Here is a 57,504-nt window from a genome sequence, read left to right as displayed (position 1 = left end):
CATCAACTGGAAGGATCTTCTTAACAACTTCTACACACAGTTCGAAGGCGAACTGGAAGCGGCTCAATCAGCGGATGGTGGCATGCGTGCCAATGATCCAACCGAGACCGATATCAGCTGTCCAGCATGTCAGCGCCCAATGATGATTCGTACGGCAACGACGGGCGTCTTCTTGGGTTGCTCTGGTTATGCTTTGCCACCTAAAGAGCGTTGTAAAACGACCATCAACCTGATTCCTGGTGATGAGGTTGTCGCAGTGGATGCAGACGATGAGGCAGAGTCACGTCTGCTTCTAGAGAAGCACCGTTGTGGTAAATGTGGCTCCTCTATGGACTCCTACTTGATCGATGAGAAGCGCAAGTTACACATCTGTGGTAACAACCCAGATTGTGACGGCTTTGAGGTCGAAGAGGGTAACTACCGTATCAAGGGCTATGAAGGCCCTGTAGTCGAGTGTGATAAGTGTAGCGCTGAGATGCACCTTAAAACGGGCCGTTTCGGTAAGTTCTTTGGTTGTACCAACTCAGAGTGTAAAAACACACGTAAGCTGCTCAAGAATGGTGAAGTGGCTCCGCCTAAGATGGATCCAGTTCCGATGCCGGAGCTTAAGTGTCAGAAGGTTGACGATACCTACATCCTGCGTGATGGAGCCAGTGGTCTATTCCTGGCAGCAAGCCAATTCCCACGTAATCGTGAGACCCGTGCACCTCTGGTCAAAGAGTTGATTCCACATAAAAATGCGATTGACCCTAAATATCACTTCTTAATGGAAGGGCCTCAGCAAGATGAGCAGGGTAACCCCGCTCAAATACGTTACAGCCGCAAAACCAAAGAGCAGTACCTTATGACGGAAGTTGACGGTAAGGCGACTGGTTGGAGAGCTTACTTCACCAATGGTATGTGGCAAATTGAAGCAGCCAAAGCTAAGAAGCGTTAATGGCTGACCTATACTCCCAGCGTGTGAATCAAACACTCGCGTTTGCACAATATGCGCTGGTGGGTATCAACACTGAGTTGACCGGTGAATCGACCAATCGTATGAAGCTTCGTGGCCTGCAAGAGGCTGCGCTGTTTCATTTAGACAGCGCCTATAAAGCCTATCTTAATGAGTTGGCTGAACGTGAGCGTGTCCTGCTGACCCAGTCGACACCCTCTGAATTGAGCAAGGCTTTTAAGCAACAGGGAATCCATTCCAGTGAGTTGGATGAGATGGAGCTGCTCTGTCAGGATTCCGGTAGTTGGTTGTCTAAGTTGATCAGTGCCATCAAAGCTATTCATAAACCCCTACCTCCCTCGCAAGAGAGCGCTAGCCAATCTGACATAGCAATTATAGATTTAGCGAAAGAAGCGAGCCTTGAGGAGCAACTTGAGACTCAGTTGCAGGGTTGGTATGAGCAGTTACGAGCGATGATCCTGAGGCATCGCTCTAACGCGCAAGAGTGGTAAACTCAGTTCATTCCTTTTGTTTCAACACCCTTCACAAAGAGATGATCATTCAGATAGTGTCTTGTCGCATCCGCAAGTGGGGCTGATTTGCGACTGCTCACATCCATCTGAACAATGGTCGTCTCTGCCGTCGCGACACAGACGTCATCTTGGAACAGCACCTGGTAGAGCCCAAATGAGCTGGTACCCACCCGAGTTACACCGGTGCCAATATCCAGACGTCCTGGCCAGGTGATCTCACCTAGAAAGTTCAAATGCAGACTGGCAATGACAAATTCGCAATTGTCATTGGCCAGTGGGTCTTTTGGATCGTAGAGAAATTCGACACGGCCTGTCTCTAGGTAGGTACTGAATGCGGCATTGTTCACGTGGCCCTGACGATCGGTATCGGCATAACGGATCTTATCAAATGTTTGGATAGGGAAGTCGGTTAACTGATACGGCTGCTGATTTGGCTTGTGCGATCCCACACTATTCTCCTTGTAAGTGGTACTCCTCTATTGAGCCTATGATGGTTCAGGGTCTGATTCAAGCTAAATAAAAAAGCCGCTCAAAGAGCGGCTATGGGGGTCTTTGCTACAACGCAGCAAAGGGGGAGGCTAAATTTTTTTACGTACCAATAGACACTCTGTTTCGCTAGAGATCTGAGTGCGTTTCAGTTGGCTGACTAACGCGTCATCGGCAGGGTCATTGTGCCAGCAGATCAGTGTGTGACAGGTTCCCGCTTGCAGTGCGCGCTGAGCCAGTTTGTCTAAACCATGGCGCTTATCACGACGAAGTATCCACACTTTTTTGAGGTCGACACCTGCATCCGCCAGCACCTGCTTAGTCAAAGATTTTGGCGGCTCTAACATAACCAGCCAGCTCTCTTTTTGACTTAATGCGGCAAGCATCGGCAGAAGCATGGTGTTCAGATTTACCTCTGAGGTGTGCTGAACCAGCTCAGTCAAAACCAGTGGTTTAAGACCCGCATCATTCTGTGCAAATTGATTGTAAGCAATCATGGTGATTACCTTTAAAAGTCATTCTGTTGACGAATTACGCCAACACCCAAGCCTTCGATGGTTAACTGCTCTTCACGAAGATCAACTTTAATCGGGTCGAACTCTTCGTTCTCTGCTATCAAGTAGACCATGTGACCATCGCGGTGGAATCGTTTTACCGTGACATCTTCACCGACACGAGCAACGACTATCTGACCCTCACGTGCTTCACGTGTTTGGTGAACTGCTAAAAGATCACCATCCATAATGCCGATGTCTTTCATACTCATGCCGCGGACACGGAGTAGGTAGTCTGCTCTTGGGCGAAAGAAGTCTGAACTGATGGTGCAGTAATCATCGATGTGTTGTTCTGCGAGGATGGGTTCACCTGCGGCAACTTGACCGATGATCGCTAGGCCCTCCTGCTCCTCCTCTTCACCGACGATACGGATACCGCGAGAGGTGCCAGGGATCATCTCAATGGCCCCTTTACGTGCTAAGGCCTTTAGGTGCTCCTCTGCTGCATTGGCAGATTTAAACCCTAGATCGCGAGCAATATCGACGCGTGTAGGTGGAAATCCTGTTTCATCAATATGGCGACGGATGCAATCAAGCACCTCTTCTTGACGATTTGTAAGCTTCATAAACGCCCCCTATGACAGTACTGATTGGAATTTAAATGACTGTCTGTTTATTCAGTATTTGTATTTTTATACAGTATTTTAAATGTCGTCAAGTTTTTTCTGTTTGTATATCCAGTATTTTTGTATGATGGCCAACTAATTCGGAGGCGATGTGCTTAACAAAGAGACCCAAACCACCATACAGACAGCTTATCGCGCATTTCTAAATGCTCGCGATTTAAAGGCTCGTTATGCACAAAAGCATATGATTGCAGCGGTCGCACGGCAGTTGGGTGGTATCTTGTCGGACGATGCGGGTCAGCGTCTGGGTGAAAATCATCTGGTCGCCGTAGAGGCTGGAACGGGCACCGGTAAAACCATTGCTTACCTGCTGGCCGCACTTCCAATAGCGCAGGCTAAAGGTAAAACGCTGATCATTTCGACCGCTACCGTTGCGCTTCAGGAGCAGCTTTTATTAAAAGATCTTCCTGAGTTGGCTGAGCACGCCGGTATTGAATTTAAGTACGAAATTGCTAAAGGGCGTCGGCGCTACCTCTGTGTTAGCCGATTAGAGTCTCTTCTTAGTAATCAGCAGGATCTTTCACAGTCAGCCCTGTTTGAAGATGAGTTGGCCCAAGTTTTGGGGCCTGAACAGATCAAAGAGTACAGCGGCCTGTTGGATGAGTTTGCCAGTGGTCGTTGGAAGGGTGATCGTGATGAGCTAGAGCGCAACCTGGATGATGAGACCTGGATGCCGCTTACCTCAGACCATATGCAGTGTACTAATCGTCGCTGTGCGCATTTCAACGCCTGTCCGTTTTATCGTGCTAGGGCCGATATTGAGACAACCGATCTCTTGGTGGTCAACCACGATCTTGTACTGGCTGACTTGGCGTTAGGCGGTGGTGCGATTCTTCCTGAACCGGCCGATTCAATCTACATATTTGATGAGGCGCATCATCTGGGTGATAAGGCGACTAACCACTTCGCGCTCTCTATGCGAGTTAAAGCGAGTGAAAAGGCCTTCAAAACCCTGGAGCGTCAGTTAAAAGGGCTGTTGGATGAAGCGGATTCTGCATTGGTTTTGCAAGATCCAATCAGTCGTATTCAATCCAGTCTCAATGTGGTTCAGGGGCATTTGCAGCGTCTGGACGATCTAGTCTCTGAACAGTTTTTGCCACTCCCGGTGGATGAGCGCAGGTTGCGCTACCCGCAAGGCAGGGTACCCGACAGTTTGGCTAGCCTGACACGTGAATTGGCTCAGTTTTTATCACAGGTTGATCCTCAGTTAGAGAAGATTATTAATGCCCTTAAAGGGGCGATGGAAGATGAAGAGTCTGCACTCGATAAGGGTGTAGGGGAGCGCTGGTTGCCACCGCTAAGTACCCAGTTTAGCCGTGTCCAGAAGATGATGTGGCTGTGTAGAAGTTTTTCGCAAGATATTGAAAATGAAGAGGATAAAGTTGCAAGGTGGTTGGTTCGTCATGAGTCTGAAGCGGGTCGCGATATTGAACTTCACAGCGCCCCTGTCTCCGCTCAAAACCATCTTCAAGATCTGCTCTGGGATCAGTGTTACGGTGCGGTTTTAACCTCAGCAACGCTAACGGCCCTTGGGCGGTTTGATTCCCTCTTTACTCAATTGGGTCTCCCTTTGGATACGCCAGCACTGCGAATGCCTAGTCCTTTTGACTACGCCAATAAGGCCGTTTTGCATGTCCCGAAAATGAAGTTCGATCCTTCAAAAGCGGATCTTCATACCGAAGAGGTTGCTGATTGGCTTAACCGAGAGTTACCCAATTTAACCTCTGTATTGGTTCTGTTTACCTCTTGGCGCCAAATGCGTCGAGTCGAAGAGTTAATGGATACCAAACTGCTGTCGCGTTTAACGGTTCAAGGTGAACTCAGTAAGCAAGCGATGCTGATAGAGCACAAAGCGAGAATCGACCGTGACGAACCCAGTGTTATTTTTGGTTTGGCGTCGTTTGCAGAGGGTGTAGATCTACCCGGTCACTACCTAAAAGATGTTATCATTACCAAGTTGCCTTTTAGTGTTCCAGATGATCCTGTGGATGCGACCTTGGCTGAGTGGATAGAAGCCCGCGGTGGTAACCCTTTCATGGAGATAAGTGTACCCGCAGCCTCTATCAAACTAACTCAAGCGGCAGGCAGATTACTGCGTACGGAGAATGATTCCGGTCGTGTTGTTTTACTTGATAGGCGTGTCGTGACACGTCGTTATGGACAGCAGTTGATCGATGCGCTTCCTCCTTTTGCGCGCCATTTTGAATGATCTATTGATTGAGAGATCCCGATTTTGACTACAGATACCAACCCTGAACAGCAACAAGGTAATCAAGATTCAAATGAAAAGCGGCGTCGCACCCAGCGTCGTCGTCCCCGCAAAAGCCGTGACGACAAACCTCGTCGCTCGCAAGAGTGGAGCCTTGATCAGTTTGTTGTAGAGCCTCAAAAGGGTAAGGATCGTTTCCACGATTTCTATCTGCCAGACTCATTGATGCGTGGTATTCATGAGCTTGGCTTTGAGTACGCAACACCGATTCAAGCGGCAACGATTAAGCCGGCACTTCAAGGCCGTGACATCATTGGTAAGGCTCAGACCGGTACCGGTAAAACTGCAGCTTTTCTAATCGGGATCATTACCGATCTTCTCGACTTCAAGTTGGATGTTGAACCGCGCAAGGGTGAACCCCGTGCATTGATCATTGCACCGACACGAGAGTTGGCTCTGCAGATTGCAGCCGATGCAGAAGGCCTATGTAAATACACTGGTTTAAGTATCGTCTCGCTGGTAGGTGGCATGGATTATGACGTGCAGCGTGCAGCACTCGCCAAAGCGCCTGTCGATATTTTGGTCGCGACACCGGGTCGCTTGATCGACTTCGTCAGAAATCAGGATATCGATCTCTACAACGTAGAGGTGTTGGTGCTGGATGAGGCTGATCGTATGTTGAGCATGGGCTTCATTCCCGATGTGCGTACCATCATTCGTTCAACACCGCGTAAGGGCGCTGAGCGTCAAACACTGCTCTACAGTGCAACCTTCACCGATGAGATTATGCGTTTAGCGGCGCAGTGGACGCGTGATCCGGTCACGATTGAGATCGAATCAGAGCATCAAACTACGGATAACGTTTCTCAAACGGTATTTCTTGTCTCAAGTGATGAGAAGTACAACTTGCTGCGTAACTACTTACGTATCAATGGCGTCGAGAAAGCGATCGTATTCTGTAACCGTCGTCATGAGACGCGTAAGTTGGCAGAGCGTCTAGAGAAAGACGGTGTCAAAGCGGCCATGATGTCGGGTGAGATCCCACAGAACAAACGCATCAAAACCCTAGAGGGTTTCCGCAGTGGCAAGATCGAAGTCCTAGTGGCTACCGACGTTGCTGGTCGCGGTATACACATTGATGGTGTGAGCCATGTTGTGAACTATCAGCTTCCTGAAGATGCGGATGACTATGTTCACCGTATTGGTCGAACCGGCCGTGCAGGCGCTACCGGTGAATCAATCTGTTTTGCCTGTGAAGACGATTCGTTCCTTATCCCAGACATTGAGTCGATGACCGGTGTTAAATTGAACTGTATCCACCCTGATGCTGAATTGCTGGTTGATCCAAACAGTGTTGTAGTGGAAGAGGCTGTTGAAACAGAGTCGACCGAATTGGAAGCGACAGAGACTGAAACTGAAACCGTTGTTGACGCGCCAGTGGCGGAAGAGCCTCTAGCAAATGAGTCAGTCGACCTAACGGAAGTCTCATCAGAAGAGACGGCTGGCGAGATTGATGTGCTACCCCTTGAAACAGCTGCTGAGACAAGCGAAGAGCAGTTAGATTTAGAGATCAATGAAGAGAGCGACGATAAGGAGTCTCGCAGTTAATGAGTGGTGATCGTCACGGCCTAGCGGGTATTCAAAAAATAGTGGCCATGATTGTCAGTGCGTTCTTCGCAGTGATTGGCTTGCTAGGCTTTAGCAATAGTGGAGATCCGGTTCAGCTGATCCTCTTTCTCGTTGCAGCAATCATCTCTTGGTATGTGATTGGAATGCTGTTCAAGTTGGTTGAACGAATTTTAGACTCCTTAGGTTGAGTTAGGTAAAGGTAATGCAGACAGTGACTAAGGTTGCCGTGTTAGGCGGTGGGAGTTTCGGTACCGTCATCGCCAATATGACGGCTGAAAAAGGTATCCCGACCTCCTTGTGGGTACGTCGAGCTGAACTGGCTAATGATATTAACCAGCAGCGTTGTAACGATCGCTATGTGCCCAACTACCCATTAGCCGACTCCTTGGTTGCGACTGATGATATCGAGTCCGCATTAAAAGACGCTCAGGTTGTCTTTATTGCGATTCCAAGCAGTGGCTTTCGAGCGGTTCTGAATCAAGCTAAACCCTACCTCAACGATGAACAATTGATCGTTAGCACGACCAAAGGCATTGAAGCCGTTAGCTTCAGTCTGATGAGTCAAATCATGGAGCAGGAGTGCCCAACACATCGATCTGGGGTGATCAGTGGCCCTAACCTGGCCAAAGAGATCGCCAAGCGTGAACTGACCGCTACGGTCATTGCCAGTAACGATGAGAATCTTCGAGAGACGGTTCAAGAGCTTCTTCAGTCTAGCTATTTCCGTGTCTATGCCAGCGCTGATACCTTCGGTGTGGAGCTCGGTGGCACCTTGAAGAACATCTATGCCATTGCGTCCGGCATGAGTGCTGCATTGGGTATGGGGGAAAACACTAAAAGCATGCTGATCACGCGCTCTCTAGCAGAGATGAGTCGTCTTGCGGTGAGCATGGGTGCTAATCCTTTGACCTTCCTTGGCTTAGCGGGTGTGGGAGATCTGGTCGTGACCTGTCTATCACCTCTGTCACGTAATTACCGAGTTGGTTATGCGTTGGGGCAGGGTAAGTCATTGGATCAAGCGGTGGCTGAACTGGGAGAGGTCGCTGAGGGTGTCAATACATTGAAACTGGTGAGCGAGCACGCAGAGCAGCAAGATGTCTACATGCCTCTTGTGCGTGGCCTCTACGAGGTAGTCTTTAATCAGGCGCCCGTCAAAGTGGTCATCGGTAAGATGATGGAAGGTGCCCACAGTGCCGATGTTGAGTTTACACTGTCGGGTTCCTGAACATGCGAATCCTATTGATGCGTCATGCGGAGGCTGCCCCTGGCTTCCCGGACGAATCACGTCGCTTAACCCCTTATGGGGAGGCGTCACTGCAAAATCGCCCTGAAGGTCTACAACCTTTCTTAGATGAAGTGACCCACATCTTTGTCAGCCCCTATCAGCGTACTCAGCAGACATTAGCTAACCTTCTGCCCAATCGGGAGGCTCTGCTTCTTGATCTGATTACCCCTGAGGGTGAGCCTGAAGCCGTGTTTAACTATCTGCAATCTCTGCCCGATGAGAGCAGGGTTCTATTAGTGACACACATGCCCTTGGTGGGTCGTCTATTCAGCTCGCTCGTTGAGGGTGAAAGTTGCTTTGGCGTTGGGTTTATGCCCGCTCAAATCGAGGTGGTCGATTGTGATCTGCCTGCAGCGGGGCTGGGTCGCTCCATTGCTCAGTTTACTCATTACCCCTGAACCTACCGCTTACATTTGATAGAAAACAGCATGATTCATCCAAGAGAGATTAGGTTTACCGTTCACAGTCGAACCATTACTGCACTGCAGTGGGGTGAGGATGACCAACCGTTGATTTTGGCACTACACGGTTGGCTAGATAATGCCGAGAGTTACTACAAATTAGCGCCTCACTTGGCGGGTTTTCGTGTTGTCGCTATCGATATGGCAGGGCATGGTCAGTCAGATTGGCGCAGTGCGGATTCGGGCTATCCTGTTTGGGGTTATGTAGAAGATCTTCATGCGGTTAAGCGCCAACTTCAACCCGATGGGGCAATTCGAATACTGGCTCACTCTTTAGGTGCTGGTGTGGCGTCTCTCTACGCCGGGACATTTCCGGATCAGGTGTTAACACTTGGCTTGATAGAGAACCTAGCTCCGTTTACAAACGCCCCCGATCAATTTGCTGAGAATTTAAGCCAGTCGATAACGGATAACTTGTCGATTCAAAAACAGGCTTCTGCTAAATCCAAAGCATTGCTGACCAAGTTAAGAGCAACGGGTCGCTTCCCTGTGCCAGTGGATGCGGCTGAGCGCTTAGTGGTGCGCAGTAGTGAACAACTGCCCAATGGAGAGCTCAGAATACGAGTGGATCCCAGACTCAAATTGCGCTCTTCAGTACGTTTAACAGAAGATCAGGTTCGCAGCACTCTTGCTCAGATAGAGTCACCTGTTTTGGTGATTGCGGGTCAGTCAGGTTTGAGCCAGGAGCTGACCCAAGCACGCTTACCCTTCGTAAAAAATATCGAATTTAGATGGATGCCGGGTGGGCATCATCTACACTTAGAGGATGAGGTCGTGCCACAGATGGCTGCGGCATTTAATGAGTTTTTTGGTTGAGTGAGTGTGTTGAATGATTAGGCTAGTGTTACATCGACTGTTACCCCTGTTTCTATTCTCCTCCATGGCGTTTGCGAATGGGGCTGCTCCTCTGCCCAATGGCATCAGTATTGACCCATCCGCTGAGCTCGATAAACAGATCACTCAAACCGTTCGAGATTATCGCTTTCCTTTAGGCGCTGTCGTTAAGATCAATCGAGATGTTCGCATCGATAAAGAGCAGCAACTGTCGGGCCAACTCACGCGTACAACCTGGGAGATGCCAAAATCATTTGATCCCCATGAACTGCTGCAGGTGCTTCGTGATCAGGTAATTACCCAAAAAGGTGAAATCCTGTTTGAGTGTGATGGTAGAGATTGCGGAACCAGTAATATCTGGGCGAATGACCTATTTAATAATGCCGACCTCTATGGTCGTGATGACTACCAACGCTATTTTGCTGCTAAGCTGGATGATCAATACCTTGCGGCTTACGCGGTAAGACGGGGTAACCGACGTGTTTATCTTCACCTCGATCAGATCACTGAAGCGGAACAGGCGGTGCCTTGGTTGGTGCTACTAGAAGAACGTGGCTGGGTTAAATTACCCAACATCGAAGAGCCAACCCTTAAGCTGTTAGCTGATCATCTGCAGCAAAATCTTTCGCCAATTCGATTGGTCGGTCATCAGCAGGGCAGTGATCAAGGAATTGCTGAACAGGAATCAATGCGCTTAGTTGAACAGGTGAAGGCTTACCTGGATAGGGCAGGCGTAGCCACTGGCCAACTCGAAGTACACGGAATAGGGGCATTAGCACCCAGTGTGCTGGGTGCCGACCAATCTGCTGTGGTCGTGATCGCTAAATAGAAGATCCGATTGGGTGTCAGACTGGAAGTCAGACACCAAACAGCTGAGGTGACTAGTTTACCAGTGACAGGAATTCAGCACGTGTTGCGGGATTAGATCGGAAGCTTCCCAGCATCATTGATGTCTTCATCATCGCGTTTTGCTTTTCGACACCGCGCATCATCATGCACATGTGTTGCGCTTCAATCACAACGCCTACACCCAGAGCACCGGTCACCTCTTGAAGTGCTTCGGCAATCTCTTTGGTCATGTTCTCTTGGATCTGAAGACGGCGTGCGTACATGTCTACGATGCGCGCTATTTTCGACAGACCAATCACTTTACCCTGTGGAATATATGCAACGTGGGCTTTGCCAATGAAAGGGAGTAGGTGGTGTTCACACATTGAGTAGATCTCAATATTTTTCACGAGCACCATTTCAGAGTTGTCTGATGGGAAAAGCGCTCCGTTAACCACCTCTTCAAGCGACTGGTCGTAGCCTTTGGTCAGAAACTTCATCGCTTTTGCAGCGCGTTTAGGCGTATCTAACAAACCTTCGCGGTTAAGATCTTCGCCAATCGCTTCAATGATGTTTTCGTAGGCTTTTTCCATGACTCTATTCCTTTCTCGGGCCTATTTATGCCCGTTAACAACTAAGCGGGCAAACATACGCCAATGTCACCCTTGGGTAAAGGTTTACCGATTGGATTTATGACGCTCATCCGATTTAAGAAGCAGGTAGAGTGCTCCGGTTCCGCCATCTTTTGGCTGAGCAGAGCAGAACGCTAGCACGCCCTCTGTCTGTTGCAGCCACTCGCTGACGTAAGTCTTCAAAAGGGCAGGTTTGTTAGGGTCAGTATAGGATTTGCCATGAACAATCAGTATCGATTTGAGGCCCTGCTTACGACAATCCCTAATAAACAGATGCAACTCGTTGCGTGCTTGGTCGACGGTAAATCCGTGCAGATCAAGACCAGCATCCCAACCTAAGTGACCCGATTGCATCCGTTTGATTAACTTCAGTTGAACACCGGGTACTGCAAAAAGAATGCTCTCTTCGGCACTGAGTAATTCGTGATGAGTAGAGTTTAGCCCATCGACGATAAGCTCCTCTTTTTCGGCGGCCGCCAGTCGACGATATTCAATCGATCCCTCATCGGGTTTGTTGACGGGGCGTTGAATATCAGCGCGATTCTGCTCAATCGGCGTCACATCCTTAAAAAGCTCCTTTAGAGAAGCGAAATCACTGATCTTATCACTCTTATCAGACATGTTGATTACAGGTAAACTATGGCAACTTTTGATTCGGATATTATCAGGTTAGCCATGAGCTCAGATCAAGCAGTGATCGAACAACTTCTCACTCTTCGCGATTACGTTCGCTGGACACTCAGTGAGATGAACCGTCACCAAGTCTATTTTGGTCATGGCCATGTAGACGCTTGGGATGAGGCGCTGCAGTTAGTGTTTAATGCGGTGGATCTTCCGTGGGATAGTTCAGCTGAACTGTTAGACGCAAAACTTCTGCCTTCAGAAAGAGAGCGTGTCATCGATTTTGTGCAGCAGCGCTGCCAGCAACGTAAACCACTACCGTACATCACCGGTGAGGCTTGGTTTATGGGACTGCCATTCACTGTTGATGAGCGTGTCTTGGTTCCGCGGTCGCCGATCGCACAGCTGATCGAACAGCAGTTCCAGCCCTGGCTTGGCGATGTGGATGTAGAGCGCGTTCTGGATCTTTGCACCGGAAGTGGTTGTATCGGTATCGCTTGTGCTTATGCATTTGATCAAGCTGAGGTAGATCTTGCCGATCTATCAGACGATGCACTTGCGGTGGCTAATATCAATGTGGCACGTCATGAGATGGAAGAGCGTGTGCGCGTTGTCCACAGTGATCTGTTTAACAATTTAGAAGGTGAGGTTTACGACCTAATCGTCACCAATCCCCCGTACGTTGATGCTCCGGATGTAGCCTCAATGCCTGCTGAATATCAGCATGAACCTGAAATGGCGTTAGGTTCAGGTGATGATGGTTTGGATATTACTCGCCGGATCTTGAGAGAGGCGGGTCGTCATCTGAGTGAACAGGGGCTCCTGGTGGTGGAAGTGGGCAATTCAGAGGTGCATCTAATGCAGGCTTACCCTGAGCTTCCACTAATATGGGTTGAGCTCGATCAGGGCGGTAATGGTGTCTTTGTTATTGATGCTCCCAGTCTTCGTGCACACCAAGAATTTATTTAATGACTGAGCTGAGGCTCAAACAGAAGGATTAGGACCATGTCCGGTAATACATACGGAAAGCTTTTCACAATCACCACCTTTGGCGAGAGCCATGGCCCAGCACTGGGTGCCATTGTCGATGGCTGTCCTCCTGGGATTGAGTTGTGTGAAGAGGATCTTCAGCTGGATCTTGATCGTCGTAAACCAGGAACCTCACGTCACACGACGCAGCGTCGCGAACCGGACCAAGTGAAGATTCTGTCTGGGGTTTTTGAAGGTAAGACCACCGGTACATCCATTGGTTTGCTGATCGAGAATACCGATCAACGTTCAAAAGATTACGGCAACATCAAAGATCAATTCCGTCCTGCTCACGCCGACTACACCTATCATCACAAGTACGGTATCCGTGACTACCGTGGTGGTGGTCGATCTTCGGCTCGTGAGACTGCGATGCGTGTAGCAGCCGGTGCTATTGCGAAGAAAGTACTAGCGAAGCAGGGCATTGAAATTCGTGGCTACCTGTCACAGCTCGGTCCTATCGCTATTGATCACACTCAGTTTGATTGGAATGAAGTGGGTAATAACCCCTTCTTCTCACCTGATGCTGATGCTGCAGCCAAAATGGAAGTCTACATGGACGAGCTACGCAAAGAGGGTAACTCAGTGGGCGCTAAGATCTCTGTTGTTGCTTCGGGTATTCCTGTCGGGCTGGGTGAGCCTATTTTCGATCGGTTGGATGCCGATCTGGCCCACTCACTGATGAGTATTAATGCCGTGAAAGGGGTTGAGATTGGTGATGGGTTTGCATCGGTTGCGCAAAAAGGGACTGAGCATCGCGATGAGATGACGAAAGAGGGTTTTCTCTCGAATCACGCGGGTGGGATCTTAGGCGGTATCTCCAGTGGCCAAGATATCATTGCGCACATCGCGCTTAAGCCAACGTCAAGCATGCGTCTGCCTGGTCGCAGTATTGATAAGTTTGGTAATGAAGTGGAGGTGGTAACCAAAGGCCGTCATGATCCCTGTGTCGGTATTCGTGCCACACCCATTGCAGAAGCGATGATGGCACTGACTTTGGTTGATCATCTGCTGCGTCATCGCGGCCAAAATGCGGATGTATCGGTTGATACGCCGGTGCTGGGTCAGCTTTAAGATGTTAAAGACCCCTTACTACCTTATCGATCGATCGAAACTCCAAAAGAACCTGGAGAAGATCGCCTACGTACGTGAGCATTCGGGTGCTAAATCTCTGCTAGCACTGAAATGCTTCGCGACCTGGTCCGTGTTTGATCAAATGTCGCAATATATGGACGGTACAACCTCATCCTCACTCTATGAAGTTAAGCTAGGTCATGACAAGTTTCCCGGTGAAACACACGCTTACTCGGTCGCCTATGACGATCATGAGATAGAGGAGGTGCTCGCTAACTGTGACAAGATCATCTTCAACACCATCAATCAGTTTGAACGCTTTGAAGAGCAGAGCCGTGACAAGACGCGTGGCTTGCGCGTGAATCCGGGTATTTCAACCTCTGAGTTCATCATTGCCGATCCAGCACGTCCGTATAGCCGCCTGGGTGAATGGGACCCTGAGCGTATCGAAACGGTAGTCGATAAAATTTCCGGTTTCATGTTCCACAACAACTGTGAAAATGGCGATTTTGAGCGTTTCAGTGCCATGCTCAGTGATATCGAAGCGCGCTTTGGCCACCTGATTGCCAAAATGAAATGGATCAGTTTAGGTGGTGGTATCCACTTTACCGGGGATGACTATCCGCTTGATCAATTCTGTCAGCGTTTGAAGTCATTCTCTGAAACCTATGGTGTTCAGGTCTATTTAGAGCCTGGTGAAGCGGCCATTACCAAGAGTACAACGCTCGAAGTATCGGTATTGGATACACTCTACAACGGTAAGCACCTAGCGATTGTTGATAGCTCGATTGAAGCGCATATGCTCGATCTTTTGATCTATCGAGAGGACGCTCGTATGCCACCTTGTGATGGTGAGTACAGCTATCAGCTGTGCGGTAAGTCTTGCTTGGCAGGCGATATTTTTGGTGAGTTTAATTTTAATCATGAGCTTAAAGCCGGTGATCGACTCTCAATAGAGGATGCGGGTGGCTACACCATGGTTAAGAAAAACTGGTTCAATGGTGTGAAAATGCCCTCTATAGCCATTAAAGAGTTTGATGGTTCGATCAAACTTGTTCGTGAATTTGGTTATCAAGACTTTGTCGATAACCTCTCTTAATAGTGTTAAGTAACGCATCGGAGTGCGCGATCTTATGAAAAAGAATGTACTAATTATTGGCGGCGGTGGTGTTGCCCAGGTGGTGGCGCATAAATGCGCCCAACACAACGATATCCTCGGTGATATAGCGATCGCTTCAAGAACCAAATCGAAGTGTGACGCGATCATCGACAGCATCCATGAGAAGGGTGCAATGAAGGTGGATGGCAAGTTAACGGCTCATGCACTGGATGCAATGGATACAGCCGCGACGGTTGCATTGATCAAAGCGACGGGCTCTGAGATCGTGCTTAATGTCGGTTCAGCTTTCGTCAATATGTCGGTACTTGAAGCCTGTATCGAAACGGGTGTCGCTTATCTAGACACCGCTATTCACGAAGACCCACTTAAGATTTGTGAAAACCCACCTTGGTACGGTAACTACGAGTGGAAACGTCGCGAGCGCTGTAAAGAGACAGGCACCACGGCTATTTTGGGCTGTGGCTTTGATCCAGGTGTCGTAAACGCTTACGCTGCATTGGCTAAAAATGAGTACTTCGATACGCTCGAGTCAGTTGACATTATCGACATCAATGCGGGCGATCACGGTCACTGGTTCGCCACCAACTTCGACCCTGAGATCAACTTCCGTGAGTTTACCGGACGTGTCTACTCTTGGCAGAACAATCAGTGGCAAACCAACCAGATGTTTGAGATCAGTCGTACTGACGATCTGCCTGTAGTCGGTGAGCGCACAAGCTACATGACGGGTCACGATGAGATCCACTCTCTATCAGCCAACCTAGGTTGTCCTAATGTACGTTTCTGGATGGGCTTTGGGGAACGTTACATCACCGTATTCACGGTTCTGAAGAATCTGGGTCTTCTCTCTGAACAGCCAATCGAAACGGCTGAAGGGCAGAGTGTTGTCCCTCTTAAAGTGGTTAAAGCTTGTCTTCCAGATCCTGCGTCACTTGCACCCAACTACTCCGGTAAGACCTGTATTGGTGATCAGGTGAAAGGGACCAAAGATGGTCAAGAGCGTGAAGTGTTCATCTACAACGTTGCTGACCATAAAGATGCCTACAATGAGGTCGGTAGCCAGGGTATCTCCTACACCGCTGGTGTTCCACCGGTTGCAGCCGCGTTATTGATTGCGACAGGTGAATGGGATTGTAAAACGATGGTTAACGTAGAGGAGTTGGATCCACGTCCATTCCTGAATCATCTTAACCACATGGGTCTACCCACATGGATCCGTGATGAAAATGGAGAGCGTCCGCTCGATTTCTCATAATATCGACTAGCTCTCATCAAGCCCAGATGTTATAACGAAAACTTGTTATCCCACTGGGCTTTTTTAATGCTTGAACTCTTCCCTTGGGCCGCGTTTCTTGTGGCCATTACCCTATTAACACTAACCCCCGGTGTCGATACGATGATGGTATTGCGACGCTCTGTAGGCAGTCGAAGCCAGGGCTTTTTGGCCAGTCTTGGTATCTGCCTGGGACTGTTTGTGCACGGAACATTGAGTGCATTAGGCGTGGCTGCCATTCTGGCCAGTTCAGAAACACTGTTCTTTTACATGCAGATGTTAGGAGCAGGCTATTTGATCTTTCTTGCACTGAAAGCGCTTAAAGATCTATTCATAGGACGCGCATTGATTTTGGAATCTGTTGCTGAGCAAAGAGCTTTACGCTCGGCCTTCTATCAAGGTTTTCTCAACAATCTGTTAAACCCGAAAACCTTACTCTTCTATATGGCTCTGTTACCGCAATTTCTGGTATCGGGCTATTCACCACTCCTGCAGTCTCTGATGATGGCGTTAATCCATTTTTGTATCGCCATGGTCTGGCAGGGTGGTTTGGTATTGGGTGTCGATCGAGTACGTCATCTTCTGTTCAATAGAGGTGTGATCAGAGCTTTAGATGGCTTAAGTGGAAGCGTTTATCTGCTGTTCGGACTACGCCTGTTGCTTGGTGAGCGTAGTTAACGATGCGCCTTGAGCTAAGACTTTCACTCTTCTACTACACCTTCTTTTCACTGTTAGGCGTGGTGATGCCATTTTGGGCTCCCTATCTTAGCCATGAAGGTTTCAATGCTGAGGAGATTGGACTTCTATTAGGCGCGTTTCACCTCTCTAGGCTTTATGCTCCAAGTATTTGGGGCTATGTGGCCGATCGTCATATGGAGCGCATGCGGGTTGTTAAACTGGGTGCACTGCTGGCCGTATTAGCCTTTGTTCCGGTGCTGTTCATTGAGGGGTTTTGGCCGCTGCTGCTTGCGATGCTCTGCTTCTCATTTTTTTGGAATGCGATTTTGCCGCAATTTGAAGTAGTGACCTTAAGTCATCTAGGTGAGAAGCGAGATCGCTACGGGAAAATTCGTTTGTGGGGGTCCGTTGGGTTCATTGCGGCTACCTTGATCGGTGGTGAGTTGTTCATAGACGATCAGATCGAGTGGGTGCCTATTGGGTTGTTGGTGGTATTAATTGCTATCTACTTTGCAACCTGGACGGTTCCCAAGCCGGCTGCCGCACCGATCAATTCCGCCAAATCTGTCTCTGTTGCAAAGGTGATGAGACGTCCTGAAGTGATACAGTTCTTTGCACTGATCTTTTTTGCACAATTGGCTCACGGCCCCTACAACGGTTTTTACACCCTCTTGCTGCAGCAAGAGGGGTATAGCGGCTTATCCATAGGTTTATTGTGGTCTTTAGGCGTTCTGGCTGAGATAGCGATGTTCGCTGTGTTGCACAAATTGTGGCAACGCTTTTCGCTCGTAAGTGTCTTTATGGCGAGTTTAATGCTGGCAGTGCTGCGCTGGTTAATGATGGCAACCCTGTCTGACTCACTGCTAATTATCATACTCTCTCAACTGCTACATGCTGCCAGTTTTGCGGTGCTGCATGCCAGTGGCATTCGTATTGTGCAGCAGCTCTTTCCCGCTGGAAGCGAGGGCAGGGCGCAGGCTCTGCACTCTAGCCTCGGCTTTGGCTTAGGTGGTCTGTTTGGTTCCATCATTGCTGGCTACCTTTGGCACCACTTCGGTTCTGGCGTTAGTTTCATCTTTGCGGCGGCAGCCAGCCTCGTAGCTCTGTTGTTGATATCCTTCGGTAAGTTGCCGGCAAAAGTGCAGCAAAATAGCTAAAAAGGTTTTTTTGCAGTGCGAAAATAAACGCGTTATGCTCAAGCCTACAGGCTTCTTAAAAGTGCTGGATGGAGATCGTTATGAAAATCAGTGTAGATGTTGATTTAACCCCAGAAGAGTTTCGCCGCACCCTAGGTCTACCCGATGTGTCCGAAATTCAAAAAGAGTTAGTTGAACAGTTTAGACAGCAGATGCTTAATGGCGCAGATGGTTATGACGCTCTCTCTTTAATGCAGCCCTATCTAAATTCAGGCCTAAATTCGATGGAGGCCATGCAAAAGGCTTTCTTCGGAATGATGACCAGCAATACCAGTGATAAAAACGATAAATAATTGTTGAGGTACTTTTGTGCGCATTCTTCGTAAATATACAAACCGCCGTCTCTACGACACCTCTCGCAGCTGCTACGTGACCCTTGAAGATGTGAAGCAGCTGGTAATGAACGGTGAGACCTTTCAGGTTCAGGATTCTAAAACAGGCCAAGATTTAACGCGCAACATTCTCCTGCAAATTATCTCTGAGCAAGAGGCTGATGGGGGCGGTACCTTGCTAACCAATCAGGTGCTTCAGCAACTCATCCGCTTCTACGGTGATAGTATGCAGGGCATGATGAGCCAGTACCTAGAACAGAGCATCAGCGCCTTTCTAGAGCACCAAGATCGTATTCGAGACCAGATGGAGACGATGATGGGCGCTGCCAATCCATTAACGATGATGAACAAATTGACGGATCAGAACATGGCGTTTTGGAATATGTTCAATCCAGCGGCTAAGCAAGAGGGTGAGAAAGAGGAGAAATAGCGCTTTCTTTCGTTCTGCATACTTTAGAAAAGAGAGCCTGCGCTCTCTTTTTTTGTGTTCAAACTAAGCCTATTTTTGGTTCAAATGCGACTCGATGGCTTCAATCACTTGGCCACGACAGCGATCACTGATGAAGGCGCCGATGTGGCCGGCAGGGAGAGCCAACTCTTGGTAGGGAGTGTTAGGATCCATTGCCGCGTGTAATGCTTGGCTTGAGGTAGGTGGTACCAAGTGGTCTTTAGTGCCAAAGATATTCAAGATGGGAGACCGAATGGACCTTAGCTTAACGGCTTTGGAGTCGACATAGAATGATCCTTGAATCAGTCCATTCCCTTTAAAAAATGTCTCTGCAAACTCTATAGTGGCCCGGCCTGCTAGATCAGGACTGTCATTGATCCACTGCTCCATTCGCAAGAATAGCTCGGCGCTTGTCGGGTCTTGAATCGAGCGGCTCAGGCCCATCTCTTTTACGACACCCAGTTGCAGTGGTTTAAGCGCAGCGTAGATCTGATTGAGAAACTGACCCGGAAGGTTTCCATAGGATTTGACCAGCTGTTCAATGTTCGTCTCTCGGACCATTTCGCTAAGCGTAAACCCCTCGACATCAGTATCCACGGGTGTGACCAAAGTGACCAGTTTACGAACACGCTCTGGTTTTAAACTCGCATAAGCGAGAGAGAATACGCCACCCTGGCATATGCCCATTAGGTCAATCTGTTCAAAACCGGAACGCTCTATAACGCACTGCACGACGCTATCTAGATAGTCGCCAATGTAGTCATCAAGTCCAATATGTCGATCACACAGATCGGGATAACCCCAATCGATCAGATAGATATCACGCCCTTTGGCTCGTAAATCTTGAACCAGTGAACGGTCGGGGGCTAAATCGAGAATAGTGGGTCGATTAACCAGCGCGTAACAGATAATCAGCGGCGGCTGTCTGCGTCGTCCAGACTGTTTAAAGTGCAGCAGTCTCATCTTATCGAGGGTTAACACCACCTCGGCTTTCAGTGAGCTATCCTCCAAAGGGGGGAGTTCACTGAGTACCGCCATAGCCTTAGCCAGCTCTTTTTGTGAATCGAGCAGGGCTTGGTTATAGCGATTAGCCATTGTGATCACCTGATTCAAGGGCAGAGAGTCGCTTCTCTAACTGTCGAATGCGTCTGCGTTGTTGATCGAGCTGTTCAATCATTCTATCGAGTTGCTCAGGTGAGGGGAGTCCCGCTTGCTCTGTAAGTTGCGTCAGAAGTTGTTTCCATGCCAGTTTTAGATCGGCCCATCCATTCAGCCACCCGCTTTGAGCTAGCTGCATCGAGGGCTCTTGGAATTGAACCTGGTAGGTGTTGTCGTAGATCTTCCCCCAGAGCTCAATCTGATCCTTGGCAGAGAGTGAGTCATCGAATTGCTCTTGCCAGGTCTGCGTTGCCAACTCAGTAATCTGATTCATCTCTTCGGTCAGTGTTTGGCCTGCTTGCTGCCACTGCATAAAGGATTCAATCAGTTGGTTAAGTTTTTCAAACTGAGGAGTGTTCAATGAGGATTTTAACTGCTCAAATTTAGCGAGTTGCTCCTCATTAAACAGGGTCGATAAGTGGGTGTGAGTGAACAAGAGCGGTGCCATCTGCTGTGGCAAACTCGCCTGTTGCAGAAGAAGTTGGACGTTGAATTGGTGCAACTCTTCTCTTAGCTTTTTCAGTTGCTCGCTGGAGTCGGTCGCTTGATCCTGCAGTGCTTCAACCACACTCATCATCGCTTTGGAGTTTTGAGCAAGCGTTTTGATCCACTGGGCATGATTACTAGAGAGTTGTTCAGGGTGCGTTTGGAACTGATCCATTAGATGGTTCCACTCATTTAAACGAGTGGTATCGATAACAGATCCCGTCTGCTCGAACTGCTGCAGCCATTGATTGAACTGATCTAGAAGCGGATGGTTCACGCTAAGCCCTTATTTACTCTTTGAATCATAGTAATTCACCCTGATTCAGTTATGAACCCTTCTGCGCATCCTCTTTTAGTAGATTGAGCAGTTTACCCGCCGCATTAGAGAGTGTTCTGTCACGGTGGTAGATAAACCCAAGTGGGCGTTCAATGGCGTCACTGTCGATCACCACCTTATGCAGGCTGTTATCAATCATCAACTCTGGAAGTAGGCTCCAGCCTAAACCAACACTGACCATCATACGAATGGTATCAAGGTAGTTGGTGCTGATACCTAAATTGGGTGTTAGACCTCGCTGGGCTAACTGTTCGTGCACAATCAGAGAGGTGAAGGTATTAGGTGCTGGCAGAATACCTGGATACTGGTTCAACGTTTCAAAATCGGTTGAGCCATGTTTAGCGATAGGGTGGTCGTTGGAGACACAGTAAAAGAGTCGATCTAACCACAATACTTCTGAGTGGAGACGTGGGTCTGACTCTGGCGAGAGTGTGATCAGTGCCAGTTCAATGTCACCATGCAATACCGCCTCATAAGCCACTTCTGACTCATAAAAGCGCAGATCTAGCTCTACGTCAGGGAATTGGGTGGTGAAGGTGCGCAGTGTGTTGGGAAGTCGGTGAAGGCTAATATGGTGGCTTGCTGCGACCGACAGGCGACCTGAGATATCACCCTTTATATTTTCAACGACGCGCTTGGCGTCTTCTAACTCCGCCAGAATGCGACGTGCCTGGGGGAGCAGTGCTTTACCGGCATCGGTCAATGCTATGGTTCGACCAATTCGATCAAACAGCCGAGCTCCAACCTGCTCTTCTAGCTGAGCCACGCGTTTGCTGACTGCTGATTGAGTTATAAACAGTCGCTGTGATGCTTGGGAGAAACTGCCTAGCTGAGCGGTTTCAACAAAAGCCTGTAGGGTAGAGGTATCCATAAGCCTAAGCTTACAAGAGAGCGGTTGAAATAGGCATAAAAAAAGCACCACAGAGGGTGCTTTTTGATCAAAGACTTATCTCAGGATTCGTCTTCTTCTAGTAGCTCTTCGCGAACAATGTGCACATCTTTTGGTGCTTCAATGCCGAGACGAACACTGCCGCCACCTGCTTCAACCACCATTACTTCAATGTTGCCATCAATAATCAATTTTTCGCCGACGTTACGTGTAAGTACAAGCATGGATAAGAGTCCCTTCTTAGGAAAAGTTAATCTGTTTTTTGTGTTACCAATGAAATGTAGACCATATTTTGAACTTTACAAAAAAAAGATTAATTTTTTCAAAAAATTTAACTATTCTTATTTGGAATGGAAATTATAAATAATAAGAGTTTGTCTATTGAAAGAGGTGTGGATAAAATTTAGCCACTTTTAAATCCTTACGGATAGGTCACCAACCAGGAGAGAGAGATGGCTGGTAAAACACTCTATGACAAATTATGGGATGCCCATTTGGTGCGTCAGAACGAAGATGGCAGTTCATTAATCTACATCGATCGTCAAATTCTTCATGAGGTCACTTCACCTCAGGCTTTTGAAGGCCTGCGTATGGCGGGTCGTAAACCTTGGCGTATCGACGCTAACCTAGCAACACCTGATCACAACGTACCCACCACTGAACGTGCTGGTGGCGTCGATCAGATTGTCGATCCTGTTTCTCGTATTCAGGTAAAAACACTGGATGAGAACTGTGACGAGTACGGCATTGTCGAGTTCAAGATGCTTGATGAGCGTCAGGGTATCGTTCACGTTGTGGGCCCAGAGCAGGGTATGACTCTGCCAGGTTCTACCGTTGTCTGTGGTGACTCGCATACCTCTACCCACGGTGCTTTCGGTGCGCTAGCGCATGGTATTGGTACTTCTGAGGTTGAGCACGTTCTTGCGACTCAGTGTCTGATCGCTAAGAAGATGAAGAACCTTCTGATTAAAGTAGACGGTGATCTTGGTGTTGGTGTCACCGCTAAAGACGTTGTACTTCACGTGATTGGTGTTATCGGTACGGCCGGTGGTACAGGTTTTGCGATGGAGTTCGGGGGTTCTGCAATACGCTCGCTCTCTGTTGAGGGTCGTATGACTATCTGTAACATGGCGATCGAAGCGGGTGCTCGTGTAGGTCTTGTAGCGGTTGATGATAAGACGATTGAGTACTTTAAAGGTCGTCCATTCTCACCAACTGCGGATCAGTGGGAAGCGGCTGTAGCAAACTGGAAAAATCTAGTCTCTGATGATGATGCTCAGTTCGATAAGGTCGTTGAGATCAACGCCGCTGATATCAAACCTCAGGTGACTTGGGGTACCTCGCCAGAGATGGTGGTTGCTGTCGATGGCACTGTGCCAAATCCAGCGAACGCTAAAGATGCAGATGAAGCGAACTCTATTACTCGTGCGCTTGAGTACATGGGCTTGAACGCGGACCAGGCGATTACCGATATCAAACTTGATCGTGTCTTTATCGGTTCTTGTACTAACAGCCGTATCGAAGATATGCGCGCTGCCGCTGCAGTTGTTAAAGGCCGTAAGGTTGCAAGCACAGTGAAGCAGGCGCTTGTTGTTCCTGGTTCTGGTCTTGTAAAAGCGCAGGCAGAAGCGGAAGGTTTGGATAAGATCTTTGTTGAAGCGGGTCTTGAGTGGCGTGAACCGGGCTGTTCAATGTGTCTTGCGATGAACCCAGATAAGTTGGGTAATGGTGAGCACTGTGCATCAACCTCTAACCGTAACTTCGAAGGCCGTCAGGGCTTCGGTGGTCGTACCCATCTAGTGAGCCCAGCAATGGCGGCGGCTGCTGCGATTACAGGCCACTTCGTTGATGTGCGCGATTTTGAGTTGAACTCTTAAGTTAGGGCGGAGATAGAGATATGAAAAAGTTTACGACTCACACCGGTGTTGTTGCTCCGCTTGATCGCGTCAACGTTGATACCGATATGATCATTCCAAAGCAGTTCCTTAAATCGATTAAGCGCTCTGGCTTTGGTCCTAATCTATTTGATGAACTTCGTTACCTTGATGAAGGTCAGCCAGATCAAGACTGTTCTGGACGTCCTATCAACCCAGACTTTGTTCTAAACAAACCAGAGTACGCTGGTTCTAGCATTCTGTTAGCACGCAACAACTTTGGTTGTGGTTCTAGCCGCGAGCACGCTCCTTGGGCATTAGATGACTACGGTTTCCGTGCAGTGATTGCACCAAGCTATGCCGATATCTTCTTCAATAACTGTTTCAAGAATGGTCTATTACCGATCATTCTTACAGAGGATGAAGTGGAAGAGCTTTTCCAAGCCGTTGCAGCAGCACCCGGTATGAGCCTAACGGTTGATCTTGAAAATCAGAAAGTGGTTAGCCCAGACGGCAAAGAGTATAGCTTCGAAGTTGATGACTTCCGCAAGCACTGTCTGCTAAACGGTTTGGATGATATCGGCTTAACGCTTGAGCATGCTGATGATATCCGTGCGTACGAAGCGAAACGCCGTGCCGAAGCGCCTTGGTTGTTCGACGCGATTAAATAATTGATTTGTTCGCGGCTATTGATGGTGACTGGCTTTAGCCTGTCATCCGCTATTAATTTACGCTCGGTAGTCTGGAAGACGCTGAGAGAGTCGTGTCAGGCTGAAAGCCAGACACGGTAAATAAGGAATAGAAAAATGAACGAAAACAAAGTTTTGATTTTGCCAGGTGATGGCATTGGTCCTGAGATTGTTGCTCAGGCGCGTCGTGTGCTTGAACTGGTTAACGATCAAGATAACCTTGGTCTTGAATTTGATGAAGCACACGTTGGTGGTGCTGCGATCGATGCGACAGGTGTACCTCTTCCAGAAGAGACCCTAGCTAAGGCGCATGACTCCAAAGGCATCCTTTTGGGTGCTGTGGGTGGTCCTAAGTGGGATACAAACCCTGATTTTCAGATTCGCCCAGAGAAGGGGCTTCTAGGTCTTCGTACTCAGCTTGGATTGTTCGGTAACCTGCGCCCAGCGATTCTTTACCCACAGTTAGCTCACGCGTCTACTTTGAAGCCAGAAGTGGTTTCAGATCTAGATATTCTTATCGTTCGTGAACTAACGGGTGGTATCTACTTCGGTCAGCCACGCGGCATTCGCACCACTGAAGATGGCCTACGTGAAGGTTACAACACTTACGTATACAACGAAGATGAGATCAAGCGTATCGGTCGTGTCGCTTTTGAAGCGGCAATGGCACGTGGTAAGAAACTCTGCTCTGTCGACAAAGCAAACGTACTAGAAGTGACGGTGCTTTGGCGTGAAGTGATGGAAGAGTTGAGCGCTGAGTACCCTGAAGTTGAACTAAGCCACATGTACGTAGATAACGCTGCAATGCAGCTAGTACGTGCACCTAAGCAGTTCGATGTGGTGGTAACAGGTAACATGTTTGGCGACATCCTTTCAGATGCTGCTGCAATGCTGACGGGTTCCATCGGTATGCTGCCTTCATCGTCTATGAACGTGAAGGGTCAGGGTATGTTTGAACCTTGTCACGGTTCTGCTCCGGATATTGCGGGTCAAAACATTGCAAATCCATTGGCAACCATCCTGTCTGCCGCTATGATGTTGCGCTACTCGCTTGATAAGGGCGAAACTGCGGATCGAATCGAAGCCGCGGTAAGTAAGGTTTTGGATCAAAACCTGCGTACTGCCGATATCTTCTCTGAAGGCATGACGAAGGTTTCGACAACTGAAATGGGTGACGCGGTGATTGCTGCGCTAAGCGCATAATCAAACGTTAACCGAGAAGGCCGGTTAGATCCGGCCTTTTTTGATAGAGCTATTGAATAGCGAAAAAGTTTTTTGAGGGTAAATATGAATCGTGTAGGTTTTGTTGGCTGGCGCGGTATGGTGGGTTCCGTTCTTATGCAGCGTATGCAGGAAGAGCGTGACTTCGATCAGATCGTTGAACCGGTATTTTTCACCACTTCTCAGGTAGGTGCTGCTGGTCCAGACATTGGTAAAGAGATTGCTCCACTTAAAGATGCATCTGATATTGATGCGCTAAAAGAGATGGACGCGATTATTACCTGCCAAGGTGGCGACTACACGAAAGAGGTTTACCCTAAGCTTCGTGCTGCTGGCTGGAATGGCTACTGGATTGACGCTGCTTCTGCTCTGCGAATGGATGATGAAGCGATCATTGTTCTGGATCCAGTCAATAGCGATGTAATTGAGAAGGGTCTAGCGAAAGGGATCAAAACTTACGTTGGCGGTAACTGTACTGTCTCTCTCATGTTGATGGGTCTAGGTGGTCTATTTAAAGCGGGTCACGTTGAGTGGGTCTCTTCAATGACTTATCAGGCTGCATCAGGTGCTGGCGCACGCAATATGCGTGAGTTGATCACTCAAATGGGGCAGATTCGCGATGGTTCAGAAGCGCTTCTGAATGACCCTGCATCGGCAATTCTTGATATTGATCGTCAGGTTGTTAGCACCATGCGTAACGATCTAGCCGTTGATAACTTTGGTGTGCCGCTTGCGGGCTCGTTGATCCCTTGGATCGATGTACCTGTTGCCGATGGTCAGTCTAAGGAAGAGTGGAAGGGCTATGTTGAAACAAACAAGATTCTTGGCCGTAACTCTAACCCGATTGCTATCGATGGTACCTGTGTTCGTATCGGTGCAATGCGCTGTCACAGCCAGGCATTTACAATCAAACTGAATAAAGATCTTCCAATGGATGAGATCGAGCAGATGGTTGCTGAGGCGAACGACTGGGTGAAAGTGGTGCCTAATGATCGTCAGATCACTATGGAAGAGCTATCACCAACCAAAGTGACCGGTACATTGAGTATCCCTGTGGGTCGTCTTCGTAAAATGAAGATGGGCAAACAGTACCTAAACGCATTCAGTGTGGGTGATCAGTTGCTTTGGGGTGCTGCAGAGCCTCTTCGCCGAATGCTTCGTATACTTCTGGCTCAATAAGCGTAACGAATCAATTAACGGCCCGCTCATTTGCGGGCCGATCTTTTTGGAAAAGCTATGAAACTATTTTTTGTTGGTGTCTCATCTCTAGTAGCCGACCAGTTTTTTGAACTCTTCGAAGATCACCCTCTAGCGAGCGAAATTGAGCTCTCTTTATGGGATGACGAGAGCGAAGCGGGTCGTTCATTGATGATTAACGGGCACTCCACACTGGTGCGTCCCGTTGATCAAGCTCCGTTTGCTGAAGCGTCTGTGGTTATTCTGGCTCAACCTGAGGCGAGTGCAGATCTTTTGGAGCGCGCTTCCTTGGGTGCTACATTGATCGATCTCTACTCTAACCTGTCTGCTGAATCGTCTCAGTTGGCCGTCGCGGGTCGTGACCGTCTGGAGTCTGGCGAGTGGTATCAGCTCGCTGAGCCTGTGCTAGTAGCAGTCTACAAGTTCTGCCAGGCGATTAGCGCTAAAGTTGAGCCTCTTCGTATGCACATTGCCGCGACTTTGCCTGCCAGTGTTCATGATCGCAAAGGCGCTGAGGCTTTAGCACGTGAAACAGCCGCACTGCTTAATGGTCGTGAAGCGACAGAGCAGTTTTTAGATGCAACCCTAGCCTTTAATGCATTGGCTCAGCCGTTTGTATTGGACGAACAAGGTGAATCAGGGTTAGAGCGTCGTATTGCTGAGGGTGCTGATGCACTGTTTGACGATGCCGAAGTAACGGTATCAACCGTTCAAGTGCCGATGTTCCACGGTACCTCTGCAATGCTGATGGTTGAGACACAAGCGGACCAATCGGTCTCTGATCTAGTAGCGCTCATTGATCGAGATAATGCGTTGCGTTTCAGTCACAGCCCCAACGCCTCTACTCAATCGATGATTGGGCAGACTGAGTGTTTGGTATCGCGCCTGCGTGTCGATGCACGTGTGGACCAGACGATTCAAGCTACCCTGATGTTTGATGAGAACCGTTTCGGCCGTGCCTCAGCACTTTTAGAGCTGCTTGCTACATTGGTAACTAAGCACTAATTTAAAAAATCTGCCCGGTAAACTTGACCCATTACCGGGTAGCAACAATACTTCATTCAATAGAGAGAGATTAATCCTTTCGGATTAATAGAGTGGAGTGAAGTTATTGTGCGTCGTTTAGCACTCAGTATTGCCGTTTCATCCGCATTGTTAGCCAGTCAGGCTAATGCCCTAGGCCTAGGTGAACTCAATGTAAAATCTGCATTGAACGAGCCGCTTCAGGCTGAAATTCAACTGCTACAAGTTCGTGATTTAAAAGCATCCGATATTCGTCCTAAATTGGCTGATGATGACGCCTTCAGTCTGGCTGGCTTAAGCCGATCTGGCGTGTTGAGTTCGGTTGATTTTGACGTTGAGCTCAATGCCCAGGGTGGTGCTAAAGTCGTCATTAGTTCGGACACCCCTGTTCGTGAGCCCTTTATCAGCTTCTTGATGGAAGTGAATTGGCCCAATGGTCGTCTTGTTCGAGAGTACACCCTGTTGTTGGATCCTCCTCTGTTTGTAGAGGCTGCAGCTCAACCGACACCCATATCCGTGCCGTCCACTCCAGTAACTGACTCACTTCAGAAAGAGGGTCTTAAGGCTGAACCGGAAAAGGTTTTAAAAGCGAACCCGGCGCAAACTGTCCAAACCACACTGAGAACTGAGACCTCATCAGCGAATCAGGTTTATGTCGATGTAAATGATACCCTGTTTGCATTGGCTCAAAGTAATCTTCCTGATGAATCCGTCTCGGTCAACCAGATGATGCTGGCGATTCAGCGTCTAAACCCTAGTAGCTTTCCGACCAACAATATCAATGTTCTTAAAGCCGGTACGGTCGTCACGCTGCCCAATAGTGCGCAAGCGAATGAGCTATCAGTTAGGCAAGCGGCTATCGAAGTTCGCAAGCAGTATGAAGATTGGAAAAATGGCAGACGTTCCTCCGCTTCTGCAGCTATTGAGAAAGCGGACGTTACTCCAGTTGCTAAACCAGAGAGTGAAGCTCCCTCGGCTCAAACCTCTGAAGTGGTTAATCCATCAGAGGCTAAATTGAAGTTGGTCTCTGTTGACGAGACACAAGATCAACCTCTATCAACCAGTAGTTCAGAAGCTGAGGCTAGTCAGACGGTATCAGATTCAGTAGAGGTCCGAGCTGATAGCGAACCCTCTAACTCTGTGGTTGAAACTGAAGAGGAGGGAGCTTCTCTCTCTTTAGATCAAGATTCTGTTGCTACGCCCGTTGAATCAACGCCTCGCGAACAGGAGCTTCAAGCACTCAATCGAGACTTGGAAAATCAGCTGCTTGTAACTCAGGAGAGTGTCGAGAAAGTTGAACGTGACAATGCTGATCTCTCTGCAAAATTGGACTCTATAGCTGAGCAGCTACAGACCATGCAGCGTCTAATTGAGCTAAAAGATCAACAGGTTGCGCAACTGCAACAGCAGTTGGAACAGCAGATGCAGCTAGCTCAACAGCGTAATGAGGACCCAGTCGCTGCTGTGATCGACTATGTTCGAATGAATCCTGAAATCGTTGGTGGCAGTGCTGTAGCCTTTCTATTGTTGCTGCTGTTGTTAATACGATCTTCAAGAAAGCCTGCGCCTTATCGTGAACCCGCGAGCAGTGCGGCAAAAGAGGATGAGGTTATCTCTGAAGCGCCTCTAGTACCTTCAGCATCGTCGACCCCAACTATGGCTGTCGTTGAGCCATCAGCTGTTGAACCCGCTTTGGAAACGTCGATTGAGCCAGTCATCGATCCAAAGCCTGATTCTGATTCAGAGAGTATCGCTAAGGCTGAAGCTGAGATTCAGTCGATGATCGATGAGGTGCTTCGAGCTCGTGCCAGTGAGCAGGCGGCCCAAGCTGAGATGGAAGCGATCAGCGATGAGGTTGCTGAAGAGTCACCGCCAAATGAATCCGTTGATGAATCATCAAATACAGGTGATCTCGCTTCAGTTGAACCTCAGCCTGAGGTCATTGATGATAATGAACTGGAAACAGAAACAGAAACAAGTTCTGACGCTGATGATTTCCTCTCCAGAGCTAATGCAGCTATGTCATCACCTGAAGAGCAAGAGGCGATGGTTAACGAAGCCGATGAGTCGCAGCCGGAAGATGATGATTTAGAGGAGTTTCTTGACTCTGAGCTAGAAGCCTCACTGGCAGATGCCGATTCGGTTGAATCGATTGTGGAGCCTGTAGAAGAGGAGAGTGCAGAGCTGCAAGACCTCGATTTTGTTATCGAGCCGTTTGATTCAGAATCTGACGAAGAACCACAAGAGAGCCAAATTCCGGGCGTTGATATGCCGCAAGCAGACTCAACGGATGAACCAGCGCACACTGACTCCATTGATGAGGACCTGGTCGCTCTAGAGGCAATGATGGGCGATGCCAGCGTTCCCGATGAGGCATTTGATATCGAGGTGGATCAAGATGTTGAAGCTGACGGACAGTCTGACGATCATTGGGAATTTGTCGTAGAAGAGAGTGATTCTGGGGCGCTGGACGGGGAGATCGAAAAGATTTTCGATGAAGTTGATGGCGATCTAGAGGTGGTAGAAGAGATTAATGACACCGCAGAGTCAGAAGATTTTGATACCCACTTCTACAGTGGTGCAGATGAAAACGAAACCCGATTAGATCTAGCAAGAGCTTACATTGAAATGGATGATTATGAGGCTGCTCGTGATATCCTTGTCAGTATGAAAGACAAAGGCTCTTCTGCTCAGCAGCAGGAGGTCGCAAACCTCTTGGATCAATTGGATAAAGCTTAGTTAATGAGCGATATTGAAAACATCAAAGGGGCGACGGAAGTCGCCCTTTTTCGTTACGCCCTTGGGATTGAGTACGCTGGTGCAAACTATCATGGCTGGCAGATTCAGGCAGATGAAGGGGTTGTCACGGTTCAGGAACGTCTGCAGCAGGCGTTAGCAAAGATTGCGAATCACGATGTGCATCTGGTCTGTGCTGGCCGCACCGATACCGGGGTGAATGGCTGTTATCAAGTTGTTCACTTTGATACACCCAATCAGCGAATCGATCGTGCCTGGGTGATGGGTACGAATCGACACCTCCCTGATGACATTGCGGTGCTTTGGGCAAAACCGGTGTCGGATCAATTTCACGCCCGTTTTTCTGCTCAAGCAAGACGCTACCGCTATCTGATCTACTCGGCACCTGTTAAACCGGCGATTCTCTCTAGAGGGGTTACTTGGACTCACAAGAGTCTTGATGTTGGGCGAATGCAATCGGCAAGTCGTTGTCTGATCGGTGAGCATGATTTCAGCTCTTATCGAGCGGTTGCCTGTCAGGCGAACAGTCCCGTTCGTACGGTGCATGATCTGCAGGTTTATAAAAGCGGTGAGATCATTGTGATCGATATTCAAGCCAATGCTTTTTTACACCATATGGTTCGAAATATTGCCGGTGTGTTAATGAAAATTGGTTCTGGAGAGGCTGAGGTAGAGTGGGCGGCTGAGGTGCTAGAGGCCAAAGATCGTCGCAAAGGTGGGGTGACCGCTCCGCCTTGGGGACTCTATTTTTGTGATGTTGAATACCCTGAAGAGTTTGCACTGCCGAAGGGTGGTACAGGGCCATATTTCTTGGGCCATTAGACTGACTAACTCTCTCTGTTTTGGTAGACTTTCCAACCGATAAATTGAGTGATCAACTCAGTTGTCTTTAACGACCTAATTTAGAGCCTCTATTGTGCGAACTCGTGTAAAAATTTGTGGTATCACCAATATAGATGACGCGCTATCGGCCGTTGATGCTGGGTGTGATGCGCTTGGCTTTGTTTTTTACGCTAAAAGTCCGCGAGCTGTTACTCCTGAACAGGCTGCTGAAATTATTTCCAAGCTGCCTGCGTTCGTTACCAGTGTGGCTCTGTTTGTGAATGAATCTGCTGAGGTCGTTAATCAGGTTATCGCCACAGCAGGTGTTGATCTATTGCAGTTTCACGGTGATGAGAGTGCTAAGTTTTGTTCCAGATTCTCTCGACCTTACATCAAAGCGCTTCGCATGAAGCCGGAGTTAGATCTAACGGCTCAGTTTGAGACGTACGCATCCTCACAAGGGATTCTTTTGGATGCTTATACCCCTGGGATACCTGGGGGTACTGGTGAGATGTTCGACTGGTCCAGAATACCAACTGAACTGGCAACCAAGATTATTTTGGCGGGTGGCTTGTCGGCAGAGAATGTTGCTGAAGCCATCGCTCAGGTGTCTCCCTACGCTGTTGATGTGAGTGGGGGTGTTGAGGCATCTAAAGGGATTAAAGATTCAAATAAAATGACAGATTTTATGAACGAGGTTTACCGTGCCAACAACAGATAATACACAGGTACAGCTACCCGATGAGAATGGCCACTTTGGTCAGTTCGGTGGTCGATTTGTCTCTGAAACGTTAATGGGTGCTTTGGAAGAGCTTGAAGAAGTTTACAGAAAGCTCTCTAAGGATCCTGACTTTCAAGAGGAGTTTGATAAAGACCTCGCTCACTACGTGGGTCGTCCCTCGCCACTCTATTTTGCTGAGCGCCTCACAGACAAAGTGGGCGGTGCAAAGATCTATTTGAAACGTGAAGATCTTAACCATACGGGTGCACACAAGGTGAACAACACCATTGGTCAGGCACTTCTGGCTAAGTTTATGGGTAAGCCGCGTGTTATCGCTGAGACAGGTGCTGGTCAGCACGGTGTTGCCTCGGCAACGGTTGCTGCTCGTCTGGGTCTTGAGTGTAAGGTCTACATGGGTGAAGAGGATGTTCGCCGACAAGCGCTAAACGTCTACCGCATGAAGCTGTTGGGTGCTGAAGTGATTCCAGTTACTTCGGGCACTAAAACGCTTAAAGATGCGATGAACGAAGCGATGCGTGATTGGGTAACCAATGTCGATAATACCTTCTACATCATTGGAACTGCTGCAGGTCCGCACCCCTATCCAATGCTTGTGCGTGATTTTCAGTGCGTCATCGGGCGTGAAACAAAACAGCAGTGTATGAATCAGATTGGTCGTCTACCGGATGCTGTTGTGGCTTGTGTGGGCGGTGGCTCGAACGCCATCGGTATGTTCCACCCATTCATTGAAGATGAGTCGGTTCGTATGATCGGTGTTGAAGCGGGTGGTCACGGTCTTGAAACGGGTGAACACGCAGCACCGCTAAGTGATGGTCGTCCAGGCGTACTGCATGGAATGCGTACCTACCTGATGGAAGATGATAACGGTCAGATTATCGGTACACACTCTGTCTCGGCCGGTCTTGATTACCCAGGTGTAGGTCCTGAGCACAGCTACTTGAAAGATATTAACCGTGCAGAGTACGTTGCGATCAATGATGACGAGGCACTCGATGCATTCCGTACGTTGACGCAGGTTGAAGGTATCATGCCAGCACTTGAATCCTCTCACGCGGTTGCTTACGCCATGAAGATGGCAAAAGAGATGAGTCCAGATCAAGTGATTGTTGTAAACCTATCGGGTCGTGGTGATAAAGATATACATACCGTCGCAGGCATCGACGGCATTGAGATGTAATTGGAGAGTTAAATGAGTCGTATTGAAGCCTGCTTTGCTGCCATGAAGGCAGAGGGACGTAAAGCGATTGTCCCTTATGTAACCGGTGGTGATTCAAACCCAAGCGTTACCGTGCCTCTAATGCATGCACTAGTTGAAGCGGGAGCGGATGTCATTGAGTTGGGTGTGCCTTTCTCGGATCCAATGGCCGATGGCCCCGTGATTCAGTTAGCCTGTGAGCGTGCCCTTGAGCACGGCACCAGTTTGACCGATGTATTGGCAATGGTTGCTCAGTTCCGTGAACAGGATCAGACAACACCGGTGGTTCTAATGGGCTACCTTAACCCTATCGAAGTGATGGGCTACGAAACCTTTTCTAAAAACGCTAAAGCGGCAGGTGTCGATGGTGTGCTAGTGGTCGATATGCCACCGGTTGAGTCTGCTGGCCTAATGGCGGCAATGAAGGCTGAGTCACTTGATATCATCTTCCTCATTGCACCGACAACCTCTCCAAAACGTCGTAAGGCGATCTGTGAGCAGGGCAGTGGTTATCTCTACTATGTATCGGTTAAAGGTGTGACTGGATCAAAAGCATTGAATGTAGATGAAGTAGGGGTCTACATCAGCGATATGCGCCAGGATACAGATCTGCCGATCTGTGTAGGCTTCGGTATCCGTGATGGTCAGTCTGCTGCAGCCGTCTCTAAAGTATCCGATGGTGCCATTGTCGGTTCCGTGCTGGTTAATCAAATTGCAGAACTGGCAAACACGCCAGAGAAGATTCCTGCTGCAGTTGCAGGTATAGTTAAAGAAATGCGTCAAGCGATCGACGCTTAAGTCGATCATTTAGGGAGTACCATGAGTAACTGGTTGGAAAAGATCGTACCGTCACTGGCACGTAATGATGAGAAAAAACGCAACAGCATTCCAGAAGGGCTTTGGGAGAAGTGTCCAAAGTGTGAAAGTGTGCTGTACAAGCCAGAGTTAGATAAGACCTTACATGTCTGCCCTAAATGTGATCATCACCTACGTATTGGCGCCCGTCAGCGTTTGAACTACTTCCTTGATGAAGGGTCAACGAAAGAGATTGCAGCTGATATTGAGCCAATCGATCGTCTTAAGTTCAAAGACTCTAAGAAATACAAAGATCGTCTAACGGCTGCTCAGCGCGATACCGGCGAGAAAGACGCATTGGTTGCGATGAAGGGTACCTTAGAGGGCAACCCAGTTGCTGCGGTCGCTTTCGAGTTCCGTTTCATGGGTGGTTCAATGGGTACAGTTGTAGGTGAGCGCTTTGTACGTGCTGCTGAAGTCTCATTGGCTGAGGGTATTCCTCTGGTCTGCTTCTCTGCTTCAGGCGGTGCTCGTATGCAAGAAGCGCTATTCTCCCTTTTTCAAATGGCTCGTACATCGGCTGTACTTGAAGAGATGCGTACCAAAGGTATCCCTTTCATCTCTGTGTTAACTGACCCTGTCTACGGCGGTGTCTCTGCCAGCCTTGCTATGCTGGGTGATTTGAACGTTGCTGAGCCTCGTGCACTGGTTGGCTTTGCAGGTCCACGTGTTATCGAGCAGACCGTTCGTGAAAAACTTCCTGAAGGGTTCCAGCGCAGTGAGTTCCTTCTAGAGCATGGGCAAGTTGATATGATTATTGAGCGCGGTGAGATGCGTAGCCGTCTTGCTAAAATGCTTCGTCAAATGCAGGGCCAGCCTGCTCAACAACTCGCCGACTAAGCGCTCAGAAGACGATTGGGTTATGAGCAAATTGAGCTCAACTAACAGTTTGGAAGAGTGGCTCGAAGTCATTGAGGCCGCTCATCCGTCTGAGATTGATTTGGGTTTAGATCGTGTTGCTGAAGTGGCCGGTCGCCTGAATCTGGATTTTTCTCGCAGTAAAGTCATCACTGTAGCGGGTACCAACGGTAAGGGTTCAACCTGCGCGATGTTGGATTCTATTCTTCGCGCATCAGATTTTACCACCGGTGTCTACAGCTCCCCTCATTTTTTAAACTACAATGAACGGATAAAGATCAACGGATTAGATTCATCTGATGAAGTCATTGTTGATGCATTTTGTCGGATAGATCAAGCTCGAGAAGAGATCTCTTTAACCTACTTTGAGTACGGCACACTGGCTGCGCTGATCATCTTTTCAGACCTGGCTCTTGATTATGTGATTTTAGAAGTTGGGCTCGGCGGGCGATTGGATGCCGTTAACATTGTCGATGCTGACATCGCTGTGATTACCTCCATTGCGTTGGACCATATTGATTGGTTGGGCGACGACATCGAGTCCATCGCGCGCGAAAAAGCGGGTATTTTTCGACCTAATAAACCAGCGGTCTGTGCGATGTCACCGGCAGCTCGATCGATTGTTCAACACTCGGCTGAACTGAATGCTCCGCTCTACCAATTTAACCAAGATTATCGATTAGATGACGCTCAGAAGGTCTGGAACTGGTCGGGTGTCGATCTGAAGGGTGAGCATATCGCTTACTTTGATCTGCAAGTGCCTCCTTTGCCACTGATTAATGCTGCGACTGTCCTGCAAGTATTGACGCTGATTGCTCCTGAGGTTTCCATTGAGTCGATCGCTAGTGGATTAGAGAGTGTACATCTCACCGGTCGCATGCAGAGTGAAACAATCGGTGTAACCGAGTGTCTGCTCGATGTGGCACACAATCCGCAAGCGGCTGAGTACTTAGCGGATCGATTGCAGCAACAGCCAAAGCCGTCGAAGCGAACCCTAGTGCTGGGTATGCTTAATGATAAAGATCGACAGGGTGTGATTGAGGCACTGAGGCCGATCACCGATGAGTGGTACTTGGTTTCACTACAAGGACCGCGCGCCAGTCAAGCTGAAGAGCTTGTGAATCTGGTTGGGGCAAACAACCCTCATCAATGTTTCGCGTCTGTATCCGAGGCGCTTGATCAATTATCAAACTCTACTTCAGAGAGTGAGCAGGTTCTGATCTGCGGCTCTTTTCTAACCGTTACGGAGGCCCTGAGTTGGCTCAAGACGCATTAATTCAGGCAAGTATTCGCCGTCGATTGTTAGGGTTGGGAGCGCTCTTGGTAATCTCACTCTCTATCGCTCCGCTGATCTTCGATGCCGCAGGCTATAAAGAGCGTAAAATTGTGGATCGTATTCCTCCTGCACCGACCTTGCCGCCCGTTATGGAAGCGGCTCCAGCGGTTGTTTTGGATGATACAATCAACGAACCCGAGGTGATTAACGAGCCAGCGCCAGTGGCTCAGCCCGTTGTGATAAAAGCACCCCCTGTAGAGGTGGTCGAAAAGATGAAGCAACGTGCTCCTGAAGAGGTCTCGCCGGCAGAAGATATGCCAGCTTTGGATGAGAACGGAATTCCGGCGGCCTGGTCTTTACAGTTAGCAAGTTTCAAAGATGAGCGAAATGCTAAGTCTCTTCGCGCTGATCTGACAAAAGCGGGATACAAGGTCTATATCCGTCGTGCCAACGACCTAGTTCGTGTCTACATCGGCCCAGAAATGCAACGTACCCGTTTAGAGTCGCTAAAAGAGTCGATCAAAGAGCAGTACTCATTGGATGGTATGATTGTGCGCTTTACAACTCAGTAAGCGATGATAAATAGATCAAGAGTTCATTGGGTAAACCGATCCACTCTGATAAAATGCAGCTGTTTTTAACTTTGGATAGAGAAGATGATCTGGACTGATTGGCTAATTATCGGCATCGTTGCCGTGTCCAGTCTATTAAGCCTCAAGCGTGGATTCGTGCGAGAAGCTCTATCACTTGTCACTTGGGTCAGTGCTTTTATAGTGGCGCGTCTGTTTTCAACCAGTCTGAGTACCTATTTGGTTGATTACATCGAGACCCCATCCCTCCGTATGTTGGCAGCCTTTGCCGCTCTATTTGTATTAACACTGATCGTGGGTGCCCTTGTCGGTAAATTGATTACCGCATTGATCAGTGCAACCGGTTTGTCTGCAACCGATCGTATCCTCGGAATGGGCTTTGGTGCCGTTCGTGGCGGTCTGGTTGTTGGTGTCATTGTTGCTCTGTTGGGGCTAACCCCAGCCGTTGAGGATCAATGGTGGAAAGATTCTCAGCTCATTCCTCACTTCGTTTTGATGGAGGAGTGGACCAAAGAGACTGCAAAAGAGATAGGTGGTGTAATCTGGACACTCAGCAGTGATCCAGCCAGCGCCAGTGCCGTGAATTAGTTCGATATAGGTAGATCGGATGTGTGGAATAGTTGGCATCGTAGCCAAAACCTATGTTAACCAGACAATTTTTGATGCGTTAACAGTCCTACAACACCGTGGCCAAGATGCTGCGGGTATGGTTACTTGTGAAGGTAACCGCTTTTATCTGCGTAAGGATAATGGCTTAGTCAACGAAGTCTTCCGTACACGACACATGAAAAAACTGAATGGCGAGATGGGTATTGGCCACGTGCGCTACCCAACAGCCGGTAGCTCAAGCTCAGCAGAAGCTCAGCCATTCTATGTCAACTCACCTTACGGTATTGCGTTGGCACACAACGGTAACCTAACCAACTCTGAGCAGTTGGCTGATGAGGTGTTCCGTTCTGATCTTCGCCACATCAATACCACCTCTGATTCAGAAGTGTTACTGAACGTTTTTGCCCATGAGCTGCAGTTGTTGGGCAAGTTACACCCAACCTCTGAAGATATCTTCAACGTCGTGGAAACGGTCCATAAGCGTTGTCAGGGTGGTTATGCCGTTGTTGCGATCATCACCGGTCTGGGTCTGGCCGCTTTTCGTGATCCTTTTGGCATACGCCCACTGGTTTACGGTAAGCGTGAAACCGAAGCAGGCGTTGAATACATGGTGGCCTCAGAGAGTGTTGCGTTGGATACTGCCGGCTTCGAGATGGTGCGTGATGTGGCGCCTGGTGAAGCGATCTTCATTACTCAAGAGGGTGAGATCTTTACCAAGCAGTGTGTTGAAACACCCGTGCTTGCTCCTTGTCTGTTTGAGTACGTCTACCTAGCTCGTCCAGACTCGATCATTGATGAGACACCGGTTCACAACGCGCGCATGGCGATGGGTGTGAAATTGGCGGATAAGGTGCGCCGTGAGTTCCCAGAGCACGATATCGACGTCATCATTCCAATCCCTGATACCAGCCGTACAGCGGCACTTGAGATGGCGAAAAGCCTGAAAGTGACCTACCGCGAAGGCTTTATCAAAAACCGTTACATCGGCCGTACCTTCATCATGCCTGGGCAGACTCAGCGTAAGAAGTCGGTTCGTCAAAAACTGAACCCGATTCAATCTGAGTTTAAAGACAAAGTGGTTATGCTGGTTGATGACTCTATTGTACGTGGTACTACGTCCGCTCAGATTGTTGAAATGGCACGTGATGCAGGTGCGCGTAAAGTCTACTTTGCCTCAGCAGCCCCTGAAGTTCGTTACCCCAACGTATTCGGTATCGACATGCCCAGTGCCAGTGAGTTGATTGCACATGGTCGTACTGCGGAAGAGGTGGGTAAAGAGATCGGTTGTGATTGGATGCTCTACCAAGATCTTGATGATCTAAAAGCCTGTGTCACAGATCTTAACCCTGCGATTACTCAGTTCGATACCTGTGTCTTCAATGGCGAGTATGTCACTGGAACAGTGACCAGCAGTTACCTTGATAACATCGATGCTAAGCGCAACGACGGTGCTAAGGCGAGTGCTGATGATGAACAGACCGAAGGAAACGAGTCTACCAACCTACATAAAGCTTTTTAAGGATGAAGCATGGGAAGTAAGCAGTTCGAACGACCTGAAAGGATTCAGTTCAGTGATGATCACTACGCGGTAGAGACGCTCGCAGTTAGAGCGGGTCAGTGGCGTAGTGAAGAGGGTGAACACTCCGACGCAATCTTCCCAACCTCTAGTTTTGTCTACAGCTCAGCAAAAGAGGCTGCTGATACCTTTGCCGGCAACATCGAAGGCAATGTCTACTCACGTTTTACCAATCCAACGGTTCAAGCCTTTGAGCGTCGTATTGCGGCGCTAGAGGGTGGGGAGCGCGCCATCGCGACCAGTTCAGGGATGGCGGGCATTATGAGTCTCTGTTTGTCATTAATGAAACATGGCGATCATGTGGTCTGTTCTCGCTCTGTGTTTGGTTCAACCGTATCACTATTTGAAAAGTACGTGAGTCGAGCGGGGATCGAAACGACCTTTGTTGACCCTAAAGATTTAACCGCATGGCAAGCGGCCGTGCGCCCTACAACCCGTATGTTCTTCTTAGAGACGCCTAGTAATCCTTTAGCCGAGGTGACGGACATACAGGCCGTTGCTGACGTGGCACATGCAGCGGGCGCTAAGTTGGTGGTGGATAACTGTTTTCTAACACCCGCTTTGCAAAAGCCACTGTCGCTCGGCGCGGATATTGTCATGCACTCGGCTACTAAACACCTTGATGGACAGGGGCGTGTTGTCGGTGGCGTTGTGGTTGGTTCAGACGCTGATATGGAAGAGGTGTTCGGGTTTATCCGAACAGCGGGCTCTTGTCTGAGTCCATTCAACGCATGGGTTTTCCAAAAAGGCTTAGAGACACTTCCACTGCGAATGAGAGCGCACAGCGAGGCTGCACTAGAGATTGCACAGTGGCTAGAGGCCCAGCCTAAAGTAGCGAGAGTCTACTATTCAGGTCTCGCTTCGCATCCACAACATGAACTGGCTGCTCGTCAGCAATCAGGATTTGGTGCGGTACTTGGATTTGAAGTTGCGAGCGATACCCTGAGCCAGCAAGAGGCGGCTTGGTCGTTTATCGACGCAACCGAAGTCATCTCGATTACCGGTAATCTAGGCGATGTTAAGAGCACAATCACTCACCCTGCAACGACGACTCACGGACGTATGTCAGCTGAAGCTCGTGCAGAAGCGGGTATTCAAGATAGCTTGATTCGTCTCTCTGTAGGCCTAGAGAACGTTGACGATCTCAAGCGCGATCTACAGCGTGGCTTAGACGCCATTTAAAATCGACTTTTATGCGTCTGATTGTTGCGCCGATGGAGGGCGTTGTTGATTACAGCATGCGTCGCCTCATCGCTCGAGTGGGCGGAGCTGATCAGATGGTCTCCGAGTTTGTGCGTGTTAATGACACGCTGCTCCCCCCTAAAGTCTTTCATAAACTGATCCCAGAGCTGAAACAGGATTATTGCGGTTACGGCGATACCCCTCTGGTTGTTCAGTTATTGGGTTCTGATCCTGAATCCCTGGCTAAAAATGCTTTAACTGCACTTGAGTTGGGCGCGCCTGCGATTGATATGAACTTCGGCTGCCCCGCCAAAACCGTTAATAAGAGTAGGGGTGGATCGATTCTCCTTAAGGAGCCCGAGGTCGTTCATGATGCCGTTAAAGCGGTGCGTGATGCGGTTCCTAGCCATATCGAAGTCAGCGCTAAAATGCGCCTAGGGTATGAAGACAAATCATTGGCAATCGATAATGCGCAGGCGATCGAAGCGGCTGGTGCGAGCTATCTTACTGTGCATGCCCGCACAAAGGTAGAAGGGTACAAACCGCCGGCACACTGGGAGTGGATCGCCAAGATTCGAAATGCGGTCTCGATCCCGGTGATTGCCAATGGCGAAGTCTGGAACGTCGAAGACTATGACCGATGCCGAGAGGTCAGTGGGTGTGAGGATGTCATGATTGGGCGAGGCTGGGTCGCTAACCCACTGCTACCGCTTCAGATTAAAGATAGAAGCTACCCGACCGATTTGGATGAGTGTTGGCAGCTGCTAAAGCCGAATATCCTTGAGTTTTATGATGATGTCTTCTCGTTAATTGAAGAGCGTCATGTGCATGGTCGTATTAAACAGTGGTGCAATATGCTGGGCTGGCACTATCCGCAAGCCAAAGAGCTATTCCAAGAGCTAAGAACCGAGCGGGATGCTGTGAAGATTGGGGATGTTCTTAAAAGCCGACTCCAGTAATCAGTTTTGGCTTTCATAACAGATCGCGGTTTATCGCTTCGCGCTAATTCGCTCCTACATCTCGTGACGGTGACTGGCTTTCAGCCTGTCATCCGCTGGTAGATTTTGCTCTATCTTCTGGAAGAAGCGGCAAGGGTCGATGACAGGCTGAAGGCCAGTCACGGTTAAAAAACGCGGCAAATGCCGCGTTTTTTTAAGTCTATTCTTAGCTAATCTCAATCCGACGAGCTTTCATCGCTTCTGGAATTTCACGGATCAATTCAACGTGAAGCAGTCCATTTTCCATCGACGCATTTTCAACGCGGACGTGATCGGCTAGTTGGAATCTGCGCTCAAAGTTACGGGCTGCGATGCCTTGGTAGAGGTAGGTACGCTCTACTTGATCTTCCGCTTTGTTACCACGAATCACTAGGTTGCCGCTCTCGCTGGTAATCTCAATCTCTTCGCGAGTAAAGCCGGCTACAGCCATAGTAATGCGGTAAGAGTTCTCTCCGGTCGCTTCGATATTGTACGGAGGGTAAGCTGATTGTTCGCTTCGGTTAGCGGTATCAATCATGTTGGCTAGGCGATCGAAGCCAATTGCTGAACGGTATAGGGGTGTTAGGTCAAAATTACGCATGGTCATATCCTCAAATTAAGCAATATGTAGTTCAAAGTTAAACCACCCAAGCGGCGTGGTTAGGAAGTGCAGTACCTCATGGTCACTGCCTACATAGATTATTTGGGGATAGTAACTAGAAAATTCAAGAGCGGAATTTAACTGAATCGCGACCCAAGGGAGTAGGGTAAAAAGGGTCGCGATTAATAGAGATTAATCAGTGGGTTGTTTCGTTACCGAACTGATCCACATCATTGGTGATCTCGACATCGACGTTAGCACTTGGAATCTTATAGTCGTAGACACGCTCCCAGCCTTCGGATTCAGGTGCACGCTCCCAGACAGTGCCAGCGTTGTACTCAAGCAGGGGCTCTAAGGAGGGGTCTATTTTCACGACTTTCTCTGTGGGCATGGGAATCATATTCACCTGTTCGTTGGCTAGAAACTCATCATCTTCATACCCAGTGAATAGTCGCCATCCGGTATCATTTAGATGCTCAGGGACGGTTTTATACATAAAACGAACCGGCAACTTTTCATCAATTACTAAACGAGACATCAGTGTTAAAAAGCCATTTTTGGTCTGGTTGGTTTCACCTTGGTAGGGCTTGTTGTCATCGTTGCTCATAATGGATCCTAGTAGTCTGTTTTCTTTTTGAATTCACACAAATCTTCAATGTTACAGGCGCCACATCGAGGCTTTCTAGCGACGCAGACATAGCGGCCATGCAGTATCAACCAATGGTGGGCATCGATTAAATACTCCTTTGGCACAAGGCGCAGCAGTCGCTTCTCGACCTCTAATACATTTTTACCTGGGGCGATCCCGGTCCGGTTGGAGACACGGAATATATGGGTATCAACTGCCATGGTGGGTTGGCCAAAGGCGGTATTTAGAATGACATTGGCGGTCTTGCGTCCAACGCCTGGGAGCGCTTCAAGATCTTCTCGGTTGTCTGGAACCACTGAGTTATGAAGATCGACCAGCATATGGCAGGTCTTCATCAGATTCTCAGCCTTGGTATTGAATAGGCCGATGGTCTTAATTTTCTCTTTAAGCCCTTCAATGCCCAAATCAATGATCGCCTGCGGTGTGTTGGCGATAGGGAATAGCTTGCGAGTCGCTTTGTTCACTCCAACGTCAGTAGCCTGAGCCGATAGAAGCACGGCTGCCAGCAGCTCAAACGGCGAACTGTACTCTAGTTCGGTTGTTGGATGTGGATTGTCCGCTTTTAGTCGCTCGAAGATCTCGATGCGTTTTAGTTTGTTCATCGCTTAGCCTGTTACGCGGACCCGTTTCGAACCCGTACTTACGGGAGCTTCGGTTGGCTCAGGGATTGGTTGTCGCTCTTTGATTCGCTGATCAATCAGGTTTTTCAGTGCGATCAAAAGGCCTAAACCGAGGAATGCGCCCGGCGGTAGAATGGCAAATAGGAAGTTAGGGTAGTCATCTGCCAGTGTAATATGCCAGTTCGTTGCCATCTCTCCGAATAGAAGATCCATGTTGGCAAACAGAGCACCGGTGCCCAGTAGCTCACGCATCGCGCCGAGAATGACCAAGACCAGCATAAAGCCAATCGACATAAAGAAGCCGTCAATAAACGACTCTTTGATCGCATTTCGAGAGGCAAAGGCATCGGCGCGACCCATAATCACGCAGTTGGTGACGATGAGCGGAATGAAAATACCCAAAATGGTATAGAGTTCATAAGTGAAGGCCTGCATCAGTAATTCGATGGCGGTGACAAAGGCGGCAATAATCATCACGAAAATGGGTAGACGAACCGTTTCAGGTGTTAGCTTGCGGAACAGTGATACCGTCAAGTTGCTGCCGGTCAGAACGACCAGTGTCGCCAATCCAAGTCCTAGCGCGTTAACCACCGAGTTGGTGACGGCGAGTAGTGGACAGAGTCCAAGTAGTTGAACCAGGGCTGGGTTGTTAGTCCATAACCCATTCTTAATCAGTGTCTGTGTTTCACTCTGCATAGCTCTTCTCACGATTCGCGGGTGACAATAACAGATTCTTGTGGGTCTCAAAGTAGTCTAACGCAACGCTGGTTGCTTTGACGACAGCCCTAGGTGTGATCGTTGCACCGGTAAATTGATCAAATTGACCGCCATCTTTTTTCACGGCCCAGTTTGAATCATCTTGACCCTGTCGACGAGTCCCTCTGAAGCTTTCTATCCAATCTGATTTAGCTCTATCGATTTTATCGCCAAGCCCTGGGGTCTCTTTGTGGGAGATGACTCGCACACCAGCAATGGAGCTGTCCGCATTGATTCCGACAATCAGATCAATGTCGCCAGAGTAACCCTGAGAGGAGGTGACCGGTAAAATAACCCCCACTACCTGATCGTTTTGTATCGCTTGGTAACCAGTGGTCCCAGTCTCGACGTTCAGCTGTCCTGCATCCAGTTCAATGCGATGGTCATACAGCTGTTCATCAATGCTCGCAGGGAAGATCTCATAGAGTGCCTTCGATTCAGCTTCACGAACGTTGGCATCAATACGATCGACCGTCGTCACTTGGGTAATGGCGATCACAGCAGCCGACAAAACGGCAAATAGACCAATACCAACCGCGCTCTTAGAGATGGATTGAGTGGTGGTAGGGTTCTCATTGATCTCCATACTCACTCTCCTTTGGGTCCAAGACGTGCACGTTTATGGCCGTAACTACGCGGTTGGGTGTAGTGGTCGATCATTGGCGCCGCTAGATTCATTAGAAGAACCGAGAAAGCAACCGCATCAGGATAGTTACCCCAGGTTCGAATAATGAAAATTAACAATCCGATACCCATACCAAAAACGATTCGACCGCGGTTACTGGTAGCGGATGAAACCGGATCCGTAGCGATAAAAAACGCCGCTAACATAGTGGCACCCAGTGTTAGGTGATTAAACGGGTCAACAAAATTACTGGGATCGACACCATAAGCGATGGCACTCACCAAGCCTAGGGTGACAAGAATGCTGACAGGGGTATGCCAAGTGAATACCTTTTTGTAGATCAGGTAGATGCCACCCATAAACCATGCGGCCGAAAGGGCGTGATAGGCTGCGGCACCCTCAATCAAGGTTTGATTGCTGCGCCACATCTCTTCTGTCGTAAAACCATCACGGTTGCGCAGAATATCCAAAGGGGTCGCCCCGGTGTAGGCATCCATCATCTGTGATGATCCGGCAAAGATCAGTGACAGTGACTCCGATATAGCTGGAATGGACCAACCCTCACTGCCACTTAATACGTAGGGAAGGTTCCAACTGGTCATCTGAACCGGGAATGAGACCAGCAGTAGGGCGTAGGCGACCATTGCTGGATTAAAGGGATTATTACCAATGCCGCCATAAACCTGTTTAGCAAATAGAATCGCAACAAACATCCCAACAATACCGATCCAGAGCGGTGCTGAGGGCGGTATAGAGACTGCTAATAGAAGTGCCGTTACCGTGGCGGAATAATCACCTAGGTAGCGTGAAATGGGCAGTCCGCGCATCTTCAGAGCAAGCGCTTCAAACGCGAGCCCTGAGGCTAGGCAGATCGCAACCTGAATCAAAGTACCCCAACCGAAGAAGAGGGTCAGCGCGAGTATGCCTGGAATCATCGCCAGAATGACTAGCTGCATGACACCAGAGCTGGTATTGCTGCGGGTAACGTGGGGTGAACTCATCCGTATCAGTGACATCTGTTAATCCTACTCGTACGGTTTAAGTTGTGATTCAAGTTGAGCGAAATGACTTTTGGCTGACTCAAGATCGGTTTTCAGAGCTTCTTGCTCTGTCTCGTCATCACTCTTGCTGATCGCACGTTCAATCTTGGTTATGGCAACCTTCGCCATGGCAACATCAATGCGCAGCTGTTTAAGATCAATTCCTGCGCTCTGGGCCAGTTCAATCAGAGCATTGTCAGCATCAGTATGGGCTTTGCTTGCCTCTTCTAGGCGAGACTTCAACGCTTCGATTTCGCTTTCGTCTTTCTCTTCGGCGGCTTCTGCCTTCTTCAACTTGGTGCGCATGATCGAAACTTGCTGCTTCAGCGCTTTTAGATCCGGTTTAGTCTCTTTCGGTTCGCTCTTAGTTGGCGTTGATTGGACTGCTTCCGTTGTAGAGCTGTTCTGAAGGGCCTGTTCAGCCTCAGTCGCTGCCTGTTTAAGTTTATCGACAGTCGCTTGCAGAGTTTCAACGCCATCCAGACCTTTATCTTGGGCATTTTTGAGGGCGATTTCGGCTTTCTTCAATTTGGTTCTGGCAACGGCCGCAGCTGTTTTCAGTGCCTCTGTGTCATCTTGCGCAGTTTCACTGCTGGACTGTTTCTTACGTTCTGCTTGAGCTTTAGCCGCTTCAGCCGCGCGTGCTTTACGTCGTTCCGCTTTCTCGATTGCCTCGCGTTCTAGGCGAGCTTGTCTCGCTTCGAATCGCTCACGAGCATGGTCAGCTTTGCGTTGTTCAAGTTCCTCTGCACGGATCTCAGATTTGGCAAAACGGTAGAATTGCACCAGAGGAATGCTGCTAGGGCAGACGTAGGCGCAAGCTCCGCACTCTATACAGTCAAACAGGTTATGGTTTTTCGCCTTCTCAAACTCTTTGCCTTTTGCAAACCAGTAGAGCTGCTGCGGAAGCAGTTGTGCAGGGCAGGCCTGTTCACACATTCCACATCGGATACAGGGCTGTGCCGCAGGCGCTTCGGGCATCTCGCTATCGGTCGCCGCGATCAGACAGTTGGTTGTTTTGATGACCGGAATTGAATCGGTTTCTGCGGCAACCCCCATCATTGGACCGCCCATCACCAGACGATGCATGGCGCCCGGTTTTAGATCAGCCGCCGAAAGCAGTTCTGAAAAAGGTGTTCCGATCAGTGTCCAGAAGTTCCCAGGGTGCTCAACTGCCTCACCGGTTACCGTCACAATACGTTGTATTAATGGCTCCCCGTGATTGATTGCGCGATGCAGCGCCTGAGCCGTCCCAACGTTTTGCACCACAATGCCAATGTCAGCCGGTATTTTGCCACTCGGTACTTCTACACCGGTTAAAAGCTGAATCAATTGGCGTTCACCACCGGAAGGGTATTTGGTCGGAACCACGACGAGATCCACATCGATATCAGTTTCAGCGAGCGCCTCATTGAGGGCGCGAATCGCGTTGGGCTTGTTATCCTCTATACCAATTAGGGTATGAGTTGGCTCCAACAGATGCTGAATGATTTTAATACCTTCTAATATTTCAGAGGCGTGCTCACGCATCAGCATATCGTCAGCAGTAATGTAGGGCTCACACTCAGCCGCATTGATAATCAAGGTGGTGACAATGTGATCTGAACCCAAGTTCAATTTCACATCGGTTGGGAAGCCTGCACCACCCATACCTGCAATACCCATTTGGCGAATCTGGTTAACCAGTGCAGAACGCTCTATGCCCTTATAATCAATTGCCTGATGTTCAATCCACTGATCTAGGCCATCTGATTCAATCACAATACATTCAGCGGTTAGACCCGACGCGTGCGGCACGGGTTGTGCTTCGATCGCGGTAACGGTGCCGGAGGTTGGTGCATGCAACGACGCACTAATACGACCTACGGGTTCAGCGATGATTTGTCCTTTAAGTACTTTATCTCCAACAGAGACAACAGGGTCAGCGGCTAGGCCAAGGTGTTGCTGAGTTGGAATGACCAAGCTTTTAGGAATGGGCATGGTCCGCACTGAAGCGCGAGTAGACTGCTTCTTATTTTCTGGCGGGTGAATGCCGCCGTGAAAACTGAATACCTTCACGATGGATTCTCCTCAAAGCGAGGCTGTCTATCCGTCGCAATCAGATTATTGGTTTGAGGTGGTTCTGGCCACTTCCAGTTCAGTGTTGTCGTCGCCACTGGCAACATATCAATACAGTCGACAGGACAGGGCTCAACACAGAGATCACAACCGGTACACTCATCGACAATGACGGTGTGCATCTGTTTTGCTGCACCTAAAATGGCATCGACTGGGCAGGCTTGAATACACTTAGTGCAGCCAATACACTCATCTTCACGAATGTAAGCGACCTTGCGAACATCCTCGACCCCGTGCTCTGCGTCCAAAGGAATAGAGTCTACATTGAGCAACTCTGCTAGTTGGTCAACGGTGGCCTGCCCGCCTGGAGGACACTTATTGATCGCTTCACCTGCTGCGATACCCTCAGCGTAAGGGCGGCAGCCAGGGTGACCACATTGGCCACATTGAGTTTGTGGTAATAGGGCGTCAATTTGATCAACAATCGGGTCACCCTCCACTTTGAAGCGGACGGCTGCGAAGCCAAGAATGACACCAAAGATCAATGCCAGAATGGCGAGAACAAGAATGGCTAGTGCAACGCTACTCATGCGGCCACCTTAGAACTGAACCAGGCCAGCAAAGCCCATGAAGGCGAGTGACATAAGGCCAGCCGTAATCATACCGATGGCTGGACCTTTAAAGGCAACTGGCACCTCAGCAACAGCAATGCGCTCACGCAGCGCCGAGAAAAGAATCAGTGCCAACGAAAAGCCAACTGCAGCACCAAAACCATAACCAATGGATTCGATAAAGTCGTTCTGTTTGCGAATGTTCAACAGTGCTACACCCAATACCGCACAGTTGGTGGTAATCAGTGGCAGGAAGATACCCAGTAGCTTGTAGAGCAGTGGACTGGTTTTATGTACGACCATCTCCGTGAACTGCACAACCACCGCGATCACGAGAATGAAACTGACCGTCTGTAGATAGATCAGATCAAATGGCAGTAGCAGGTAGGTGTAGACCAAGTAGCTGCAGACAGAAGAGAGCGTCAGTACGAAGGTGGTCGCGAGCGACATCCCCATAGCGGTCTCTAGCTTGTTGGATACCCCCATGAAGGGGCACAAGCCTAGAAATTGAACCAGTACAAAGTTATTCACCAGTACGGTACTGATTAAAATTAATAGAAACTCAGTCATCGTCTATCGCTATGGCGTTGAAAGCAAAAAGAAGCTTAATAAAAACGGTTTAGAGTGTACCCTAAACCGCCTCTATAACCCAGTATCAACGGTTGTTTCAGGTCAATTAGACGTCGCTAAAGTAACTTTAGTTCAGTCAGTGACTGCAGAATCAAATCAACCTGTTTTTCGGTCGGCAGGGTGATATCGAGATAAACCTCACATTTTGCATGCGGTCCTATGACAATATCACTTCCATCTTCGATAGTACTGAGAACAACGGTGCCTGCCTCTTTTAACAGTACTGCATCGTCCAGTCGGCTGCTAACCGCCGGTAGAAGGCCTCTATCGAAGAGACGTTTCTCCAGCGTGAACAGCACCGAATTTGAGACATTCGGTAGCCCAACTATCAGAGCGTTATGGCCCAGGCGACGAGCTCGAAGGCTAGCATCAACCACCGTTTCAGAGTGTATTTCGTTGTTCTCAATCGGCTGCTCAGCTTCAACCATCATGCCTGCGGCAATGGTTCTATTGGTTAAGCGGTCAATGACAACAAAGGATCCGGTCGAACCATTCTCTAGGTAGGGATCCATCTGAATCGCGCGATCGAGTTGCAGACTGACTTCGGCAATTTCATTAAGCGTCAATGAATCTGCAGGTAGAGCCTCTTGGCTATTCACATCTACTTTGAAATGAATATCAGTGACTCGGCCAGAGGATTTCGCTGCTGTTGTTTTAATGAGAAGGTTGTTGCCTAGCTTAAGGGGAGACTGGTCCATCCAGATCAGTTTGGCTCTAAAGGCGTTAATCGGCTCAACCTCATCTTTCGACATCACCAGAGTGTCACCGCGTGAGATATCGATTTCATCTTCAAGCGTCAGCGTGACGGCCATTGGAGCGAAAGCACGTTCAAGATTCCCATCCATCGTAACGATCGATTTAACCTTGGATTGCTTGTTACTTGGGAGGACCTTGACCTCTTGACCGACCTCTATGGAGCCTGACGCGATGGTTCCCGCATAGCCACGGAAGTTTAGGTTAGGGCGACTGACATATTGCACGGGGTAGCGAAAAGCCTCAGACGTTGCACGTCCAGTATCTACATCCTCTAGCAACTCCATAAGAGTAGGACCTGAGTACCATGGAGTGTTGATGGATGGATCGACAACATTGTCCCCCTGCAGTGCAGAGATAGGGCAGAAGTGAATATCGGATAAGCCCAGTTTATCGGCCAAAGCGAGATACTCTGACTGAATCTCGTTAAAACGATTCTGATCGAACTCTACGAGATCCATTTTGTTGATCGCGACGACAATGTGTTTAATGCCCAGTAGGGATACGATGTAGCTGTGGCGACGTGTCTGTGTCTGAACGCCGTATCGGGCATCGACCAGAATAATCGCCAAATCCGCAGTTGATGCGCCGGTCGCCATGTTGCGTGTGTACTGCTCATGGCCGGGTGTATCGGCGATGATGAACTTACGTTTTGCAGTAGAAAAAAAACGATAAGCCACATCAATGGTGATGCCTTGTTCACGCTCGGCCTGAAGGCCATCAACCAATAGCGCTAGATCAGGTTGATCGCCGGTTGTGCCAACACGCCTACTCTCTTTATTGATGGCAGCAAGTTGATCCTCATAGATCATTTTAGAGTCGTGAAGTAGACGGCCGATCAAAGTGGATTTGCCGTCATCGACGCTGCCACAGGTGATAAAACGGAGCAGCTCTTTATTCTCGTGCTGCTCAAGGTAGGCGTTAATATCACTGGCAATAAGGGATGATTGATGACTCATAATATCTATCCTAGAAATATCCTTCGATTTTCTTCTGTTCCATGGACCCTGCACCGTCATGGTCTATAGCGCGGCCCTGCCTTTCAGAGGTGGTAGCCAATAGCATCTCTTGAATGATCTCCGGCAGCGTTGTGGCTGTAGATTCAACGGCGCCCGTTAACGGATAGCAGCCTAGGGTTCTAAAACGGACCGATTTTTGTTCAGGTGCTTCACCGTCATTAAGTGGTAAACGCTCGTCATCGACCATGATGGTCATGCCATCTCTCTGAACCACTGGACGCGGCTTAGAAAAATAAAGTGGTACTAAAGAAATATTCTCTAAGTATATGTATTGCCAGATATCTAGCTCTGTCCAGTTCGATAAAGGAAAGACACGAATGCTCTCGCCTTTATTGATCTCAGTGTTGTAGATATTCCAGAGTTCTGGCCTCTGGTTCTTTGGATCCCAACGGTGGTTTTGGTCCCTAAATGAGAAGACGCGTTCCTTGGCGCGAGACGCCTCTTCATCACGACGAGCACCCCCAAATGCAGCATCAAACTGATACTTATTTAGAGCCTGCTTAAGGCCTTGAGTCTTCATGATGTCAGTATGTTTTGCGGACCCATGGACAAAGGGATTGATGTTCATATCGACGCCCTCCTGATTGATATGAACCAACAGTTCCATACCCGCATCTTTTGCCATCTGGTCTCTAAACTCGATCATCTCTCGGAATTTCCAAGTGGTATCGACATGAAGCAGTGGAAAAGGAGGATTGCCAGGGTAAAAAGCCTTACGGGCTAAGTGCAGCATGACTGATGAATCTTTACCGATAGAGTAGAGCATAACAGGGTTATTAAACTCAGCAGCCACTTCACGAATGATGTGAATGCTCTCTGCTTCAAGCTGTTTGAGATGGGTCAAACGATCCGAGCTAATAAGATTCATAGCGCCTCCTTAATTTCGAAAACGCATTATGCATACAAATTTATATAACCCAAAAGAATATATAAAAATTAAGATAGTAGTTTTGGTTATATAAATTTCAACTTATATAAATATTAGCTATATAACTGATTCGGATAATATTACGTCTAAATATTATTTTGAGTTATATAGAAAGGCATATATATTCCATTTTGTAATTTGTATTCTTATCTTTATAACGGAGCAACCACATGGAATTTGGATACTCTTTTGCTGGCCTTTTGGTTGGTTTCGTTATTGGTTTGACCGGTATAGGTGGTGGCGCGTTGATGACGCCTATATTAATTGTCGGTTTTGGTGTGCCTTTAATAGTGGCTGTGAGCACGGATCTGCTATACGCCGCATTTACTAAAGCGGGTGGCATCCTCAATTACGCAAAGAGACAGTTGGTCGAGTGGCGTGTAGCGGCATTACTGTTGTTAGGGAGTTTGCCAAGCTCATTTTTGACGCTGATTATCCTCAGTCAGGTTGAATCGGTGGCAACCCTCGAATCAACCATCAACTTAACGCTTGGGGTGTCACTGTTACTTACCTCTATTGCAGTCTTCTTTCGTGAGGCAATTCGTCGTTTTTCAGACAAGCAGTCCGATACGCCTTTTGCGCAAACACTTGTAAAGCTGCGTCCCTATCTAACGGTGTTATGTGGTCTCTTTTTAGGTGGGTTGGTGACACTTTCATCAGTAGGGGCAGGTGCGCTTGGAACCGCCATGCTGATCTTACTCTATCCCCGTTTTTCTATGGGTACGATCGTTGGAACGGACTTAGTCCATGCCGTTGTGCTTACGGCTTTCTCAGGGTTTGGTCACATGCATATGGGTACAGTGGATTTGGAGCTTTTGGCCTACCTATTAGTGGGCTCACTGCCCGGGGTTTGGTTAGGCAGTCGATTAGGGGCGAATCTATCTCCTAAATTGATGCAGCCGATCATCGGCAGTCTGTTGATGGCGATAGGTATCCGTTTCGTTTTAGCGGTTTAAAAGAATATTTCAGTAAAGGGTTAGGGTAGACGATGTATATCTATAACGACGTTGATCAAAAGATCGTTGATGAGCGTGTTGAACAGTATCGCGATCAAACCAAGCGGTATTTAGAAGGGCGCTTGAGTGATGACGAGTTTCTGGCACTCCGTCTGATGAATGGTCTCTATATCCAGAGACAGGCACCTATGCTTAGGGTGGCTATTCCCTATGGAACGATGACATCGACTCAGTTAAGAGCTTTGTCTGCGATCTCTAGAAAATATGATAGAGGCTATGGTCACTTTACGACGCGTACCAATATTCAATTTAACTGGCCAAAACTTGAAGAGGTGCCTGATATTTTGGCGGATCTCGCAAAGGTTCAGCTGCATGCGATCCAGACTTCAGGCAACTGTATTCGAAATACGACCACTGATCACTTTGCTGGCGTTTCCGCAACTGAAATTTCTGATCCTAGACCCTGGTGTGAGCTGATTCGACAGTGGTCGACTCTGCATCCTGAATTTGCCTATCTTCCACGAAAATTCAAGATCGCCATTACCTCAGGGCCAGAAGACCGTGCAGCCACTCAAGTTCATGATGTTGGGTTGCACCTCATTAAGAACGCTCAAGGCGAGCTAGGCTTCGAGGTATTAGTTGGCGGTGGTTTAGGGCGCACACCGAAAATAGGTAAGGTGATTCGTCAGTTCTTACCCGCTAATGAGGTGATCTCGTACTTGGAGGCAATCCTAAGGGTTTATAACTTAAAGGGGCGTCGTGATAACAAGTACAAAGCTCGAATTAAGATATTAGTTGATGCGCTGGGTGCTGATGCGTTTCGTGATCTTGTCGAAGAGGAGTGGCAGCATCTCAAAGGGAGTGATTTGCAAATTACTCAAGAGGAGATTGAACGGGTCAGTGACTTCTTCACGCCACATGACTACAACGCTCAAGCGGCTGCTGACACGACATTGGATCACTATCTAGAGACCCATTCAGAGTTTAAATACTGGTATCAGAGAAATACGCATCAGCACAAAGTGCCTGGCTATCGTGCAGTGACCGTCTCCCTTAAGCCGCAGTTAGGGGCGCCGGGGGATATCACAGCCTTGCAGATGGATCTGGTGGCAGAGTTGGCGGATCGTTTCTCCTTTGGACAGATTCGCTCAACGCATCATCAAAATCTTCTATTGGCCGATGTTGATCAGAGAAACTTGTACTCCGTTTGGGTAGCGCTCAGTGATGCAAATTTAGCTCGTGCCAATATCGGCACGCTAACCGATATGATTGTCTGTCCTGGGTTTGATTTCTGTTCTTTGGCCAATGCAAAAACCCTGAACATTGCTCAGCAGATTAATGATGCCTTTGATGATGTTGATTATCTGCATGATCTTGGTGATATACGCCTCAATATGTCGGGATGTATTAATGCCTGTGCCCATCACCATGTGGGCCATATCGGTATCCTAGGTGTCGATAAGAAGGGTGAGGATTGGTATCAAATCACACTGGGAGGATCGAGCGAAGCCGATGCATCACTCGGTAAAGTGCTGGGACGCGCTGTCGCTGCTGATGAGGTGGCCGATACGTTAAAGCGTCTTCTGGAAACCTATGTGGAACTACGAAAGGGTGATGAGCTGTTTATCGATTGCGTGCGCCGACTAGGTGTTGAGCCGTTTAAGGAGAGAGTCTATGCCGTTGCTTAAGCATAAAACCTTAGTCAGTGATGATCCTTGGGTTTTTCAGGAAGAGTTTTCAGACATTACAGAATCATCCATCGTTGTGCCATTCACTCAGCTTCTTCAGCAAGTGACGATTGCACAACCTCAGGAACGATTAGGCGTCAGACTCAGCAGTGAGGAGTCACTGGATGATCTGATTCCACATTTAAATCAGGTATCGCTGGTTGAAATCTATTTTGAAGCGCTACGCGACGGTAGAGGCTTCAGTTTTGCTCGCCTGTTACGTCGAGAGGGTTTCCAGGGTGAGATACGTGCCAGCGGTGAGGTGAGCCGTGATCGACTGGATTATCTCTATCGGTGTGGCTTTGACTCGGTGCTGTTGCAGGCTCCGATCGATGCTGAGCAGGCCCAAACGGCCTATCAAGAAATTTCCGTGCACTATCAGGCTGATGCGCGAAACGACCAACCTATCTATAGGCAGACATTATGAGCTTAGATATTAATAAGGCTAATCAACAACTCGCCGGCGCAACCCCTCAAGCGATTGTCGAGTGGGCACTAGAGCAGGGCGATAACCCAATTATTACGACCAATTTTCGTCCCTATGAGTCGGTCATTCTGCATCTAGTGACCTCAGTTAAACCGGATATTAAAGTGCTTTGGGTCGACTCAGGATACAACACCTCGGCGACCTACCGCTTTGCCGAAAAACTGATACAAGACCTAAATCTTAATGTGATTACCTATGTGCCAGCACAAACAGCAGCGCATCGAAATGTGGTCATGGGTGGCATCCCTGACGTGGATAGCCCACTGCATGAAACCTTTACACAGCAGGTCAAAATCGAGCCATTTCAGCGGGCTCTAGCCGATCTAAAGCCGGACGTATGGTTTAACGCCATTCGCAAAGATCAGACCGAGTTTAGACAGTCACTGGACGTCTTAAGCCAATCAAAAGATGGTGTGCTGAAGGTGGCGCCACTGTTTGAGCTGACAGAGGCACAACTTGAGTCCTATCTGCTAGAACACAATTTGCCGAATGAGCATGACTATTTCGATCCAACTAAAGCGCTAGAGACCCGTGAATGCGGGCTTCATACGCAACTGTAGAGCCACTCTTATGGAATATTTACCGCTCTTTTTTGATCTTAAAAACCGACCTGTTCTACTGGTAGGTGGCGGCGACGTGGCTTTGCGTAAAGCACGGCTATTAACACGTGCTGGCGCGCTCATTCATCTTATTGCACCAGAGGTGTGTGGAGAGGTGAAAATGCTGGTTGAGCAGAAGGGTGGTCAGATTGAGCTGGGTAAGTATCGTAAATCTCTACTGCAAGGCAGAGTCTTGGTCGTCGCCGCGACCGATAATCAGTCGCTCAATGAGTCGATCTCTTTTGACGCGCGTTCTGCTAATGTTCCGGTCAACGTTGTAGACAGTCCTGCACTCTGTACGTTTATCTTTCCGGCTATTGTCGATCGATCCCCAATCGTTGTCGGTATCTCTTCGGCGGGTAAAGCACCGGTCTTAGCGAGAAATCTTCGAGCACGATTAGAGACTCTCATCCCTCAAGGCTATGCCGACTTAGGTGCATTGGTGGGACGGTTTAGACAGCAGGTGAAACAGAAATTTTCCACTGTTGATGGTCGCCGCCTATTTTGGGAGAAGATACTGTCAGGCCCTGTCGCCGAAAAGGTATTTGCAGAACAGAAGGATGAAGCTGAACAGTTACTTAGGTCGGCGATTGAAGCGGCCGAAGATAAAGCACCAATGGGTGAAGTCTATCTGGTCGGCGCGGGGCCAGGGGATCCTGAACTGCTGACCTTTAAAGCACTGCGTTTGATGCAGCAGGCCGATGTGGTGTTGTATGACGCCTTGGTCTCACCGGAGGTGGTGGATCTCTGTCGTCGAGATGCCGATTTAATCTATGTGGGTAAACGCCGTGATCAACATACTTTGCCACAAGAGGGGATTAACGAGCTGCTAGTCAAACATGCGAAGCAGGGTAAGCGAGTGGTCCGCCTAAAAGGGGGGGATCCGTTCATCTTCGGCCGAGGCGGTGAAGAGCTTCAAACCTTGTCTGAGCAGGGGGTGCCTTTTCAGGTAGTGCCAGGCATTACAGCGGCCAGTGCCTGCAGTAGTTACTCGGGTATTCCATTAACTCACCGTGATTATGCTCAATCCGTTCGATTTGTAACCGGGCAGTTAAAGAGCCGGCAAGCAGAATTAGATTTCTCAGATCTATTAGCAACGAATGAGACGCTGGTCTTCTATATGGGATTGCACACTTTGCCAGATATCTCTGCGGGATTGATGGGTGCGGGTCGTTCAGCCTCTACACCGGTCGCCATCGTCTCTCGCGGTACCTGTAAGGATCAAAGAGTGTTGACCGGAACCTTGTCGACGATATCCGACCTACAAGAGAGTGCCCAACTTCCCGCGCCATCCATCATTATCGTTGGCGAGGTGGTTAAGCTTCACTCAGAACTGACCTGGTTTGGTGAGGTTCATCAAGAGGCTAATCATGCTTTAGAGCAGGTACAGCAACTTTCCGCTTAAAAGTTTGTATGTTGGCATGGCATTTGCTTAATCCACAGTAGATAGGCATCTATGTTAATGATGCTCGAAACTGTTTAGGTTAGGTGTTGGATTGATCATGCTGAACTCTTGTTTTTATTTATGCGTCGCGTTTTGCAAATTTTTTGCAAAAACCAAATCCCAGTTGTTGTTCTCTCTACTGATCTCAATTCCATTAACGGCGACTTCGGCGTCTGACAAGCCTGTGGATCCTAATCGGATATTGATTCTGTTTACTGGCCACGAACAGATCCCTTTTCAGCAAGAGGTTTTTCAGGGGTTTATTGATGAGCAGTATCAGCTACTCTTTGATCAATCTGAGTTATTCACAAAAGAGGTTTACATCCACCGATTGGATGCTTTCAGAAGTGAGCCCGAATACCTTCCGCAAAAAATCGAGTCTATTTATAAAAATTACCCTAAACTACCCGCAACGATCATCGCCGAAGGCAATTTTGCCCTGCGAGTTGCTCAAGGACTTTCTAGCAAACAACCCAACGAGATAAATATTTTTGCTGTCAACACCAGCATGGCCGCTCTTCCCGGATTTTCGAAAGGGGAGCTGTTTGATAAAGAGGCAACACTTGATTTGATACCTGAGTTGTTCCCAAACATCAAAGAGTTGGTTGTGCTTGCCCCAGCCTCACGTCGAGTAGAGATCGAAGATCTCTGGGATTTCAACTTTGCCGATCAGTTTGATTTAACCCTACTTGATGAATCGTTAAGTTTTGACGAGACCCTATCCACATTAAAAAAGCTCCCGGCAGATCGAGTCATTCTATGGTTAGGTCGTGGTACTGGAGATATTGTCAAATCTGGTGTACGGCATCAGGCGGCATTCCTGTCTGATTGATCCTGTACTTGCTCACCGTCCTTGAACGGTACGTTGTTGACCACCAAGGTCAGCAGATTAAATCCTCTTATCCG

General features: G+C 48.6%; 59 protein-coding genes and 1 pseudogene (1 of these 60 only partly in view). 40 read left to right on the top strand and 20 right to left on the bottom strand.

Translation table 11 applies throughout. From position 1 onward, the window contains the following. Positions 1–937, top strand: partial view of a type I DNA topoisomerase gene (topA, locus tag XMA127_RS04400; RefSeq protein ID WP_173482406.1) — the end only. It extends 1,703 nt beyond the left edge of the window; only the last 937 of its 2,640 coding nucleotides appear in the window; the start codon falls outside the window, past its left edge; it ends in the stop codon at positions 935–937. Further along, the gene (locus tag XMA127_RS04395) at positions 937–1,446 is read left to right on the top strand and encodes a DUF6586 family protein (RefSeq protein ID WP_173482407.1); all 510 of its coding nucleotides are present in this window, start codon (positions 937–939) and stop codon (positions 1,444–1,446) included. The genes topA and XMA127_RS04395 overlap by 1 nt, the downstream gene beginning before the upstream one ends. A gap of 2 nt (positions 1,447–1,448) precedes the next feature. On the opposite strand, the gene XMA127_RS04390 is transcribed toward XMA127_RS04395, so the two are convergent. The 3 genes from XMA127_RS04390 to lexA all read right to left on the bottom strand — a co-directional run bounded on the left by XMA127_RS04390 (position 1,449) and on the right by lexA (position 3,073). Then, a complete protein-coding gene (locus tag XMA127_RS04390) occupies positions 1,449–1,916 on the bottom strand; it encodes a thioesterase family protein (protein WP_173482408.1) in 468 nt (155 codons plus the stop codon). A gap of 129 nt (positions 1,917–2,045) precedes the next feature. Then, positions 2,046–2,450, bottom strand: a complete 405-nt coding sequence (locus XMA127_RS04385; protein ID WP_173482409.1) for a SulA-like leucine-rich domain-containing protein — start codon at positions 2,448–2,450, stop codon at positions 2,046–2,048. 11 nt (positions 2,451–2,461) lie between these two features. Then, positions 2,462–3,073, bottom strand: a complete 612-nt coding sequence (gene lexA / locus XMA127_RS04380) for a transcriptional repressor LexA (RefSeq protein WP_173480808.1) — start codon at positions 3,071–3,073, stop codon at positions 2,462–2,464. Positions 3,074–3,224: 151 nt separating this feature from the next. Between lexA and dinG the strand changes: the two genes are divergently transcribed. From dinG to XMA127_RS04345, 7 genes and pseudogenes are all read left to right on the top strand, one after another. Continuing rightward, positions 3,225–5,342 carry an ATP-dependent DNA helicase DinG gene (gene dinG, locus XMA127_RS04375; protein WP_173482410.1) on the top strand — a complete coding sequence of 706 codons (2,118 nt, stop codon included), beginning with the start codon at positions 3,225–3,227 and terminating at the stop codon, positions 5,340–5,342. A 24-nt stretch (positions 5,343–5,366) separates the two neighbouring features. Next, positions 5,367–6,680, top strand: a pseudogene (locus XMA127_RS04370) (DEAD/DEAH box helicase); the annotation flags it as partial. Positions 6,681–6,949: 269 nt separating this feature from the next. Beyond that, positions 6,950–7,159, top strand: coding sequence for a hypothetical protein (locus XMA127_RS04365; protein ID WP_173482411.1), 210 nt, complete (start codon positions 6,950–6,952; stop codon positions 7,157–7,159). A gap of 14 nt (positions 7,160–7,173) precedes the next feature. Beyond that, positions 7,174–8,196, top strand: coding sequence for an NAD(P)H-dependent glycerol-3-phosphate dehydrogenase (locus tag XMA127_RS04360; RefSeq protein ID WP_173482412.1), 1,023 nt, complete (start codon positions 7,174–7,176; stop codon positions 8,194–8,196). A 2-nt stretch (positions 8,197–8,198) separates the two neighbouring features. Further along, the gene (locus tag XMA127_RS04355) at positions 8,199–8,654 is read left to right on the top strand and encodes a histidine phosphatase family protein (protein ID WP_173484478.1); all 456 of its coding nucleotides are present in this window, start codon (positions 8,199–8,201) and stop codon (positions 8,652–8,654) included. A 30-nt stretch (positions 8,655–8,684) separates the two neighbouring features. Further along, entirely contained in the window at positions 8,685–9,533 is an 849-nt protein-coding gene (locus XMA127_RS04350; RefSeq protein WP_173484479.1) for an alpha/beta fold hydrolase, read from the top strand. Between the two features lie 25 nt (positions 9,534–9,558). Further along, positions 9,559–10,380, top strand: coding sequence for a DUF4892 domain-containing protein (locus XMA127_RS04345; protein WP_173480815.1), 822 nt, complete (start codon positions 9,559–9,561; stop codon positions 10,378–10,380). Between the two features lie 52 nt (positions 10,381–10,432). Here XMA127_RS04345 and folE read toward each other — a convergent pair whose 3' ends face one another. Beyond that, entirely contained in the window at positions 10,433–10,972 is a 540-nt protein-coding gene (gene folE / locus XMA127_RS04340; RefSeq protein ID WP_173480816.1) for a GTP cyclohydrolase I FolE, read from the bottom strand. Positions 10,973–11,056: 84 nt separating this feature from the next. Beyond that, positions 11,057–11,632 (bottom strand): Smr/MutS family protein, encoded by a 576-nt coding sequence (locus XMA127_RS04335; RefSeq protein WP_173480817.1) that lies wholly within the window; start codon positions 11,630–11,632, stop codon positions 11,057–11,059. A 54-nt stretch (positions 11,633–11,686) separates the two neighbouring features. On the opposite strand from XMA127_RS04335, the gene prmB reads away from it, so the two are divergent. From prmB to phaR, 8 genes are all read left to right on the top strand, one after another. Beyond that, entirely contained in the window at positions 11,687–12,601 is a 915-nt protein-coding gene (gene prmB / locus XMA127_RS04330) for a 50S ribosomal protein L3 N(5)-glutamine methyltransferase (protein ID WP_173482416.1), read from the top strand. A gap of 36 nt (positions 12,602–12,637) precedes the next feature. After that, entirely contained in the window at positions 12,638–13,735 is a 1,098-nt protein-coding gene (gene aroC, locus XMA127_RS04325; RefSeq protein ID WP_173484480.1) for a chorismate synthase, read from the top strand. A 1-nt stretch (position 13,736) separates the two neighbouring features. Continuing rightward, positions 13,737–14,834, top strand: coding sequence for a carboxynorspermidine decarboxylase (nspC, locus tag XMA127_RS04320; RefSeq protein ID WP_173484481.1), 1,098 nt, complete (start codon positions 13,737–13,739; stop codon positions 14,832–14,834). Between the two features lie 34 nt (positions 14,835–14,868). Beyond that, positions 14,869–16,110 (top strand): saccharopine dehydrogenase family protein, encoded by a 1,242-nt coding sequence (locus XMA127_RS04315; protein ID WP_173482419.1) that lies wholly within the window; start codon positions 14,869–14,871, stop codon positions 16,108–16,110. Positions 16,111–16,176: 66 nt separating this feature from the next. Next, the gene (locus XMA127_RS04310; protein WP_173484482.1) at positions 16,177–16,806 is read left to right on the top strand and encodes a LysE family translocator; all 630 of its coding nucleotides are present in this window, start codon (positions 16,177–16,179) and stop codon (positions 16,804–16,806) included. A 2-nt stretch (positions 16,807–16,808) separates the two neighbouring features. Further along, the gene (locus XMA127_RS04305) at positions 16,809–17,963 is read left to right on the top strand and encodes an MFS transporter (RefSeq protein ID WP_173480823.1); all 1,155 of its coding nucleotides are present in this window, start codon (positions 16,809–16,811) and stop codon (positions 17,961–17,963) included. A gap of 80 nt (positions 17,964–18,043) precedes the next feature. Next, the gene (locus tag XMA127_RS04300) at positions 18,044–18,295 is read left to right on the top strand and encodes a DUF6489 family protein (RefSeq protein WP_173480824.1); all 252 of its coding nucleotides are present in this window, start codon (positions 18,044–18,046) and stop codon (positions 18,293–18,295) included. 16 nt (positions 18,296–18,311) lie between these two features. Next, on the top strand, positions 18,312–18,764 hold the full coding sequence (phaR, locus tag XMA127_RS04295) for a polyhydroxyalkanoate synthesis repressor PhaR (protein ID WP_173480825.1): 453 nt from the start codon (positions 18,312–18,314) through the stop codon (positions 18,762–18,764). 69 nt (positions 18,765–18,833) lie between these two features. Here phaR and XMA127_RS04290 read toward each other — a convergent pair whose 3' ends face one another. The 4 genes from XMA127_RS04290 to XMA127_RS04275 all read right to left on the bottom strand — a co-directional run bounded on the left by XMA127_RS04290 (position 18,834) and on the right by XMA127_RS04275 (position 21,876). Beyond that, on the bottom strand, positions 18,834–19,877 hold the full coding sequence (locus XMA127_RS04290; RefSeq protein WP_173498942.1) for an alpha/beta fold hydrolase: 1,044 nt from the start codon (positions 19,875–19,877) through the stop codon (positions 18,834–18,836). Continuing rightward, positions 19,870–20,703: a hypothetical protein gene (locus XMA127_RS04285; protein ID WP_173498941.1), complete on the bottom strand. Its 834-nt coding sequence runs from the start codon at positions 20,701–20,703 to the stop codon at positions 19,870–19,872. The genes XMA127_RS04290 and XMA127_RS04285 overlap by 8 nt, the downstream gene beginning before the upstream one ends. A 49-nt stretch (positions 20,704–20,752) precedes the next feature. After that, the gene (locus XMA127_RS04280; protein WP_173498940.1) at positions 20,753–21,634 is read right to left on the bottom strand and encodes a LysR family transcriptional regulator; all 882 of its coding nucleotides are present in this window, start codon (positions 21,632–21,634) and stop codon (positions 20,753–20,755) included. A gap of 80 nt (positions 21,635–21,714) precedes the next feature. Then, positions 21,715–21,876, bottom strand: a complete 162-nt coding sequence (locus tag XMA127_RS04275; RefSeq protein ID WP_173480830.1) for a carbon storage regulator — start codon at positions 21,874–21,876, stop codon at positions 21,715–21,717. A 228-nt stretch (positions 21,877–22,104) separates the two neighbouring features. Here XMA127_RS04275 and leuC point away from each other — a divergent pair, with 228 nt between their 5' ends. The 17 genes from leuC (at position 22,105) to XMA127_RS04190 (ending at position 41,077) form a co-directional block, all read left to right on the top strand. Beyond that, positions 22,105–23,529 carry a 3-isopropylmalate dehydratase large subunit gene (gene leuC / locus XMA127_RS04270; protein ID WP_173482427.1) on the top strand — a complete coding sequence of 475 codons (1,425 nt, stop codon included), beginning with the start codon at positions 22,105–22,107 and terminating at the stop codon, positions 23,527–23,529. A 20-nt stretch (positions 23,530–23,549) separates the two neighbouring features. Continuing rightward, positions 23,550–24,197, top strand: a complete 648-nt coding sequence (leuD, locus tag XMA127_RS04265; protein WP_173482428.1) for a 3-isopropylmalate dehydratase small subunit — start codon at positions 23,550–23,552, stop codon at positions 24,195–24,197. A gap of 135 nt (positions 24,198–24,332) precedes the next feature. Further along, the gene (leuB, locus tag XMA127_RS04260; protein ID WP_173480833.1) at positions 24,333–25,418 is read left to right on the top strand and encodes a 3-isopropylmalate dehydrogenase; all 1,086 of its coding nucleotides are present in this window, start codon (positions 24,333–24,335) and stop codon (positions 25,416–25,418) included. An 84-nt stretch (positions 25,419–25,502) separates the two neighbouring features. After that, on the top strand, positions 25,503–26,615 hold the full coding sequence (gene asd / locus XMA127_RS04255) for an aspartate-semialdehyde dehydrogenase (RefSeq protein WP_173482429.1): 1,113 nt from the start codon (positions 25,503–25,505) through the stop codon (positions 26,613–26,615). A 57-nt stretch (positions 26,616–26,672) separates the two neighbouring features. Continuing rightward, positions 26,673–27,638: an Asd/ArgC dimerization domain-containing protein gene (locus XMA127_RS04250; RefSeq protein ID WP_173494410.1), complete on the top strand. Its 966-nt coding sequence runs from the start codon at positions 26,673–26,675 to the stop codon at positions 27,636–27,638. Between the two features lie 108 nt (positions 27,639–27,746). Further along, entirely contained in the window at positions 27,747–30,395 is a 2,649-nt protein-coding gene (locus XMA127_RS04245) for a FimV/HubP family polar landmark protein (RefSeq protein ID WP_173482430.1), read from the top strand. A gap of 3 nt (positions 30,396–30,398) precedes the next feature. Continuing rightward, positions 30,399–31,235, top strand: coding sequence for a tRNA pseudouridine(38-40) synthase TruA (gene truA / locus XMA127_RS04240; protein ID WP_173480837.1), 837 nt, complete (start codon positions 30,399–30,401; stop codon positions 31,233–31,235). A gap of 94 nt (positions 31,236–31,329) precedes the next feature. Continuing rightward, positions 31,330–31,956 (top strand): phosphoribosylanthranilate isomerase, encoded by a 627-nt coding sequence (locus XMA127_RS04235; protein ID WP_371731431.1) that lies wholly within the window; start codon positions 31,330–31,332, stop codon positions 31,954–31,956. Continuing rightward, positions 31,940–33,154, top strand: coding sequence for a tryptophan synthase subunit beta (gene trpB / locus XMA127_RS04230; protein WP_173480838.1), 1,215 nt, complete (start codon positions 31,940–31,942; stop codon positions 33,152–33,154). The genes XMA127_RS04235 and trpB overlap by 17 nt, the downstream gene beginning before the upstream one ends. Positions 33,155–33,166: 12 nt before the next feature. Then, positions 33,167–33,970: a tryptophan synthase subunit alpha gene (gene trpA / locus XMA127_RS04225; RefSeq protein ID WP_173480839.1), complete on the top strand. Its 804-nt coding sequence runs from the start codon at positions 33,167–33,169 to the stop codon at positions 33,968–33,970. Positions 33,971–33,991: 21 nt separating this feature from the next. After that, positions 33,992–34,867 (top strand): acetyl-CoA carboxylase, carboxyltransferase subunit beta, encoded by an 876-nt coding sequence (accD, locus tag XMA127_RS04220; RefSeq protein ID WP_173480840.1) that lies wholly within the window; start codon positions 33,992–33,994, stop codon positions 34,865–34,867. A gap of 22 nt (positions 34,868–34,889) precedes the next feature. Beyond that, on the top strand, positions 34,890–36,161 hold the full coding sequence (gene folC / locus XMA127_RS04215; RefSeq protein ID WP_173480841.1) for a bifunctional tetrahydrofolate synthase/dihydrofolate synthase: 1,272 nt from the start codon (positions 34,890–34,892) through the stop codon (positions 36,159–36,161). Next, the gene (locus tag XMA127_RS04210) at positions 36,143–36,733 is read left to right on the top strand and encodes an SPOR domain-containing protein (protein ID WP_217362025.1); all 591 of its coding nucleotides are present in this window, start codon (positions 36,143–36,145) and stop codon (positions 36,731–36,733) included. The genes folC and XMA127_RS04210 overlap by 19 nt, the downstream gene beginning before the upstream one ends. Positions 36,734–36,817: 84 nt before the next feature. Then, positions 36,818–37,339, top strand: coding sequence for a CvpA family protein (locus XMA127_RS04205; RefSeq protein ID WP_173498939.1), 522 nt, complete (start codon positions 36,818–36,820; stop codon positions 37,337–37,339). A gap of 19 nt (positions 37,340–37,358) precedes the next feature. Next, positions 37,359–38,879, top strand: a complete 1,521-nt coding sequence (gene purF / locus XMA127_RS04200; protein WP_173480843.1) for an amidophosphoribosyltransferase — start codon at positions 37,359–37,361, stop codon at positions 38,877–38,879. A 9-nt stretch (positions 38,880–38,888) separates the two neighbouring features. Beyond that, entirely contained in the window at positions 38,889–40,118 is a 1,230-nt protein-coding gene (locus tag XMA127_RS04195) for an O-succinylhomoserine sulfhydrylase (RefSeq protein ID WP_173480844.1), read from the top strand. Positions 40,119–40,129: 11 nt separating this feature from the next. After that, a complete protein-coding gene (locus XMA127_RS04190; RefSeq protein WP_173482435.1) occupies positions 40,130–41,077 on the top strand; it encodes a tRNA-dihydrouridine synthase in 948 nt (315 codons plus the stop codon). 205 nt (positions 41,078–41,282) lie between these two features. On the opposite strand, the gene XMA127_RS04185 is transcribed toward XMA127_RS04190, so the two are convergent. From XMA127_RS04185 to cysD, 11 genes are all read right to left on the bottom strand, one after another. Continuing rightward, positions 41,283–41,696 carry an Hsp20 family protein gene (locus XMA127_RS04185; RefSeq protein WP_173480846.1) on the bottom strand — a complete coding sequence of 138 codons (414 nt, stop codon included), beginning with the start codon at positions 41,694–41,696 and terminating at the stop codon, positions 41,283–41,285. A gap of 196 nt (positions 41,697–41,892) precedes the next feature. Beyond that, complete coding sequence (locus XMA127_RS04180; RefSeq protein WP_173480847.1) at positions 41,893–42,303, bottom strand: DUF2185 domain-containing protein; 411 nt, start codon at positions 42,301–42,303, stop codon at positions 41,893–41,895. Between the two features lie 8 nt (positions 42,304–42,311). Beyond that, positions 42,312–42,947: an endonuclease III gene (gene nth, locus XMA127_RS04175; protein WP_173480848.1), complete on the bottom strand. Its 636-nt coding sequence runs from the start codon at positions 42,945–42,947 to the stop codon at positions 42,312–42,314. Between the two features lie 3 nt (positions 42,948–42,950). Continuing rightward, complete coding sequence (locus XMA127_RS04170) at positions 42,951–43,661, bottom strand: electron transport complex subunit E (protein ID WP_173480849.1); 711 nt, start codon at positions 43,659–43,661, stop codon at positions 42,951–42,953. Next, the gene (gene rsxG / locus XMA127_RS04165) at positions 43,651–44,307 is read right to left on the bottom strand and encodes an electron transport complex subunit RsxG (RefSeq protein WP_173480850.1); all 657 of its coding nucleotides are present in this window, start codon (positions 44,305–44,307) and stop codon (positions 43,651–43,653) included. The genes XMA127_RS04170 and rsxG overlap by 11 nt, the downstream gene beginning before the upstream one ends. 2 nt (positions 44,308–44,309) lie before the next feature. Beyond that, positions 44,310–45,362, bottom strand: a complete 1,053-nt coding sequence (locus tag XMA127_RS04160; protein WP_173482436.1) for an RnfABCDGE type electron transport complex subunit D — start codon at positions 45,360–45,362, stop codon at positions 44,310–44,312. 9 nt (positions 45,363–45,371) lie between these two features. Beyond that, entirely contained in the window at positions 45,372–47,444 is a 2,073-nt protein-coding gene (rsxC, locus tag XMA127_RS04155) for an electron transport complex subunit RsxC (protein ID WP_371731505.1), read from the bottom strand. Continuing rightward, complete coding sequence (gene rsxB / locus XMA127_RS04150) at positions 47,441–48,034, bottom strand: electron transport complex subunit RsxB (protein WP_173498073.1); 594 nt, start codon at positions 48,032–48,034, stop codon at positions 47,441–47,443. Before rsxB ends, rsxC begins: the two co-directional genes overlap by 4 nt. A gap of 9 nt (positions 48,035–48,043) precedes the next feature. Further along, on the bottom strand, positions 48,044–48,625 hold the full coding sequence (rsxA, locus tag XMA127_RS04145; protein WP_173480853.1) for an electron transport complex subunit RsxA: 582 nt from the start codon (positions 48,623–48,625) through the stop codon (positions 48,044–48,046). Between the two features lie 116 nt (positions 48,626–48,741). After that, positions 48,742–50,397 carry a sulfate adenylyltransferase subunit CysN gene (gene cysN / locus XMA127_RS04140; RefSeq protein WP_173484490.1) on the bottom strand — a complete coding sequence of 552 codons (1,656 nt, stop codon included), beginning with the start codon at positions 50,395–50,397 and terminating at the stop codon, positions 48,742–48,744. Positions 50,398–50,407: 10 nt separating this feature from the next. Beyond that, positions 50,408–51,325 (bottom strand): sulfate adenylyltransferase subunit CysD, encoded by a 918-nt coding sequence (gene cysD, locus XMA127_RS04135; protein ID WP_173498938.1) that lies wholly within the window; start codon positions 51,323–51,325, stop codon positions 50,408–50,410. A 230-nt stretch (positions 51,326–51,555) separates the two neighbouring features. Here cysD and XMA127_RS04130 point away from each other — a divergent pair, with 230 nt between their 5' ends. From XMA127_RS04130 to XMA127_RS04105, 6 genes are all read left to right on the top strand, one after another. Beyond that, positions 51,556–52,341: a sulfite exporter TauE/SafE family protein gene (locus tag XMA127_RS04130; protein ID WP_173498937.1), complete on the top strand. Its 786-nt coding sequence runs from the start codon at positions 51,556–51,558 to the stop codon at positions 52,339–52,341. Positions 52,342–52,373: 32 nt separating this feature from the next. Beyond that, a complete protein-coding gene (locus XMA127_RS04125) occupies positions 52,374–54,029 on the top strand; it encodes a nitrite/sulfite reductase (protein ID WP_173498936.1) in 1,656 nt (551 codons plus the stop codon). Next, complete coding sequence (locus XMA127_RS04120) at positions 54,016–54,495, top strand: DUF934 domain-containing protein (RefSeq protein ID WP_173498935.1); 480 nt, start codon at positions 54,016–54,018, stop codon at positions 54,493–54,495. The genes XMA127_RS04125 and XMA127_RS04120 overlap by 14 nt, the downstream gene beginning before the upstream one ends. Further along, positions 54,492–55,115 (top strand): phosphoadenosine phosphosulfate reductase family protein, encoded by a 624-nt coding sequence (locus tag XMA127_RS04115; RefSeq protein ID WP_173482440.1) that lies wholly within the window; start codon positions 54,492–54,494, stop codon positions 55,113–55,115. Before XMA127_RS04120 ends, XMA127_RS04115 begins: the two co-directional genes overlap by 4 nt. 10 nt (positions 55,116–55,125) lie before the next feature. Further along, positions 55,126–56,559 carry a siroheme synthase CysG gene (gene cysG, locus XMA127_RS04110; RefSeq protein ID WP_173498934.1) on the top strand — a complete coding sequence of 478 codons (1,434 nt, stop codon included), beginning with the start codon at positions 55,126–55,128 and terminating at the stop codon, positions 56,557–56,559. A gap of 97 nt (positions 56,560–56,656) precedes the next feature. Then, positions 56,657–57,430 (top strand): hypothetical protein, encoded by a 774-nt coding sequence (locus XMA127_RS04105; protein ID WP_173498933.1) that lies wholly within the window; start codon positions 56,657–56,659, stop codon positions 57,428–57,430. The last annotated feature ends 74 nt before the right edge of the window (positions 57,431–57,504 follow it).

The organism is Marinobacterium sp. xm-a-127, from assembly GCF_013283425.1.
Taxonomy (GTDB): Bacteria; Pseudomonadota; Gammaproteobacteria; order Pseudomonadales; family Balneatricaceae; genus Marinobacterium_E.
Note: the sequence above shows the minus strand (reverse complement) of the source record. Positions and strands in the feature narration are given on the sequence as shown.

Bases quoted from the DNA above. Each gene is read 5' to 3' on its own strand.
- XMA127_RS04195 (WP_173480844.1), top strand. From the start codon at position 38,889: ATGGGAAGTAAGCAGTTCGAACGACCTGAAAGGATTCAGTTCAGTGAT.
- XMA127_RS04250 (WP_173494410.1), top strand. From the start codon at position 26,673: ATGAAACTATTTTTTGTTGGTGTCTCATCTCTAGTAGCCGACCAGTTT.
- rsxB (WP_173498073.1), bottom strand. From the start codon at position 48,034: ATGAGTAGCGTTGCACTAGCCATTCTTGTTCTCGCCATTCTGGCATTG.
- XMA127_RS04385 (WP_173482409.1), bottom strand. From the start codon at position 2,450: ATGATTGCTTACAATCAATTTGCACAGAATGATGCGGGTCTTAAACCA.
- XMA127_RS04275 (WP_173480830.1), bottom strand. From the start codon at position 21,876: ATGCTTGTACTTACACGTAACGTCGGCGAAAAATTGATTATTGATGGC.
- prmB (WP_173482416.1), top strand. From the start codon at position 11,687: ATGAGCTCAGATCAAGCAGTGATCGAACAACTTCTCACTCTTCGCGAT.
- asd (WP_173482429.1), top strand. From the start codon at position 25,503: ATGAATCGTGTAGGTTTTGTTGGCTGGCGCGGTATGGTGGGTTCCGTT.
- XMA127_RS04170 (WP_173480849.1), bottom strand. From the start codon at position 43,661: ATGCAGAGTGAAACACAGACACTGATTAAGAATGGGTTATGGACTAAC.
- folE (WP_173480816.1), bottom strand. From the start codon at position 10,972: ATGGAAAAAGCCTACGAAAACATCATTGAAGCGATTGGCGAAGATCTT.
- purF (WP_173480843.1), top strand. From the start codon at position 37,359: ATGTGTGGAATAGTTGGCATCGTAGCCAAAACCTATGTTAACCAGACA.
- XMA127_RS04190 (WP_173482435.1), top strand. From the start codon at position 40,130: ATGCGTCTGATTGTTGCGCCGATGGAGGGCGTTGTTGATTACAGCATG.
- XMA127_RS04300 (WP_173480824.1), top strand. From the start codon at position 18,044: ATGAAAATCAGTGTAGATGTTGATTTAACCCCAGAAGAGTTTCGCCGC.
- aroC (WP_173484480.1), top strand. From the start codon at position 12,638: ATGTCCGGTAATACATACGGAAAGCTTTTCACAATCACCACCTTTGGC.
- lexA (WP_173480808.1), bottom strand. From the start codon at position 3,073: ATGAAGCTTACAAATCGTCAAGAAGAGGTGCTTGATTGCATCCGTCGC.
- XMA127_RS04305 (WP_173480823.1), top strand. From the start codon at position 16,809: ATGCGCCTTGAGCTAAGACTTTCACTCTTCTACTACACCTTCTTTTCA.
- leuD (WP_173482428.1), top strand. From the start codon at position 23,550: ATGAAAAAGTTTACGACTCACACCGGTGTTGTTGCTCCGCTTGATCGC.
- rsxA (WP_173480853.1), bottom strand. From the start codon at position 48,625: ATGACTGAGTTTCTATTAATTTTAATCAGTACCGTACTGGTGAATAAC.
- rsxG (WP_173480850.1), bottom strand. From the start codon at position 44,307: ATGGAGATCAATGAGAACCCTACCACCACTCAATCCATCTCTAAGAGC.
- nth (WP_173480848.1), bottom strand. From the start codon at position 42,947: ATGAACAAACTAAAACGCATCGAGATCTTCGAGCGACTAAAAGCGGAC.
- XMA127_RS04355 (WP_173484478.1), top strand. From the start codon at position 8,199: ATGCGAATCCTATTGATGCGTCATGCGGAGGCTGCCCCTGGCTTCCCG.
- XMA127_RS04335 (WP_173480817.1), bottom strand. From the start codon at position 11,632: ATGTCTGATAAGAGTGATAAGATCAGTGATTTCGCTTCTCTAAAGGAG.
- XMA127_RS04350 (WP_173484479.1), top strand. From the start codon at position 8,685: ATGATTCATCCAAGAGAGATTAGGTTTACCGTTCACAGTCGAACCATT.
- cysG (WP_173498934.1), top strand. From the start codon at position 55,126: ATGGAATATTTACCGCTCTTTTTTGATCTTAAAAACCGACCTGTTCTA.
- accD (WP_173480840.1), top strand. From the start codon at position 33,992: ATGAGTAACTGGTTGGAAAAGATCGTACCGTCACTGGCACGTAATGAT.
- XMA127_RS04360 (WP_173482412.1), top strand. From the start codon at position 7,174: ATGCAGACAGTGACTAAGGTTGCCGTGTTAGGCGGTGGGAGTTTCGGT.
- XMA127_RS04125 (WP_173498936.1), top strand. From the start codon at position 52,374: ATGTATATCTATAACGACGTTGATCAAAAGATCGTTGATGAGCGTGTT.
- leuC (WP_173482427.1), top strand. From the start codon at position 22,105: ATGGCTGGTAAAACACTCTATGACAAATTATGGGATGCCCATTTGGTG.
- trpA (WP_173480839.1), top strand. From the start codon at position 33,167: ATGAGTCGTATTGAAGCCTGCTTTGCTGCCATGAAGGCAGAGGGACGT.
- folC (WP_173480841.1), top strand. From the start codon at position 34,890: ATGAGCAAATTGAGCTCAACTAACAGTTTGGAAGAGTGGCTCGAAGTC.
- truA (WP_173480837.1), top strand. From the start codon at position 30,399: ATGAGCGATATTGAAAACATCAAAGGGGCGACGGAAGTCGCCCTTTTT.
- XMA127_RS04180 (WP_173480847.1), bottom strand. From the start codon at position 42,303: ATGAGCAACGATGACAACAAGCCCTACCAAGGTGAAACCAACCAGACC.
- XMA127_RS04280 (WP_173498940.1), bottom strand. From the start codon at position 21,634: ATGGATACCTCTACCCTACAGGCTTTTGTTGAAACCGCTCAGCTAGGC.
- XMA127_RS04315 (WP_173482419.1), top strand. From the start codon at position 14,869: ATGAAAAAGAATGTACTAATTATTGGCGGCGGTGGTGTTGCCCAGGTG.
- XMA127_RS04115 (WP_173482440.1), top strand. From the start codon at position 54,492: ATGAGCTTAGATATTAATAAGGCTAATCAACAACTCGCCGGCGCAACC.
- leuB (WP_173480833.1), top strand. From the start codon at position 24,333: ATGAACGAAAACAAAGTTTTGATTTTGCCAGGTGATGGCATTGGTCCT.
- XMA127_RS04105 (WP_173498933.1), top strand. From the start codon at position 56,657: ATGCTGAACTCTTGTTTTTATTTATGCGTCGCGTTTTGCAAATTTTTT.
- XMA127_RS04130 (WP_173498937.1), top strand. From the start codon at position 51,556: ATGGAATTTGGATACTCTTTTGCTGGCCTTTTGGTTGGTTTCGTTATT.
- cysD (WP_173498938.1), bottom strand. From the start codon at position 51,325: ATGAATCTTATTAGCTCGGATCGTTTGACCCATCTCAAACAGCTTGAA.
- cysN (WP_173484490.1), bottom strand. From the start codon at position 50,397: ATGAGTCATCAATCATCCCTTATTGCCAGTGATATTAACGCCTACCTT.
- XMA127_RS04185 (WP_173480846.1), bottom strand. From the start codon at position 41,696: ATGCGTAATTTTGACCTAACACCCCTATACCGTTCAGCAATTGGCTTC.
- XMA127_RS04310 (WP_173484482.1), top strand. From the start codon at position 16,177: ATGCTTGAACTCTTCCCTTGGGCCGCGTTTCTTGTGGCCATTACCCTA.
- XMA127_RS04120 (WP_173498935.1), top strand. From the start codon at position 54,016: ATGCCGTTGCTTAAGCATAAAACCTTAGTCAGTGATGATCCTTGGGTT.
- XMA127_RS04205 (WP_173498939.1), top strand. From the start codon at position 36,818: ATGATCTGGACTGATTGGCTAATTATCGGCATCGTTGCCGTGTCCAGT.
- XMA127_RS04290 (WP_173498942.1), bottom strand. From the start codon at position 19,877: ATGGCTAATCGCTATAACCAAGCCCTGCTCGATTCACAAAAAGAGCTG.
- nspC (WP_173484481.1), top strand. From the start codon at position 13,737: ATGTTAAAGACCCCTTACTACCTTATCGATCGATCGAAACTCCAAAAG.
- XMA127_RS04365 (WP_173482411.1), top strand. From the start codon at position 6,950: ATGAGTGGTGATCGTCACGGCCTAGCGGGTATTCAAAAAATAGTGGCC.
- XMA127_RS04395 (WP_173482407.1), top strand. From the start codon at position 937: ATGGCTGACCTATACTCCCAGCGTGTGAATCAAACACTCGCGTTTGCA.
- XMA127_RS04160 (WP_173482436.1), bottom strand. From the start codon at position 45,362: ATGTCACTGATACGGATGAGTTCACCCCACGTTACCCGCAGCAATACC.